At 72.9% G+C, this 54,492-nt stretch carries 58 protein-coding genes and 1 pseudogene (2 of these 59 running past the window's edge); 31 read left to right on the top strand and 28 right to left on the bottom strand.

Annotation, left to right across the window (positions count from 1 at the left end):
* The 3 genes from lnt to ACIBTX_RS27605 all read left to right on the top strand — a co-directional run.
* Positions 1-357: the 3' portion of an apolipoprotein N-acyltransferase gene (lnt, locus tag ACIBTX_RS27595; protein ID WP_357170044.1), read on the top strand. 1,263 nt of this gene lie to the left of the window's left edge; 357 of the gene's 1,620 nt are visible here — the last part of the coding sequence; the start codon falls outside the window, past its left edge; its stop codon occupies positions 355-357.
* 34 nt (positions 358-391) lie between these two features.
* Positions 392-1,201 carry a polyprenol monophosphomannose synthase gene (locus ACIBTX_RS27600; protein WP_357118545.1) on the top strand — a complete coding sequence of 270 codons (810 nt, stop codon included), beginning with the start codon at positions 392-394 and terminating at the stop codon, positions 1,199-1,201.
* A gap of 62 nt (positions 1,202-1,263) precedes the next feature.
* Positions 1,264-1,788, top strand: coding sequence for an FxsA family protein (locus ACIBTX_RS27605; RefSeq protein ID WP_357118548.1), 525 nt, complete (start codon positions 1,264-1,266; stop codon positions 1,786-1,788).
* Positions 1,789-1,853: 65 nt separating this feature from the next.
* On the opposite strand, the gene ACIBTX_RS27610 is transcribed toward ACIBTX_RS27605, so the two are convergent.
* The 3 genes from ACIBTX_RS27610 to ACIBTX_RS27620 form a co-directional block, all read right to left on the bottom strand.
* Positions 1,854-2,195: an RNA polymerase-binding protein RbpA gene (locus tag ACIBTX_RS27610; protein WP_046564157.1), complete on the bottom strand. Its 342-nt coding sequence runs from the start codon at positions 2,193-2,195 to the stop codon at positions 1,854-1,856.
* Positions 2,196-2,413: 218 nt separating this feature from the next.
* Positions 2,414-3,601: a hypothetical protein gene (locus ACIBTX_RS27615; protein ID WP_357170573.1), complete on the bottom strand. Its 1,188-nt coding sequence runs from the start codon at positions 3,599-3,601 to the stop codon at positions 2,414-2,416.
* 32 nt (positions 3,602-3,633) lie between these two features.
* Positions 3,634-4,986: an MFS transporter gene (locus ACIBTX_RS27620; protein ID WP_357170047.1), complete on the bottom strand. Its 1,353-nt coding sequence runs from the start codon at positions 4,984-4,986 to the stop codon at positions 3,634-3,636.
* A gap of 57 nt (positions 4,987-5,043) precedes the next feature.
* Between ACIBTX_RS27620 and ACIBTX_RS27625 the strand changes: the two genes are divergently transcribed.
* The 3 genes from ACIBTX_RS27625 to ACIBTX_RS27635 are packed head-to-tail and all read left to right on the top strand — an operon-like array spanning position 5,044 to position 7,863.
* The gene (locus tag ACIBTX_RS27625) at positions 5,044-5,688 is read left to right on the top strand and encodes a TetR/AcrR family transcriptional regulator (RefSeq protein WP_357118555.1); all 645 of its coding nucleotides are present in this window, start codon (positions 5,044-5,046) and stop codon (positions 5,686-5,688) included.
* Positions 5,689-5,746: 58 nt separating this feature from the next.
* Positions 5,747-7,048 carry an NAD(P)-binding domain-containing protein gene (locus ACIBTX_RS27630; protein ID WP_357118558.1) on the top strand — a complete coding sequence of 434 codons (1,302 nt, stop codon included), beginning with the start codon at positions 5,747-5,749 and terminating at the stop codon, positions 7,046-7,048.
* Entirely contained in the window at positions 7,045-7,863 is an 819-nt protein-coding gene (locus tag ACIBTX_RS27635) for an SDR family NAD(P)-dependent oxidoreductase (RefSeq protein WP_357170050.1), read from the top strand. The genes ACIBTX_RS27630 and ACIBTX_RS27635 overlap by 4 nt, the downstream gene beginning before the upstream one ends.
* An 8-nt stretch (positions 7,864-7,871) precedes the next feature.
* Here ACIBTX_RS27635 and ACIBTX_RS27640 read toward each other — a convergent pair whose 3' ends face one another.
* Complete coding sequence (locus tag ACIBTX_RS27640; RefSeq protein ID WP_357170575.1) at positions 7,872-8,522, bottom strand: LysE family translocator; 651 nt, start codon at positions 8,520-8,522, stop codon at positions 7,872-7,874.
* Positions 8,523-8,708: 186 nt separating this feature from the next.
* Here ACIBTX_RS27640 and ACIBTX_RS27645 point away from each other — a divergent pair, with 186 nt between their 5' ends.
* Together ACIBTX_RS27645 and ACIBTX_RS27650 are read left to right on the top strand one after the other, a co-directional pair.
* Positions 8,709-9,197, top strand: a complete 489-nt coding sequence (locus tag ACIBTX_RS27645) for a DUF1992 domain-containing protein (RefSeq protein WP_357170053.1) — start codon at positions 8,709-8,711, stop codon at positions 9,195-9,197.
* Between the two features lie 113 nt (positions 9,198-9,310).
* The gene (locus tag ACIBTX_RS27650) at positions 9,311-10,594 is read left to right on the top strand and encodes an MFS transporter (protein WP_357170056.1); all 1,284 of its coding nucleotides are present in this window, start codon (positions 9,311-9,313) and stop codon (positions 10,592-10,594) included.
* A gap of 213 nt (positions 10,595-10,807) precedes the next feature.
* On the opposite strand, the gene ACIBTX_RS27655 is transcribed toward ACIBTX_RS27650, so the two are convergent.
* Positions 10,808-11,374: a maleylpyruvate isomerase N-terminal domain-containing protein gene (locus tag ACIBTX_RS27655; RefSeq protein WP_357170059.1), complete on the bottom strand. Its 567-nt coding sequence runs from the start codon at positions 11,372-11,374 to the stop codon at positions 10,808-10,810.
* A gap of 64 nt (positions 11,375-11,438) precedes the next feature.
* Here ACIBTX_RS27655 and ACIBTX_RS27660 point away from each other — a divergent pair, with 64 nt between their 5' ends.
* Complete coding sequence (locus ACIBTX_RS27660; protein WP_357170062.1) at positions 11,439-12,425, top strand: helix-turn-helix domain-containing protein; 987 nt, start codon at positions 11,439-11,441, stop codon at positions 12,423-12,425.
* 11 nt (positions 12,426-12,436) lie between these two features.
* Here ACIBTX_RS27660 and ACIBTX_RS27665 read toward each other — a convergent pair whose 3' ends face one another.
* Positions 12,437-12,916 (bottom strand): hypothetical protein, encoded by a 480-nt coding sequence (locus tag ACIBTX_RS27665; RefSeq protein WP_357170065.1) that lies wholly within the window; start codon positions 12,914-12,916, stop codon positions 12,437-12,439.
* 467 nt (positions 12,917-13,383) lie between these two features.
* On the opposite strand from ACIBTX_RS27665, the gene ACIBTX_RS27670 reads away from it, so the two are divergent.
* The 6 genes from ACIBTX_RS27670 (at position 13,384) to ACIBTX_RS27695 (ending at position 19,960) form a co-directional block, all read left to right on the top strand.
* Positions 13,384-14,802 (top strand): FAD-dependent monooxygenase, encoded by a 1,419-nt coding sequence (locus ACIBTX_RS27670; protein WP_357170577.1) that lies wholly within the window; start codon positions 13,384-13,386, stop codon positions 14,800-14,802.
* A 67-nt stretch (positions 14,803-14,869) separates the two neighbouring features.
* Entirely contained in the window at positions 14,870-15,208 is a 339-nt protein-coding gene (locus ACIBTX_RS27675) for a metalloregulator ArsR/SmtB family transcription factor (RefSeq protein WP_357118580.1), read from the top strand.
* Between the two features lie 5 nt (positions 15,209-15,213).
* The gene (locus ACIBTX_RS27680) at positions 15,214-15,654 is read left to right on the top strand and encodes an SRPBCC domain-containing protein (protein WP_357118584.1); all 441 of its coding nucleotides are present in this window, start codon (positions 15,214-15,216) and stop codon (positions 15,652-15,654) included.
* On the top strand, positions 15,651-16,247 hold the full coding sequence (locus tag ACIBTX_RS27685) for a maleylpyruvate isomerase family mycothiol-dependent enzyme (RefSeq protein ID WP_357118587.1): 597 nt from the start codon (positions 15,651-15,653) through the stop codon (positions 16,245-16,247). The genes ACIBTX_RS27680 and ACIBTX_RS27685 overlap by 4 nt, the downstream gene beginning before the upstream one ends.
* Before the next feature lie 205 nt (positions 16,248-16,452).
* On the top strand, positions 16,453-16,890 hold the full coding sequence (locus ACIBTX_RS27690) for a hypothetical protein (protein WP_357118590.1): 438 nt from the start codon (positions 16,453-16,455) through the stop codon (positions 16,888-16,890).
* A gap of 19 nt (positions 16,891-16,909) precedes the next feature.
* Positions 16,910-19,960: a tetratricopeptide repeat protein gene (locus ACIBTX_RS27695; protein ID WP_357170071.1), complete on the top strand. Its 3,051-nt coding sequence runs from the start codon at positions 16,910-16,912 to the stop codon at positions 19,958-19,960.
* A gap of 47 nt (positions 19,961-20,007) precedes the next feature.
* On the opposite strand, the gene ACIBTX_RS27700 is transcribed toward ACIBTX_RS27695, so the two are convergent.
* The 3 genes from ACIBTX_RS27700 to ACIBTX_RS27710 form a co-directional block, all read right to left on the bottom strand.
* Positions 20,008-20,667, bottom strand: a complete 660-nt coding sequence (locus ACIBTX_RS27700) for a dihydrofolate reductase family protein (RefSeq protein ID WP_357170074.1) — start codon at positions 20,665-20,667, stop codon at positions 20,008-20,010.
* A 57-nt stretch (positions 20,668-20,724) separates the two neighbouring features.
* A complete protein-coding gene (locus ACIBTX_RS27705) occupies positions 20,725-21,438 on the bottom strand; it encodes an AraC family transcriptional regulator (RefSeq protein ID WP_357118598.1) in 714 nt (237 codons plus the stop codon).
* A 92-nt stretch (positions 21,439-21,530) separates the two neighbouring features.
* Entirely contained in the window at positions 21,531-21,785 is a 255-nt protein-coding gene (locus ACIBTX_RS27710; protein ID WP_357170579.1) for an NAD(P)H-binding protein, read from the bottom strand.
* 12 nt (positions 21,786-21,797) lie between these two features.
* On the opposite strand from ACIBTX_RS27710, the gene ACIBTX_RS27715 reads away from it, so the two are divergent.
* The gene (locus ACIBTX_RS27715; protein WP_357170581.1) at positions 21,798-21,959 is read left to right on the top strand and encodes a winged helix-turn-helix transcriptional regulator; all 162 of its coding nucleotides are present in this window, start codon (positions 21,798-21,800) and stop codon (positions 21,957-21,959) included.
* A gap of 392 nt (positions 21,960-22,351) precedes the next feature.
* Here the strand turns inward: ACIBTX_RS27715 and ACIBTX_RS27720 are convergent, their stop codons facing one another.
* The 8 genes from ACIBTX_RS27720 to ACIBTX_RS27755 form a co-directional block, all read right to left on the bottom strand.
* The gene (locus tag ACIBTX_RS27720) at positions 22,352-22,888 is read right to left on the bottom strand and encodes a DUF4396 domain-containing protein (protein ID WP_357118603.1); all 537 of its coding nucleotides are present in this window, start codon (positions 22,886-22,888) and stop codon (positions 22,352-22,354) included.
* Positions 22,889-23,114: 226 nt separating this feature from the next.
* Complete coding sequence (locus ACIBTX_RS27725) at positions 23,115-23,810, bottom strand: hypothetical protein (RefSeq protein WP_396833174.1); 696 nt, start codon at positions 23,808-23,810, stop codon at positions 23,115-23,117.
* Positions 23,807-24,301: a SigE family RNA polymerase sigma factor gene (locus tag ACIBTX_RS27730; protein ID WP_396833175.1), complete on the bottom strand. Its 495-nt coding sequence runs from the start codon at positions 24,299-24,301 to the stop codon at positions 23,807-23,809. The genes ACIBTX_RS27725 and ACIBTX_RS27730 overlap by 4 nt, the downstream gene beginning before the upstream one ends.
* Before the next feature lie 140 nt (positions 24,302-24,441).
* Complete coding sequence (locus ACIBTX_RS27735) at positions 24,442-25,122, bottom strand: CHAP domain-containing protein (protein WP_357118612.1); 681 nt, start codon at positions 25,120-25,122, stop codon at positions 24,442-24,444.
* Positions 25,123-25,236: 114 nt separating this feature from the next.
* Positions 25,237-28,005, bottom strand: a complete 2,769-nt coding sequence (locus tag ACIBTX_RS27740) for a BTAD domain-containing putative transcriptional regulator (RefSeq protein WP_357118615.1) — start codon at positions 28,003-28,005, stop codon at positions 25,237-25,239.
* 318 nt (positions 28,006-28,323) lie between these two features.
* Positions 28,324-28,785: an HNH endonuclease gene (locus tag ACIBTX_RS27745; RefSeq protein ID WP_357395009.1), complete on the bottom strand. Its 462-nt coding sequence runs from the start codon at positions 28,783-28,785 to the stop codon at positions 28,324-28,326.
* A 9-nt stretch (positions 28,786-28,794) separates the two neighbouring features.
* Complete coding sequence (locus tag ACIBTX_RS27750; protein ID WP_396833176.1) at positions 28,795-29,370, bottom strand: NTP transferase domain-containing protein; 576 nt, start codon at positions 29,368-29,370, stop codon at positions 28,795-28,797.
* A gap of 61 nt (positions 29,371-29,431) precedes the next feature.
* Positions 29,432-30,166, bottom strand: a complete 735-nt coding sequence (locus ACIBTX_RS27755) for an SDR family oxidoreductase (protein ID WP_396833177.1) — start codon at positions 30,164-30,166, stop codon at positions 29,432-29,434.
* 129 nt (positions 30,167-30,295) lie between these two features.
* Between ACIBTX_RS27755 and ACIBTX_RS27760 the strand changes: the two genes are divergently transcribed.
* Positions 30,296-30,781, top strand: a complete 486-nt coding sequence (locus ACIBTX_RS27760; RefSeq protein WP_357118627.1) for an Rrf2 family transcriptional regulator — start codon at positions 30,296-30,298, stop codon at positions 30,779-30,781.
* 23 nt (positions 30,782-30,804) lie between these two features.
* Here the strand turns inward: ACIBTX_RS27760 and ACIBTX_RS27765 are convergent, their stop codons facing one another.
* Positions 30,805-32,352: a glycosyltransferase family 39 protein gene (locus tag ACIBTX_RS27765; protein WP_357118630.1), complete on the bottom strand. Its 1,548-nt coding sequence runs from the start codon at positions 32,350-32,352 to the stop codon at positions 30,805-30,807.
* 172 nt (positions 32,353-32,524) lie between these two features.
* On the opposite strand from ACIBTX_RS27765, the gene ACIBTX_RS27770 reads away from it, so the two are divergent.
* The 5 genes from ACIBTX_RS27770 (at position 32,525) to ACIBTX_RS27790 (ending at position 35,919) form a co-directional block, all read left to right on the top strand.
* On the top strand, positions 32,525-33,031 hold the full coding sequence (locus ACIBTX_RS27770) for a DinB family protein (RefSeq protein WP_396833178.1): 507 nt from the start codon (positions 32,525-32,527) through the stop codon (positions 33,029-33,031).
* Positions 33,032-33,055: 24 nt separating this feature from the next.
* Positions 33,056-33,691 (top strand): GNAT family N-acetyltransferase, encoded by a 636-nt coding sequence (locus tag ACIBTX_RS27775; protein ID WP_357394998.1) that lies wholly within the window; start codon positions 33,056-33,058, stop codon positions 33,689-33,691.
* 666 nt (positions 33,692-34,357) lie between these two features.
* The gene (locus tag ACIBTX_RS27780; protein ID WP_357394996.1) at positions 34,358-34,900 is read left to right on the top strand and encodes a DUF2087 domain-containing protein; all 543 of its coding nucleotides are present in this window, start codon (positions 34,358-34,360) and stop codon (positions 34,898-34,900) included.
* A 10-nt stretch (positions 34,901-34,910) separates the two neighbouring features.
* Complete coding sequence (locus ACIBTX_RS27785; RefSeq protein ID WP_357394993.1) at positions 34,911-35,426, top strand: GNAT family N-acetyltransferase; 516 nt, start codon at positions 34,911-34,913, stop codon at positions 35,424-35,426.
* A 67-nt stretch (positions 35,427-35,493) separates the two neighbouring features.
* A complete protein-coding gene (locus ACIBTX_RS27790) occupies positions 35,494-35,919 on the top strand; it encodes an Hsp20/alpha crystallin family protein (RefSeq protein ID WP_357118645.1) in 426 nt (141 codons plus the stop codon).
* Here the strand turns inward: ACIBTX_RS27790 and ACIBTX_RS27795 are convergent.
* Positions 35,909-37,009 (bottom strand): YafY family protein, encoded by a 1,101-nt coding sequence (locus ACIBTX_RS27795; RefSeq protein WP_357394991.1) that lies wholly within the window; start codon positions 37,007-37,009, stop codon positions 35,909-35,911. The genes ACIBTX_RS27790 and ACIBTX_RS27795 overlap by 11 nt on opposite strands.
* 96 nt (positions 37,010-37,105) lie before the next feature.
* Between ACIBTX_RS27795 and ACIBTX_RS27800 the strand changes: the two genes are divergently transcribed.
* Positions 37,106-38,104 carry a tyrosine-type recombinase/integrase gene (locus ACIBTX_RS27800; RefSeq protein ID WP_357394988.1) on the top strand — a complete coding sequence of 333 codons (999 nt, stop codon included), beginning with the start codon at positions 37,106-37,108 and terminating at the stop codon, positions 38,102-38,104.
* A 29-nt stretch (positions 38,105-38,133) separates the two neighbouring features.
* Positions 38,134-38,979 carry an LLM class flavin-dependent oxidoreductase gene (locus tag ACIBTX_RS27805; RefSeq protein WP_357170089.1) on the top strand — a complete coding sequence of 282 codons (846 nt, stop codon included), beginning with the start codon at positions 38,134-38,136 and terminating at the stop codon, positions 38,977-38,979.
* Between the two features lie 76 nt (positions 38,980-39,055).
* On the opposite strand, the gene ACIBTX_RS27810 is transcribed toward ACIBTX_RS27805, so the two are convergent.
* A complete protein-coding gene (locus tag ACIBTX_RS27810) occupies positions 39,056-39,424 on the bottom strand; it encodes a VOC family protein (RefSeq protein ID WP_357118657.1) in 369 nt (122 codons plus the stop codon).
* A gap of 94 nt (positions 39,425-39,518) precedes the next feature.
* Positions 39,519-41,222, bottom strand: coding sequence for an acyl-CoA dehydrogenase family protein (locus ACIBTX_RS27815; protein WP_396833179.1), 1,704 nt, complete (start codon positions 41,220-41,222; stop codon positions 39,519-39,521).
* Positions 41,223-41,347: 125 nt separating this feature from the next.
* On the opposite strand from ACIBTX_RS27815, the gene ACIBTX_RS27820 reads away from it, so the two are divergent.
* From ACIBTX_RS27820 to ACIBTX_RS27830, 3 genes are read left to right on the top strand one after another with little or no spacing between them, the layout of a single operon-like run.
* The gene (locus ACIBTX_RS27820; RefSeq protein ID WP_396833180.1) at positions 41,348-41,806 is read left to right on the top strand and encodes a hypothetical protein; all 459 of its coding nucleotides are present in this window, start codon (positions 41,348-41,350) and stop codon (positions 41,804-41,806) included.
* On the top strand, positions 41,793-42,986 hold the full coding sequence (locus tag ACIBTX_RS27825) for a low temperature requirement protein A (RefSeq protein ID WP_357170093.1): 1,194 nt from the start codon (positions 41,793-41,795) through the stop codon (positions 42,984-42,986). Before ACIBTX_RS27820 ends, ACIBTX_RS27825 begins: the two co-directional genes overlap by 14 nt.
* Entirely contained in the window at positions 42,983-44,179 is a 1,197-nt protein-coding gene (locus ACIBTX_RS27830; protein ID WP_357394981.1) for a low temperature requirement protein A, read from the top strand. Before ACIBTX_RS27825 ends, ACIBTX_RS27830 begins: the two co-directional genes overlap by 4 nt.
* Here the strand turns inward: ACIBTX_RS27830 and ACIBTX_RS27835 are convergent.
* Positions 44,146-44,265, bottom strand: a pseudogene (locus ACIBTX_RS27835) (thymidine kinase); the annotation flags it as partial. The gene ACIBTX_RS27830 and the pseudogene ACIBTX_RS27835 sit on opposite strands and share 34 nt — an antisense overlap.
* A 3-nt stretch (positions 44,266-44,268) precedes the next feature.
* Between ACIBTX_RS27835 and ACIBTX_RS27840 the strand changes: the two are divergent.
* Positions 44,269-44,391, top strand: a complete 123-nt coding sequence (locus ACIBTX_RS27840; protein WP_396833199.1) for a hypothetical protein — start codon at positions 44,269-44,271, stop codon at positions 44,389-44,391.
* A gap of 127 nt (positions 44,392-44,518) precedes the next feature.
* The gene (locus tag ACIBTX_RS27845) at positions 44,519-47,623 is read left to right on the top strand and encodes a BTAD domain-containing putative transcriptional regulator (protein WP_357394976.1); all 3,105 of its coding nucleotides are present in this window, start codon (positions 44,519-44,521) and stop codon (positions 47,621-47,623) included.
* Here ACIBTX_RS27845 and ACIBTX_RS27850 read toward each other — a convergent pair.
* A complete protein-coding gene (locus ACIBTX_RS27850) occupies positions 47,611-48,147 on the bottom strand; it encodes a hypothetical protein (RefSeq protein WP_357394974.1) in 537 nt (178 codons plus the stop codon). The genes ACIBTX_RS27845 and ACIBTX_RS27850 overlap by 13 nt on opposite strands.
* Before the next feature lie 198 nt (positions 48,148-48,345).
* Here ACIBTX_RS27850 and ACIBTX_RS27855 point away from each other — a divergent pair, with 198 nt between their 5' ends.
* A complete protein-coding gene (locus tag ACIBTX_RS27855; protein WP_357118675.1) occupies positions 48,346-49,194 on the top strand; it encodes a hypothetical protein in 849 nt (282 codons plus the stop codon).
* Positions 49,195-49,246: 52 nt separating this feature from the next.
* Here the strand turns inward: ACIBTX_RS27855 and ACIBTX_RS27860 are convergent, their stop codons facing one another.
* From ACIBTX_RS27860 to ACIBTX_RS27880, 5 genes are all read right to left on the bottom strand, one after another.
* Positions 49,247-49,963 carry a thymidine kinase gene (locus ACIBTX_RS27860; protein ID WP_396833181.1) on the bottom strand — a complete coding sequence of 239 codons (717 nt, stop codon included), beginning with the start codon at positions 49,961-49,963 and terminating at the stop codon, positions 49,247-49,249.
* A gap of 56 nt (positions 49,964-50,019) precedes the next feature.
* Positions 50,020-51,411: an MFS transporter gene (locus ACIBTX_RS27865; protein ID WP_357118678.1), complete on the bottom strand. Its 1,392-nt coding sequence runs from the start codon at positions 51,409-51,411 to the stop codon at positions 50,020-50,022.
* A gap of 21 nt (positions 51,412-51,432) precedes the next feature.
* Positions 51,433-52,200 (bottom strand): glycerophosphodiester phosphodiesterase, encoded by a 768-nt coding sequence (locus ACIBTX_RS27870; RefSeq protein ID WP_396833182.1) that lies wholly within the window; start codon positions 52,198-52,200, stop codon positions 51,433-51,435.
* A 110-nt stretch (positions 52,201-52,310) separates the two neighbouring features.
* Positions 52,311-52,868 (bottom strand): hypothetical protein, encoded by a 558-nt coding sequence (locus ACIBTX_RS27875; protein WP_396833183.1) that lies wholly within the window; start codon positions 52,866-52,868, stop codon positions 52,311-52,313.
* A 269-nt stretch (positions 52,869-53,137) separates the two neighbouring features.
* Positions 53,138-53,902: a lysophospholipid acyltransferase family protein gene (locus ACIBTX_RS27880; protein ID WP_396833184.1), complete on the bottom strand. Its 765-nt coding sequence runs from the start codon at positions 53,900-53,902 to the stop codon at positions 53,138-53,140.
* A 164-nt stretch (positions 53,903-54,066) separates the two neighbouring features.
* On the opposite strand from ACIBTX_RS27880, the gene ACIBTX_RS27885 reads away from it, so the two are divergent.
* On the top strand, positions 54,067-54,492 hold the 5' portion of the coding sequence (locus ACIBTX_RS27885; RefSeq protein ID WP_355051069.1) for a cytochrome ubiquinol oxidase subunit I. Its footprint extends 987 nt past the window's final position; 426 of the gene's 1,413 nt are visible here — the first part of the coding sequence; it begins with the start codon at positions 54,067-54,069; the stop codon falls past the right edge of the window.

Consider the following 54,492-nt stretch of genomic DNA (forward strand, 5'->3'; position numbering starts at 1 on the left):
ACGGTCACCGGCGGTGCGCAACTGCTGGTGGTGCAGACCAACAACGCCACCTTCAACGAGGCGGAGGCCCGCCAACAGCTGGCCATGGTGCGGCTGCGGGCCGTCGAGCACGGCCGCCCGGCGCTGATGGCCTCCACGGTCGGCGTGTCCGGGTTCGTCGCCCCCGACGGGCGGGTAAGCGATGCCACCGGGTTCAACACCCGGGAGGTCGTGGTGCGGCAGCTACGGCTCGACAGCGGGCGCACCCTCGCCACCCGCCTCGGCTGGTGGCCGGAGCTGGCCCTGGCCGCTCTGGCGGTGGCCGCCCTGGTCGGCGCGGGTGTGCTGCGGCGCCGCCAGCGGGTCGTGCCCGGATAGCAGCAGCCGGTACGCCGGCGGGAGCGGAGGAACCGTGGTCCAGGCGACCGATACGATCCGGCGTCCCGACGAGGTGCCCGGCGTGGGTCGGGTCCTGGTGGTGATCCCCACCTACAACGAGGCCGACAACGTGGCGGCGATCGTGGGGCGGGTCCGCCGGGCCGCTCCCACCGTGAGCATCCTCATCGCCGACGACAACAGCCCCGACGGCACCGGCGCGATCGCTGACGCTCTCGCCGACGGCGACCCGCACGTGCAGGTGTTGCACCGCAGGGGCAAGGAGGGGCTCGGCGCCGCGTACCTGGCCGGGTTCGGGTGGGCGCGCGAGCGCGGCTACCACGCGGTGGTGGAGATGGACGCCGACGGCTCCCACGCCCCGGAGGACCTGCCGGCGCTGCTGGAGGCCGCCCGCGACGCCGATGTGGTGATCGGGTCGCGGTGGACCAGCGGGGCGCGGGTGGTGAACTGGCCGCTGCGGCGGCTGCTGCTGTCGCGCGGCGGCAACCTGTACGCGCGTCTCGCGCTGGGCATGCCCGTCTCGGACGCCACCGGCGGCTACCGGGTGTACCGGACCAGCGCCCTGGACGCCATCGACCTGGCGTCGGTGACCTCGCAGGGGTACTCGTTCCAGGTGGAGCTGTCGCGGCTGGCGCACCGGGCGGGGGTGCGGATCGTGGAGGTGCCGATCACGTTCGCCGAGCGGGAACGCGGGGACAGCAAGATGAGTCCGCGCATCGTCGCCGAGGCGTTGTGGCGGATCACCGCGTGGGGTGTGCAGGACCGGCGGCAGGCCGTACGCCGCAGCCTGAACGGCACCCCCACCGGTCAGGTGCGGTGGCCGTGAGCGCGGCCGTGTCATGCTGGATGCGCGGTTCGTGTCGGGCCGCGGGATGGCGATGAGGTGAGATGCGCCGAGGACTGAGGTTCGTGCCGCTGGCCCTGCTGCTGACGGTGGTGCTGGAGCTGGCGGTGTTCGTCGTCGTGGGCAGGGCGGTGGGGTTCGGCGCGGCGGTGCTGCTGGTGTTCGCCGCGTCCCTGCTGGGGCTGGTGCTGCTGCGCCGCGAGGGAATGCGCGCCTGGCGGGGGTTCCGCACCGCGGCGCAGGCCGGGCAGCCGCCGGGACGGCAGGTGACCGACGGGCTCGTCGGGTTGGCCGGTGCGCTGCTGCTGGCGATACCCGGGCTGGTCAGCGGCCTGGTCGGGTTGTCGCTGATGGTGCCGCCGGTGCGCCGGTTGGCCCGCGTCGGGGTGCAACGCGCCGCCGAACGGCGGGTGTCGTCGATGGTCGCCGGTGACCTGTTCGGGCCGCGTACGGTCCGGGTGCGTCAGGGCGCGCCACAGCCGCCGCCACGTCCGCAGCCGGAGCAGCCGGTGGTCGTCGACGGTGGCCGCGCCATCGAGGGCGAGATCGTCGAGCCGGGCCGCAACTGAATCCACCCACTCACACGACGGCGCCCCCGGGGTTTCCCGGGGGCGCCGTGTCGTGCGGGTGCGGCTCAGGCGCGGCCGCGGCGGGTACGAACCTCCTGGAGCCGCTCGGCGAGGATGTCCTCAAGCTCGGCGATCGAACGCCGCTCCAGCAGCATGTCCCAGTGGGTACGCGGCGGCTTGGCCTTCTTCTGCTCCGGCTCGCTGCCGTCGACGAGTCGGGCGACGCTGCCGTCGAACTTGCACTCCCAGGTCGTCGGGACCTCGGCGTCGACGGCGAACGGCACCTCGAACTGGTGGCCCTTGGCGCAGAGGTACTCGCGGGTCTGACGCGGCGCGAGCTCCGTGTTGCGGTCGGATTCGTAGCTGACCGCGCCCAACCGGCTTCCGCGCAGCATACGCTCGCCCATGATCGACTTCCCCTCGTTCGTGGTGCTGGTCTTCTGGGTGTAACGGCGCGTTCCCGTCGCACCATTCCCGCCCGAGGGCGTGAGGCGTCCACGGGCGGGCCGGAACCAAGGGTAGCCGGCCACGACCGGGACGCCACGGCGGTGGCGTGTCGTGACTGCCACCGGGGATGTTAAGGCGTGCGAGGACTGTGCCACACGCCCTAACCGCCCGAACGCGGTCAAGGTTGCGGCGACGTCGCACCCGGGTCGGAAGCACCCGCCCCGCCGGGTGCGGCCGCGCCGAGGCGGGCCAGCGCCAGCGCCAGGTCGCTGACCTGGTCACCGAGCTGCGCCACCCGCCGCTGGGCCACGTCCCGGTCGGCCTCGGCGGCCTCGAGCCGTACCGTCAGGGCCGTGAGCCGGCCCTCGGCGGTGGCCGCGGCCTGTCGGGCGGCGGTCAGCTCGGCGGTGAGCGTGTCGCGCTGCTCGGTCGCGGCGGTCAACTCCGCGCGGAGCCGGGCGGCCAGCTCGGCGGCGTCCTGCCGGGCGCCGTCGGCCTCGGCGGCGACGGCCTGGGCGCGGTCCCGGGCCCGTTCGGCCTGTTCGCGGGCCCGGGCGGCGTCCGCGGCCTCGGCGCGGGTCCGGGCGGCGTCGGCGCGGGCCTGGTCGATCTGACGGCGTACGTCCTGCGCCTCGGCCTGCCACCGCGCGGCCCGCTCGCCCGCGTCGGCGGCGTCCCGGGTGGCCCGTTCGGCGTCGGCGCGCGCCGCGTCCCGCTCGACGGTCAGGTCGGCCGCGCGCTGCCGTTCGGTGTCGCGCTCGCCCCGCAGGTCACGGACCTCGGCGCGGGCCTGGTCGCGGTCGCGTTCGGCCTGCGCGCGCAGCGCCTCGGCGGCGCTGACGTCGTGGCGGGCCTGGTCCCGGGCGGCCTCGGCCTGTTGGGCGCGCTCGTCGGCCGCGGCGGCGCGGTGCGCGGCGACCTCGGCACGTCGGGTGGCGTCGTCGGCCTCGGCGCGGGCCGTGCGGGCCTGCTCGCGGGCGCGCGCCGCGTCGGCCGACGCGGTCTCGGCGTCGTCGCGGGCCTCGTCGCGTTCGGTCTGCGCGGCCACGATCTCGGTGGCTGCCTCCGCGCGGGCCTGCGCGAGCTGCCGCTGCACACCCACCGGGGACAGCTCGGCGTGCAGCGCCTCGGTCAACGTCTCGACGATCTGGTCGAGGCGGTCCACCGCCTCCCAGGTGCGGGCCACCTGCCCGGGCAGGCCGGGGGCGTTGCGGTGGCGCATCCGACTGTTGCGCGAGGCGCGTTGGCAGGCGCCGTCGTTGTCACGGCAGTAGCGGAACGGCCGGCCGGCGCCGACACGCTGCGCCACCGGCGCTCCACAGTGGGCGCACGGGCGGGTTTCGGTGGGGGTGAGCGGGGTGTCCATCAAGGGCGAAGTCTAGGCCGCGTGTCGGCCGCTCAGGTCGCCGCCCGGGCCGTCGCGTCCAGGGTGTAGCGGCGCTGCAGCAGCAGCGCGGCGAGCATCGCCGCCGCCGGCAGCAGCCCGAAGCCGTAGCGGACCGCCGCGAGCGCCGCGTCCGGCTGCGCCGGTGACTCACCGGCGGTCGACGCCACGAAGCCGCCCGCCGCCAGGCAGAGGGCGTACGCGTAGGGGCCCAGGGCCGCGCCGGTGGCCTCGGTGGCCGTCCACACCCCGGTGTAGGTGCCCGCTCCGGTGGTGGCGCCGGCGGCGTGGATCACGTCGGGCAGCATCGAGAAGGGCAGCAGTTGCATGCCGGCGAACGCCACCCCGAGCACCGCCACCGCGCCGACGAGCACCGGTAGGCCGGCCGGTCTGCCCACCGCCAGCACCAGCGACCCGGCCGCGAACGCGCCCTGCGCGCCGAGCAGCGCCCGCTGCTTGCCGATCCGGCGGGCCAGCACCAGCCAGGCGGGGGTGACCAGCAGCGCCGGAGCGACGAACGCGGCCACCAGCACCGTGGTCAGCGCGGGGGCACGCAGCTCGTACTCCGCGTAGTAGGGCACCCCGGCCAGGACCAGGTGGGTGCTGGTGGACATGGCCAGGTAGGCGGCGACCAGCGGGCGGAACTGCTCATCGCGCAGGGCGGTGCGCAGCGCCCGCCACCCGCCGTGCCTCGGTGCCGTGCCGCCCGACGCGACGCCGCGCAGCCGGGCGATGCCGGCCACGCCCACCAGCATGGCCACCAGCATCCCGACGGCGAGGACCACGCCCATCCGCTGGTAACCGCCCCGGGTCGCGGCGTCGCCGCCGGTCAGCAGCGGGGCCAGCAGGCCGGAGGCGAGGATGCCGAGGGTCAGCACGACCATCCGGAACGCCATCAGCCGGGTGCGTTCGTCGTAGCCGATGCGCAGGTCGGCGGGGGTGGCCAGGTAGGGGACCTGGTAGGCGGCGAAGAGCAGGTTGCCGGCGACGAAGGCCACCGCCACCCAGCCGGCGGCGGGCGCGCCGGTCAGGCCGCCGGGCACCGCGAACAGCGCGGCGAACGCGACCGGCAGGGCGCAGCCGAGCAGCAGCAGCCGTCGCCGGTCACCCCGGCGGGCCTGTTCGACGTCGGCGCGGTGCCCGACCCACGGGTGCAGCAGCACGTCGGCGATCTTCGGCAGCAGCAGCGCCAGACCGGCCAGCCACGGCCCGACGGCCAGCACGTCGGTGAGGAAGTAGAGCAGCAGCAGGCCGGGAACGGTCACCCAGACACCCATGCCGAGGGAGCCGGCGGCGAACCCGGCGAGGGGGCCGCGGGGCAGCGTCGCGTCGGTGGCGGCCGCGGGCCGCCGGTCGAGCCCGGTCATCGCCGCATCCTCTCCGCAATCCAACAGTTGCTGGATTCTAGGGGCACAATGGCGGCCATGACCACGCCCCGACGCCGTCCGGGTCGACCTCGGCGCGACCAGACCCGACCCACCCGCGAGGTGGTGCTCACCGCCGCGACCGCGCTGTTCGCCGAGCGTGGCTTCGACGCCGTCGGGCTGCGGGAGGTCGCGGCCGCCGCCGGGGTCGACGTCGCCACGGTCGCCCACCACACGGGTACGAAGGCAGCGCTCTACGAGGCGTGTTTCGCGCGGGTGTTCGACGTGGAGCGGCAGGTCCTCACCGCCGCCGCCGAGCGGGCCCGCACGGCCCTCGACGCGGGCCCGGACGCGGCGCGGCGGGCGTTGCACGACCTGGTCGACGTGTTCGTGGACTTCCTGCAGGACCACCCGGAGACCACCGCTCTGTGGCTGCGACGCTGGTTGGAGCCGCAGCGGCACGCCGAGCTGGACCAGCGCTACGCCGAACCGCTCTACCGGCTGGTGGCGGAGCTGCTGACCGCCGCCGCGGCGGCCGGCGCGCTGGCCGAGCCGACCCCGCACATCACCGTACGCAGCCTGGTCTGGGCCACGCACGGACACGTCGTGGCGTTGGCCTCGGGCGTGCCGGCGGCCCGGGAACGCCGCGAGTTCCGGGCGTTCGTGCACCGCTTCCTCACAGCGTTGTACGGACCGACGGGTTGACGGGCCGCCGCCGCCCGACGATTATCCATCGGACGTTGGATAATGCGGGGGAGCGGCGATGCGGGCAGAACCCAGGGTTGCGGTGATCGGCGCCGGCGCGGCCGGACTCGCCACCGTCAAGGCGCTGCGCGACGCCGCCGTCACCGTGGTCTGCTTCGAGGCCACCGACCAGGTCGGCGGCCTCTGGGTGTACGGGGCGCCCGACTCACCCGCGTACCGCACGCTGCACCTGAACACCAGCCGTGGCCGTACCGAGTTCGCCGACCACCCGATGCCCGCCGACTGGCCCGACTACCCGGACCACACGCGGGTCGCCGGCTACCTGGCCGACTACGCCGACCGGTTCGGGCTGCGCGACGCCATCCGGCTGCGGCACACCGTCGAGCGGGTCATCCGCCGACCGGACGGCAGGTGGACGGTCACGGCCAGCGGGCCGGACGGGCCGGTCGAGGTCACCGTCGAGGCCGTGGTCGTCGCCAACGGTCACAACCGGGTGCCCCGGCTGCCCGAGCCGCCGTACCCCGGCACCAGCACCGCCGAGCAGATCCACAGCCACGACTACCGCGGCCCCGAGCAGTTGGCCGGCCGGCGCGTCCTGGTCGTCGGCGGCGGCAACTCGGCGATGGACATCGCGGTGGACGCCTCGTACGCCGCCGAGCGGACGCTGTTGTCGCTGCGCCGGGGCGTCTGGGTGGTGCCCAAGCACCTGCTGGGTCGCCCCTCGGACACCCTCAACGGCGCGCTGGCCCGCCGGCTCCCGTGGCGGCTGCGCCAGCGCATCAGCCAGACCATGCTCGCCGCCGCCGTCGGCAACCCCGCCCGCTACGGGCTGCCCGCGCCGACGCACGGCTTCCTGCAGGACCATCCGACGCTCTCGGACGGCCTGCTGTCCCGGCTCGCCCACGGCGACGTCGAGGCCCGCCCCGGTGTGGCCGCCCTCGACGGCGACCGGGTCGAGTTCACCGACGGCCGCGCCGACCAGGTCGACCTGATCGTGTGGTGCACCGGCTACCGGGTGGAGATCGGGTTCCTGCCGGCCGAGCTGCTGGGCGGCGGGGCCGACACCCTGGCGTTGTACCGGCACGTGTTCCACCCCGCGGCCCCCGGCCTGATGTTCGTCGGGCTGATGCAGTCCACCGGCTCCGCGTTCCCGCTGGTCGAGGCGCAGGCCAAGCTGGTCGCCGCGCAGCTCGCCGGCCGGTACGCCCTGCCCGACCCCGCGCGGCAGCGGGCCGCCTGCCGGGCCGAGCTGCGAGCGGCGACGGCCCGCTGGGGCCAGCGCCGCCCGGCGATGCGGGTGGACTTCGACGTGTACCTGGCCGAGTTGACCCGGGAGTTGAAGACCGGAGCACGCCGGTGACGGCGCTGACCGGCCGGCGGGTCCTCGTCACCGGCGCGAGCGGCACCTTCGGCCGGCACCTCGGCGTCGCGCTGCGCGCCGGCGGCGCCCGGGTGGTGGGGCTCGACCTGCACGCCCGCGACGACGACGACCTGCCGGTGCTCGGCTGCGACCTGACCGACCCGGCCGCCGTCCCCGCCGCCGTGCGGGAGGCCGTCACCCGGCTCGGAGGGCTCGACCTGCTGATCAACAACGCCGGGGTGGGCGGTCCCGCCCCGGCGGAGCTGGCACCGGACGAGGTGGTCCGCCAGCAGTTGGAGGTCAACCTGCTGGCCGCCTGGCGCACCACCGCCGCCGCGCTGCCGGCCCTGCTCGACACCCGCGGGCGGGTGATCTTCGTGGCCAGCCGGATGGCGGTGCTGCCGCTGCCCCTCGCCGCCGCCTACGGGGTCAGCAAACGCGCCCTCGTCGCGTACGCCGACGCGCTGCGCCACGAGGTGGGCACCCACGTCGGGGTGAGCGTCGTCTACCCCAGCATGGTCGCCTCGCCGATCCACGACAGCACCGCCGAGGCCGGGCTGTCGCTGCGGGGAGTGTCCCGCCCCGAGCCGGTCGAGGGTGTCGTCGCGGCGATCCTGCGCGCCGCCACCGCCCGGCGGGCGCCCCGGGACGTGGCGACCACCCGACGCGGCCGGCTGGAGATGGCCGTCGGCCGGCACGCGCCCGCGCTGGCCGACCGGCTGGTCCGCCGTACCCTCGTGGCCCGGCTCGCCGCCGGTGACCTGGACGCCGCGCCGCTGGCCGCCGGGATGGTCCGCCGCCACCGTGGGCGGTGAGGACCGGATCAGGGTACGGCGACAGCCGCCCGGGAACGGTCGGCGGCGATACGGACGGCCAACGCGGCAAGGGCCGTACCGGTCACCCACCGCTGGACGCGCAACCATATCGGCCGGCGGGCGAAGAACCCGGCCAGCGTCCCGGCGCTGAGCACGATCATCGCGTTGACGCTCAGCGCGACGGCGATCTGGGTCAGGCCGAGCAGCAGGCTCTGCGCCGCCACCTGTCCCCGCGCCGGCTCGACGAACTGCGGTAGCAGCGACACGTACAGGATGGCGATCTTCGGGTTGAGCAGGTTGGTGACCAGGCCCATGGTGAACAGCCGCCGGGGCCGGTCCGGTGGCAGCGGCGCGGGCGTGAACGGTGACCCACCACCCGGGCGCACCGTGCGCCAGGCCAGCCACAGCAGGTAGCCGGCGCCGGCCAGTTTCACCACCGTGTACAGCGCCGGGACCAGGACGAACACGGCGGCCAGACCGGCGACCGCCGTGGCCAGGTAGACGCCGAAACCGGCGGCCACCCCGAGCAGCGAGATCAGGCCGGCCCGGCGGCCCTGCGCCACCGACCGGGAGACCAGGTAGACCATGTTCGGGCCGGGCGTGAGCACCAGACCCAACGCCACCAGCGCGATACCCAGCAGCGCACCCGCATCGACCATGACGTCGCCCCCGTTCACCGGCCCCCGACCGACGGTAGGCCGGACGGCGACCGGTGACCCAGAGCCACCTGCGAGGCGGTGGCCTGCCGCACGGGAATGGTCACCGGCCCGACGGCGCTGACCTGTTGCGGCGTGTGTCGCCGGTCGGAGGCGGCGCGTTACGGTGGCCGAAGGAGGTGCCGCAGGGTGACCGAAGCGTGGGACGCGGCCGTGGAGGCGCAGATCCGGGGCGCCGCGCAACGCGGCGAGTTCGACAACCTGCCCGGGATGGGCAAGCCGATCCCCGGGCGCGGGATGCCGTACGACGAGTCGTGGTGGATCAAGAGTTTCCTGGAGCGCGAGAAGCTGCCCAGCGACCTGTTGCTGCCCACCCCGCTGCAACTGCGTCGACGTGTCGAGCAGGTCCCCGACGAGGTCCGCGACCTGCCCACCGAACAGGCCGTGCGGGCCTTCGTGGGGCAGCTCAACGCGCAGATCGTGGCCTGGTTGCGCAACCCCGACGGGCCCCGGGTCGCGGTCCGGCCGGTGAACGCCGACGAGGTGGTCGCCCGCTGGCGTGCCGAACGCGCCCCTCGGCACGTGACCGCCGCCGCCGCCACCGAGCCGGCCACCATCGCCGCCCCGGCCCGCCGATCCCGCCGGGCTTGGTGGCTGCCCTGGCGTCGCCGGGCCTGACGCCCCGAACAGTCCCGAACAGTCCCGAACACCCGCTTTCGCCCTCGATCCCCGTGCCGCCGCTACGGTCGGCACCGGGCGACCTGACGGCAGGCACGGGGAACGGGGGCGACGTGGGTGAGCGCGCCGCGACGTACGCCGAGGTGTTCGCGGTACGCGAGTACCGCCACCTCTTCGGCGCGTACCTGCTGTCCCTGGCGGGCGACCAGCTCACGGCCGTCACCGTGGCGTACCTCGTCTACCACGGGACCGGATCGGCGGCGCTTGCCGCCGCCGCGTACGCCAGCTCCTATCTGGCCTGGCTCGTCGGCGGACCGCTGCTGTCCGGCCTGGCCGACCGGTATCCCCGCCGCCGTGTCCTGATCGTGTGCGACCTTGCCCGCGCGGCCCTCGTGCCGGTGGCGGCGCTGCCGGCCGTCCCCGCGCCGGCCCTGGTGGCGATGCTCTTCGCGGTCAACCTGATGCGGCCGCCGTTCGTGGCCGCGCGCGCGGCGTTGCTGCCCGACGTGCTCGACGGCGACCGGTACGCGGTGGCCAACGGCGTGGACAACATCTGCGCCCAGGTCGTGCAGGTGCTCGGATTCGCCGTCGGCGGGAGCCTGGTGGCGCTGCTGTCGTTGCGCGGCGCGCTGCTGGTCGACGCCGGCACGTTCCTCGTCTCGGCCCTGCTGATCGCGCGCGGCGTCCGGGCACGTCCGGCGCCCCCGGCGCCGTCGGGTCGGGTCCGCGCCGGCCGCGCGGACGGCCTGCGGGTGCTCGCCGCCGACCCCCGGCTGCGCGCCTACCTGCTCGTCCTCTGGACGGCCAGCGCCTGCACCTACGCCGCCGAAGGGCTGATGGCGCCACTGGCGCGGCAGTACGACGGCGACGCCGCCACGGTGGGTGTGTTGCTGGCCGCCGCGCCGACGGGCATGGCGTTCGGCGGGGTCGCGCTCACCCGGTTCTGCCCACCGGCGACCCGACCCCGGCTCATCCTGCCCCTGGCCGCGCTGTCCACCGGCGTGCTGACGGCGGCGTGGCTCGTTCCGCCGCTGTGGGTGCTGCTCCTGCTGCTGGCGCTGGCCGGGGCCGCGAGCGCCTTCGCCGTCCCGCTGAACGCGCTGTTCGGCCGGGCGGTGCCGGCGGAGTACCGGGGACGCGCGTTCGGGGTCGCCGTCACCGGCCTCAGTGGCCTGCAGGGGACGGCGATGGTGCTCGCGGGTCTGGCCGCCGACCGGTGGCCGGCCACCACGGTCGTCGGGTTCAGCGGACTGTCGGGCGTGCTGGCGGTCCTCGCCCTCGGTCCGCTGTGGAGACGTGCCGCCCGTTTCGCGCCGTTTGAGGGGCGGGTCGTACAAACCCGAACGGTCCCGAACGCCGAAAGCCCTACCGCCGAGGTGGGCGGCGGTCGACGCTGAGGTCGTCGGGTGGGCACGGGGCCGCCCCGAAGGGGGGAAGGAGAAGCGCATGCGTGGCGTTCGCGAGCGTGGCATCAGCTGGACCTGAGGAACTACCTGGAACGGCCTCGGCATCCCCGCGGGTGCCGACGGCGTTCAGCAGAGCAGGCGCGGGTGCCGCGCGGGTCGTTGGTCCCTCGACCTGCGCGGCACCCGCCCGACCGGCTGACGGGGTCACTCCACCGCGGCCCGCCACACCCAGGAGGTACGCCGTGCCCGACCCGGCAATTCACCACGGCCGGTCATCCACAGCAGCACGTCGGGCGCGTCGCCGGGCGGGGCGTCCGGGAAGAGCCGCCGCAGCACCAGCGCGCTCAGGCCGTGCGGCGGCTGCCACGGCACGCCGAGGCCGAGGGCGATGTCGTGGGTGTGCAGCACCGTCTCGGCCACCCCCATCGCGGCGAACCCGGCCGGGTCGCAGGGCCCCCAGTGCCAGGCCCGCTCGGTCGGTTCGGCGGCCTCGACGGCGACCGCGAGCAGCCGGGCACAGGCCCGTACCACGTCGAGCACCCGGGCCGGGCTCGCCGTGGGGGAGACCCGCAGGTCGTACGGCAGGTAGCTGTCCTGCGCCAGGCCGGTGACCTGGCCGGCGTACGCGAGCAGGTCGTGCGCGACGTGCGCGGCGGTCGTCCAGCAGCTCCAGGTCAACGTGCCGGCCGGCACCGACCAGTCGCGGTCGAGGTGCGGGCGCAGCACCCGGGTCATCTCGTCGGCCGCCGCCCGTACGTCGGCGCCGGTCATCACGGACGTCCGTAGGTCGATGCGTGCAAGAATCCATCCTCGTGCTCGGGGGGAGGCGGACACCATGTTGCCCAACCTGGTGGTGGACACGACGGTACTGCCGTCGGCGGACCGGTTCGAGTTCTGGTACGCCCTGATCGCCCAGGAGACGGGGCCCGTGCACATCACCAGCGCGCGGCTGGACGATTTCGTCGCGTACGCCCAGGCCATCGACCTCGGCCGGATCCGGTTGGCCTCGCTGCGGTACCCGTCGCTGCTCGCCACCCGGCCCGGCGGGCTGGTCCGTCGAGCCCAGGCGGACATCTACCAGCTCACGCTGCCACTGACGGGTCGTAGCACGCTGGTCCAGGATCGCACCGAGACCGCGCTCGTCGCCGCCAGCCACTTCACCCTGCTGGACACGGCCCGTCCGCACATCGCCCGGCACCGGGCGGACAAGCCCGGTCTCGCCACGACGATCACCGTGCAGATCCCCTACGCGGCGCTGCCGTTGCCGCCGGATCGCGTGCGTCGCCTCCTGGCCACGCCGATGTCGTCGGGTTCCGGCGTCGCCGGGCTCCTGGCCCACCACCTGCGCAGCATCGCGGCGCACCCGGAGCAGTACGAGCCGAACCAGGCCGAGATGCTGGGCGGCATGGCGTTGGACCTGCTCGCCGCCACGCTCGCCCAGCGCCTCGACATCGAGGGTGTTCTGTCGCCGGAGACACGGCACGCCGCGTTACGCGCCCGCGTCGTCGCCTTCATCGACCGCCACCTCGACAGCGCCGAACTCAACCCTCGTAGCGTCGCCGCCGCCCACCACATCTCCCTGCGCTCCCTGCACCGCCTGTTCGACGGTGAGGCGACGACACCTGCCGAGCTGATCCGGGCCAAGCGTCTGGAGCGGTGCCGGCGGGACCTGGGTAACCCCCTGCACGCGCGGCAGCCGGTGCACCTCATCGCCGCCCGTTGGGGTTTCCCGGACAAGGCCCACTTCAGCCGCCTCTTTCGCGCCCGCTACGGACGTTCACCGCAGGCGTACCGGGCGGCCCACACGGCAGCGGACCGCTGAGCCGGCAGCCGTTAGGGCCGTCGGTGGTCGGTCGGGTCGTCCGCGTCGAAGTCGCGTACGGCGGTGCGGATCATCTCGCCGTACGGGTCGTCCGGTAGCTGGTCCAGGTGTTCCCGGGCCCGGGCGAGGTGTTCCCGGGCCGGGCCGGCGTTGCCCAGTCGCCGGTGACAGTCGGCGAGGTTGAGGTACAGCGACGGCAGGAACGCCCGGACCTCGAGCGAGGGCAGGTGCCGCCGGACGCGTTCGTCGGTCAGCTCGGACACCGCCGCCAGGGCGCGTTCGTCCCAGCTCAGCTCCGCGTCGAGGGTGTCCTGAAGGTCGGCGAGATGGTGGGCCACGGTGCAGCGGTGCAGCGCGTCGGCGGTCGGGCCGAGGTCGTCCCACAGCGCGGTGAGCAGTTCGCGGGCCTCGGCGGTGTCGCCGGTCTGGCCGAGCCGCACCGCCTCGATGACGCGGGTCATGGTCGGGTCGAGGGTCATCTGGTCGTTCATGTGGCCGATGGTCAGGCCTCAAGGAGGTCGAGGGTCAAACGGCGAGCGCGCTGGATCTCGTCCAAAAATTTCAATGATCGGTATTAATCTTGCACCTGTCAGTCGAATTTTCGTAGGCTGCCCGGGTGATCGAGCAACCGCTCGTCGAGGCGACGCTCGGCTCGATCGCGATGTACGTGGCGACGCGCCGGATGACCCGGGCGATGCTGCGGTGAGCGACACAAAAGAGCTGGACGCGATACCGCGCGGCCGGTAGCTTGCAGTCGACCGCGACACCGTCCGAGGAGGTGAGACCCATGACCGCTGGTTCGATGTGGGTGCTCCCCTCGCCGTCACGGTTGGGCGACTGACGTAGCTGTCGCCGGGAGCGCCTTTCACCAAGGCACTCTCGAAAGGCCGCTCCTGTGTCCTCCGTTCACCGTGATCCTGCTTCCTCGCCGAGCCCCGACGCGGATCGTCCGCCGCGCCTGTTCGACGTGATCATCGTCGGCTGCGGGCCGACCGGCGCCATGCTTGCCGCCGAACTACGCCTGCACGACGTGCGGGTCCTCGTGCTGGAGAAGGAGACCCAACCTCCGTCGGCCGTCCGCATCGTCGGTCTGCACATCCGCAGCCTCGAGGTGCTGGCGATGCGCGGACTCCTGGACCGCATGCTCGCGCACGGACGGCGACGTCCGGCCGGTGCCTACTTCGCCGCCATCGACAAACCCGCGCCCACCGGGCTGGACTCCCCGTACGCCTACCTGCTGGGCATCCCACAGCCGGTCATCGAACGTCTGCTCGCGGAACACGCGACCGGACTGGGCGCGCAGGTCCGGCGCGGGCGGGCGGTCACCGGTCTCGCGCAGGACGACGAGGGGGTGACCGTCGAGCTGTCCGACGGGGAGCGGTTGCGCAGCCGCTACGTCGTCGGCTGTGACGGCGGGCGCAGCACGGTGCGCAAGCTCCTCGGCGTCGGCTTCCCCGGCGAGCCCACGCGGACCGAGACGCTGATGGGCGAGATGGAAGCGGGTGTCCCGCCGGAGGAGATCGCCGCCACCGTCGCCGCGATCGGCGGAGCCCGGCACCGATTCTGGGTCCGACCCGCGGGTGTCGGGGCCTACAGCGTGGTCGTCCCGGCGGCCGGAGTCAGCGATCGCGCTCAGCCGCCCACCATCGAGGATTTCGCTCAACAACTGCGGGCCGTCGCCGGAACCGACTTCCGCGTGCACTCGCCGCGCTGGATGTCCCGCTTCGGCGACGCCACCCGGCTTGCCGAGCGGTACCGGGTCGGTCGGGTCCTGCTGGCCGGCGACGCCGCCCACATTCATCCGCCCATCGGCGGTCAGGGCCTCAACCTGGGCGTGCAGGACGCGGTCAACCTCGGCTGGAAACTGGCCGCGCAGGTTCAGGGCTGGGCCCCGGACACCCTGTTGGACACCTACCAGGCCGAACGTCGTCCGGTCGCCGCCGACGTGCTGGACAACACCCGCGCCCAGACGCAACTGCTGTCCGACGAACCGGGCGCGCGGGCCGTACGCCGTCTGCTCAGTGAGCTGATGGACTTCGACGAGGTGAACCGCCATCTGCTGGAGAAGATCACCGGAACCGGCCTCCGCTACGACCTGGGCGAGGGCCCGGACCTGCTCGGTCGCCGGCTGCCCGACGTCGACGTGCGACAGGGCAACCTCTACGGGCTGCTGCATCGCGGCCGTGGCCTGCTGGTGGACCGCACCGAGCGACTGACCGTCGGTGGCTGGAAGGACCGGGTCGATCATCTCGCGGACGCCGGGGCGGCGGTGGACGTCCCGTGCCTCCTGCTGCGTCCCGACGGCTACGTCGCCTGGATCGGCGACGAGCAGCGGAACCTCGACGACCATCTCGCCCGGTGGTTCGGCATGCCGTGAGTACGAGCGACGCTCAGGGCCCTTATTCAAGTTGACGCTTTATAAAGCTTCTGCTTGGATAAGGGTCATGAGCGTGACCCTCGACGACCAGCAGCTTGATGCGCTGTTCACCGCACTGAGCGATCGGACCAGGCGCGACATCGTGGCTCGGCTGACCACGGGCCAGGCGACGGTCAAGGAGCTGGCCGAGCCGTACGCCATGAGCATGCAGGCCGTGTCGCAGCACATCCGGGTGCTCGAGCGGGCCGGCCTGATCAGTCAGGGGCGGCACCGGCAGAGCCGGCCGTGTCGCCTCGAACCCGCGGCGCTGGACGCCGCGCTGTCCTGGATCGAGCAGAGCCGCCAGGCCTGGGCGGATCGCCTGGACCGCCTGGAGACACACCTCGCCCACCTGCAGGAAGGCTGAAATCCGTGGGTGACGACGAACTCGTCTACCGGCGGGTCTTCCGCGCGCCGCGCGAACTTGTGTGGCGGTGCCTCACCGAGCCCGACGAACTCGCGCAGTTCTGGGGACCGCGCGGCATGGTGACACCGGTCGAGGGCATCGTCGTCGACCTCCGGCCCGGGGGTCGGTTCGAGACCCTGATGATCGGAGACCAGGGCAGCTACCGGATGGTCGCCACGTTCACCGAGATCGTTGTGCCTGAGCTGCTCGCCTGGGTCGAGCCGGCGACCCGGATGCACACGACCAGCACGTTTCACGATCTCGGCGACGGCGGAACCGCGGTCGTCATCCACCAGCGGCACGTGCCCGAGGCGATGCGTACGCCCGATGCTCGCGCTGGTTTCGCCACCTCGCTCGACAAGCTCGCGGAGCGCCTCGCCCACCTCACCCGGAAGGATCAACCATGACTGACCCGCAGCCGTGGGTCGCATCGACCTACCGAGGGCTCGCCGACCTTCTCGCCACCTCGGCCATCGACATCTGGGATGCGCCCTCGTTGTGCGAGAAGTGGCTGGTGCGGCACGTCGTCGCGCACGTCACGATGCCGGTGCGGCTGACCCCCGCACAGTTCGCGGCCGAAATGGCCGCAGCCCGCGGTGACTTCACGGTGCTCTCCGACACCGTGGCCACGCGCGACGCCGAGCTGCCCCGCACCGACCTTCTCGATCAGCTCCGATCGCCGAGCCTGCACGCCTGGCAGCCGCCGGGCGGTGGCGCCGCCGGCGCGCTGAGTCACGCCGTCATCCACTCCCTGGACGTGACGCTCGCCCTCGGCCGGCCCGATGTCGCACCGGCGGACGCGGTCGGCACCGTCCTGGGCAATCTAGGTGACGCCAACGGCGCCATCTTCGGAATCGACCTGGCCGGTGTCCGACTCGAGGCGACCGACACGGACCGGCGCTGGGGGAGCGGTGAGGTCGTCCGTGGTGACAGCGGTTCTCTGGTGGCGCTGCTGAGCGGTCGAACGCTGCCCGACGGCCGGAGCCTGCCCCGCGGCTGACGCCGCGATATCGAACCATGACCGACCGCGAAATTGTGTGTCGTGTCCGGGTAATTACGCAGGTGGCGACGGCGCTCCATGATGGTGCCAGGATGTCGATCTGGACGTTCGGTGCGTCGATCGGCTTCGGTTCTCGGGTTCGAGACGGTGACGCCAACTCGGTCGCCACCGAACGCGAGTGCGCCTACCACCGGCGAGGAGAGACGTGACCCCGGACATTCAGGCGGTGCTGGCCATCGGCGCCACGACACTGGTGACCGCCGCCGCTACGGACGTGTGGAACGGGTTGGCTCGCCCGGGGTTCATCCGGCTGTTCGGACGCGGTCGCGCCGACCAGGAGGCGAAGGCCGCGCGTCGGCTCGATGCGCTGGCGGCCACCGTGGAGCAGGCACCGGCGGACAAGCAGGTCGAGGTCCGGGCCCAGCAGCAGCCGCAATGGCTGACCCGGTTGCAGGATCTCGCCGAAGACGACCCGGCCGTCATCGATGACCTGCGGGCCCTTGTCACCGAGGTCACCGCCCGGCTACCCGCCGAGCAGAAGGTGCAGATCCAGAACATCGTGGCCCGGGACCACGGCGTCGCGTTCGGCGTCCAGAACGGCAACATCATCTACCACGAGGCGTCACCGTCGACGGAAGCGTGAGCGGGAGTCGATGGATCGCATGGCCACGGCAGAGGAACCACACCCCTCCTTCCAGCAGGTCACGTCGGTCGCTGGGTTCGCCTACGGCGTGATCAACGCCGACATCCACGTCTTCGCCAACGGCGAACCGCTCTACCTGCTGGCCAACTGGCAACCCGAACCGGACGCCGACGTGGACTGGCTGCGGCAGATGCCCAGCCGCATGCTCAACGCCCGACGCGCCGTGGTGCCGTTCACCGGCCGCGATCAGGAACTCGCCGACCTGCGGCAGTGGCGCGACAGCGGACCGCCGCGGCTGAGCGTGCGCTGGCTGCACGGGCCCGGCGGGCAGGGCAAGACCCGTCTCGCCGCCCAACTCGCGGCCGAGTCGCTCAGCGCCGGCTGGAAAGTGGTTGCCGCGTTCCACGGTCCCGACGCCGACCGGCCCGAGCCCGGCAGCCACGACCTCGCCCTGACCGGGACCGCCGGGCTTCTTCTCGTGGTTGACTACGCCGACCGGTGGCTGTTGAGCAACCTCACCTGGCTACTCAAGAACACCCTGCTTCACCAGGTCGGCGTCCCCACCCGAATTCTCATGATCGGCCGCAGCCTGGACACGTGGCCGGCGATCAGCGCCATCCTCGACAACTATCGGGGCCACACGAGCGCCCAGCGGCTCCCCGACCTGCCCACCGATCACGCCCGGCCCACCATGTTCACCGCGGCCCGCGACCGGTTCGCCGCCATTTACCGGCATCCCCGCCCTTCCACGATCCTGCCCTCGGTCCCGCTCGACAGTCCCGAGTTCGGGCTCACCCTCGCCGTACACATGGCCGCCCTGGTCGCCGTCGACGCCGCTGTCAGCGGCGAGCGGCCTCCCGAAGGCATGGACGCCCTGACCCGGTACCTGCTCAATCGGGAACAACTGCACTGGCGACGGCTCTACCACGACGGCGTCACGGGAACCGGGAGCGGCTATCGGACCCCGGGCGACGTGATGAACCACGCCGTTTTCACCGCTGCCCTCACCGGCGCGCTCGACCGCACCGCCGGCGCCGAGCTTCTCGAACAGCTCGGTGTCGGGCCAGATGTCGAACAGATCCTCCGCGACCACACGGTCTGCTATCCACCTGCCGAACCCAACCAGCCAACCGTCCTGGAACCCCTCTATCCGGACCGGCTCACCGAGGACTTCCTCGCACTCACCCTGCCGGGACACCACACCGACTACCCCGCGCAGGACTGGGCACCCCGCACCGCAACCGCTCTCCTGACCGCCCGCTCCCAGGACGACTCGACAAGCTCGGTGCTCTCCCGATCGGTCACGTTCCTCGCCGCGGCCGCTGACCGCTGGCCCCACGTGGGCAGCACTCTCCTCTACCCGCTATTGCGCACACATCCCGATCTCGCGATCAGAGCGGGCGGCACCGCGTTGACCGCTCTCGCCACCAGCCGATCCGTGAGCATCGAGGTGCTGGAGAGCATCGAACCTCTGCTACCGATCGAGAGGCACATAAACTATGACATCGCCGCGGCCGCCGTGACGAGCGTGCTGACCGCGCACCGCCTCGCCCACACCACTGATCCCGCCGAACAAGCTGTTCTGCAGTCCAAACAGGTCTTCCGCCTTGCCCGTGTCGGCCGCCAGGAGGAGGCTCTGGCCGTGGCCGAGGAGGCCGTGGCCACCTGGCGGCGGCTGACCGAGGCAGACCCGGACGCCCACCAAGAAAACCTCGCCACCTCGTTGAGCGACCTCGGCCTCCGTCTGTCCGAGCTGGGTCGCGGCGAGCAGGCCGTGGCTCCGGTCCAGGAGGCTGTCGCCGTCTTCCGTCGGCTGGCCGCGGCAGACCCGGGCGACTACCTACCCTTTCTTGCCACGTCGCTGAACACTGTCGCTGCGGTTCTAGCCCGGCTGGGCCGCCTGGCGGAGGCTCTGGCCGTGGCCGAGGAGGCCGTGGCCACCTGGCGGCGGCTGGCCGAGGCGAACCCGGACGCCTACCTATCCGACCTCGCCAACTCGTTGAACAACCTCGGCGCCTGCCTGTCCGAGCTGGGTCGCTCCGGGCAGGCCCTGGCCCCAGCCAAGGAAGCCGTGACCATCCTGGGGCGGCTGGCCGAGAAGAAACGCGGCTTCTACGTGTCCGACTTCGCCCTGTCGTTGAACAACCTCGGCAACTGCCTGTCCGCGCTGGGCCGCCGTGAGCAGGCGCTGGAGGCGACTCAGTCGGCCGCCGGCACTTACCGGGTACTGGCCGAGGCGAATCCGGACTCCTACCTACCCGACCTCGCCCTGTCGCTGAACAACCTCGGCCTCCGCCTGTCCGCGCTGGGCCGCCCTGAGCAGGCCCTGGCCCCGGCCGAGGAAGCCGTGGCCATCCGGCGGCGGCTGGCCGAGACGAACCCGAACGTCCACCTTCCCCACCTCGCCGACTCGTTGAACAACCTCGGCGCCTACCTGTTCGAGCTGGGCCGCCCTGAGCAGGCCCTGGCCCCGACCGAGGAAGCCGTGGCCATCGGACGGCGGTTGGCCGAGACGAACCCGGACGTCCACCTTCCCGACCTCGCCGACTCGTTGACCAACCTCGGGGCCCACCTGTCCGCGCTGGGCCGCCCTGAGCAGGCGTTGGCTGCTGCTGAGGCCGCCGCCGTCATTCACCGGCGGCTGGCCGAGGTAAATCCGGACGTCTACCTAGCCGACCTCGCCACCTCGTTGACCAGCGTCGGCAGCATCCTTTTCGCGCTGGGCCGCCGCGAACGGGCCATCGCCCCGGCCGAGGAAATCGTGGCCGTCCGGCGGCAACTGGCCGAGACGAACCGGGACGCCCACCTACCCGACCTCGCCATGTCGTTGTGGACATACGCCACGGTGTGCGCAGACGCGAAGCAGAACCTGCCCGAAGCCTTGAAGGCGATCACCGAGGCGACTCAGCTCTACGGATCGTTGGCCAAACGTATGCCGCAGAAGTTCGCAGGCCAAGCACTCTCCGCGTACCGGACTCTGGCCGATGTGCTGGAAGGAGTCGGCCGCAGGGAGGAAGCGGACGGTCTTCGGCAGCAGCTCGACAGGGTTTCGATCAGAACCACGGATTGAGCCTTCAGGGATGGCCACGGTCCCACCACCTGCGCCACTCATCGGTGTCAGCCGAGCACCGGCACCGAGCGCCCCTCGTCAACCGTGTAGGCGCCCGTCGAGAGGACGCCGAGGGTCGCCGGCGTCAGGGTCAGCGACACGACGCCGCCGGGCAACACGCGGATGCTGTCCTCGGACGCCGCGAACGTCGCGGGCGTCGACCCGTCCGGAAAGAGGCGCTTGCCGCTGCCGACGACGACCGGGTACTGCAGCAGCCGGTAGAGGTCGACGAGTCCGGCCTCGTGCAGCGTCTGCACGAGCCGCCAACTGCCGTGCACCTGGAGTTCCCCGCCCGGCCGGTCCTTGAGCCGGCGGACCTCGTCGAGGATGTCGGTGCGCAACACCGTCGTCGGGCTCCAGTCGGCCTCCTCGTCGGTCAGGGTCTCGCTGACGACGTACTTGGGCAGGGTGTTGAGCTTGGCGGCGATCAGGTCGTCGGGTGCGGTGACCTTCGGCCAGTAGCCGCCGAGCAGGCCGTAGCTCGTGCGGCCGAAGAGGAAGGCGTCGGCCGTACGGAACCAGCCCTCGACGACCTCGTTGGTGTGCGCGGACATGTGCGGGACGAGCCAGCCGCCCCGGTCGAAGCTGTCCGAGCGGTCCTCGTCCGGGGCGCCCGGTCCCTGCATGACGCCGTCGAGGCTCACGAAGACGTTGACGCTGAGCAGCACGGTTATCCTCCGTCGGGTGGGTCGGGCCGCCGCCCTCCGGCGGCCGGCCGACGGAGGTTAGCTGCCGGGTCGCGGATCGGTCTTGTACAGGAACGACATCGTCGGGTCGTCACCGGCGCCCAGCCCTCGCGCGGTGTGTCCGACGTAGCGCCGCAGCGCGTGTGCCAGGTGAGCCTGGTCGAAGTAGCCCAGCACCGAGACGACCGCGCGCCAGTCGAGGCCGTCGCGCAGCATGGTGGCCGCGGCGTTCGCGCGGTCGATCTGCGTCACGGCGGTCGGCGACAGTCCGGTGACGGCACGGTGTTGCCGCTGGTGGGTGCGCGTGGACCCGTGACGGTCGGCCTCGGTTCCCGTCAGGCGTGAGGGAACCAGCAGCCCCGAGTCGCGCAGCCGTCGGACGAACTGCTCGACGTTCTCGTACGTCGGCGTCTCCCAGTCCTCGCCGCCGATGACCACCCGGCCCGAGCGTGTCACCGGGAAGGACACGTGACTGTCGACGATCGACGTCGCGGGGTGCGGCCGGAAGACAGCGCCGAGCGTCAACCGGATCCCGAGGAACTCGGCGTCCGGCGGGACCGGTGCCGTGGTCGCCTTGGTCTCGGGCCCGCGTAGCGAGACCAGGAGCCGCCCGGCCGAACGCGTGACGATCAGGTGGCAGCACGTACGCGCCACGGACGTCATCGTCTCCTCGGCGTCGCTGGTGGTGCGCCACACGCGGTCGACGATGTCCGCGTCCGCGTCGGTCGGACGATGCTCGAACCGCAACGCCATGACGCCTCCGAGCTGTCCCAATACCGGCTCCTGAGCCTAGGGCGTGTGCTGGCGGATGTGCGATCAGGGATCGAGAGGTTGGTCGGGAGGGGTCAGCCGGGGGTGCTCCAGACCAGGGGCGCTTTGCGGGTCCACGCGTCGTCCTCGATCGTCTGGACGAGGAACCGGGCGAGGTCGGCGCGGTTGATCCGTGCGCCGGGCTTTTCGGTGCCGGCCTCGGACGCCCGCACGGTGCCACCGGTGGTCTTGTCGGTCAGGGTCACGGCGCGGACCAGGGTCCAGTCGATGCCGGACGGGGCACGGATGACCTGGTCGACGCCTGCCTTGATGTTCGACAGCTCGGGCAGGACGGCCTGATCATCCGCACCGCCTACGCCGAGGTCCCTCCGCGCGTCGAGTACACCCTCGCCCCGCTGGGTCGCGGCCTACACGAGATCGTCACCTCGCTGATCGGCTGGGCCGCCGACCACCACGACGAGATCCGTGCGAATCGCGAGCGCGCCGCAACGACCGGATCCTGACCGCTCCACAAGCAGTCGTGCGCCACAGTGGCAGCATCTGACCGCGCCGACACGCCCGCAAACCGTTCGCAACCCTCCGGGGGACCGGGTCGCACCAATTAACGAATTACCGGTAACAACAATCTGTTAATTCATGCCCACAAACGGGACATAACGCGCGCGCACCATAATGACAGTTAAGATGCGTAAGCACTTACGCTGTTGTTTCGGCGGTCCGTCGCCGCCCCGGGCCGCCCGCAGCTTCCAGGCCACAGGCGCGCGCGGCACGGCCGGTGACGGGTGTGATGGGCCGATCCCGAGCCGGGCTTGTCGAGGTGGTCGTAGACCGGGGAGGTGTAGACAGCAACCGCGGCCGCACCCGAGCTGGGGTGCGGCCGCGCGGGTCGGTCGTGTCAGTGCGCGTGATGGTACTGGTGCACTACGGCGTGGCCCTTGCCCCGCGAGATCATCCACCGGTTCACCGGGATGGTCAGCACAAACGCCACGACCAGCGAACCCACGAGGGACGCCCAGAACAACACGCTGGTCAGCCCGGCGTCCATCGCCGCGGGCACCGCGACGATGAACGCGTTGTCCAGCAGTTCCATGATGGCGATCGACACGGTGTCGGCGGCCAGGGCGACCGTCAGCGCCGCGCGGAACCCGACGCCGGCGCGCAGCACACCGCGCATCGTGAGCCCGTACCCGAACACGAACGCCAGGACGATCGACAGCACGACCGTGGCGGCATTGTGCAACCCGAACGCGGTACCGATCACCATGCCCAGCACCTCGCCAATCGCGCAGCCTGTCAAGCAGTGCAGTGTCGCCTGCGCGGCGACCGCCCAACCCGCCGCCGCTGCGGGGCGCCCGTCGTTCTCGTGTGCCGCAACCAGCGTTGGCGTGCCCTCGTGGTGGTGATGTTCGTGTGTCATGTTCGCCTCCTTCAACCCCGCTGAATATACCCCTAGGGGGTATATGTGGCCAGGGGTGTCCAGGCGCAGCGGGCGGTAGCCGTCATCGCCCAGCTGGGCGAGTTCGCCGTCGATGCCGACCGAGTAGGTGCGTAGAAGTGCACGTTCTCGTGGTGCCGGGGCGCAGCGCCCCCTCGCCGGCGTAGGCAGCCCCGGCCGCAATGCCACCTCATACGGACGGACCGTCCTGATAGGCGGCCGTTCATCTCGTCGCGGTGGCCCACTCGGCCGCCAGCGAAGGGCTGTAGTACCGGGTGAAGCCACAGCCCCACGCGATCGGGTCGGCGAGCGGCGCGCCGCCCCAGCGGGGCATGCCGGACACGAGCAACCGGGTGCCGACCTGATAGGCCGGGCCAGCCTCGGACGTGGCATCGCCCGTCCCGCCCGAGGCGGCGGGCGGCGACATGTCCACCACGGCGGTGCCCCCGGATCCGCCCCGGAACCAGGTGTGCACCTGGAACGTCACCGATCGCAGGTCCAGCGGAGGATGCGCGCCGCGTTCGGTTCGGGCCGGTCCGATGCCGGTCACGGTGCCGTCGAAGGCGAAGGCCTGCTCGGCGAGGGTCTTTGGTGCGTACGCCTTGACGCACTGCGCCGCGCCGAAGGCGAGCGGGTCGCCGGGCTTGACCCCGGCCGGCAGGTCGGCCGCGGGCGTCGGAGTGACCGGTGCGGACGAGGACGTGACCGGCGGCTGTGCCTGCGGCGTCGCGGCCGGCCGGTGGACGCCGTACGCAGCCGCCGCGATGATCACCGTGGTCGTGGCCGCCGCCACCATCAGGGTCCGGCGTCGGCGGTGGACCCTGCGCACCGCCCCGGCGACCACGGCCAGCTCGTCGGGGGCGTCGGCGGCGTCGGCGGCGAACAGCTCGCGCAACTCGCGCTCGGTCGACTGGCTCATCGGGTCTCCCTCTGTGCGTCGATGGCCGCGGGTCCGCGCAGGCTCGCCAGGGCACGTGAGGCGGTGGCCCGCACGGAGCTCTCGCTGACCCCCATGGCCGCCGCGACCGCCGCGTCGTCCAGGTCGGCGTAGTAGCGCAGGACGAGCACTGTGCGGGCGCGCGGGGCGAGCCTGCTCAACAGCACCCGCATCTGGTCCCGGGCGGCGACCGCGTCGGCCGGGTCGGCCACCGTGGCGCCGGTCTCCTGGCGCAGGTCGGTGGGCCGCTCCGTCGTCCAGCGCCGGCGACGCCAACTCAGATGCGCGTTCACCAGCATGCGGCGTACGTAGGCCTCGGGGTCTGTCGCCGCGCGCACCCGCCTCCAGTGCCGGTACACGTCGGCCAGCACGGTCTGCGCCAGATCCTCCGCCACCTGCCGATCGCCGCTCAGGACGAACGCCAGGCGCACCAGCGACCGGCCATACCCCGCCACGAATTCCTCGAACGACACGCCCGCTCCCGTCAGTGCTCTCCACTAGGAAGACGCACCGGCCGCCGCCCGGCGCTGCACGGCTACCCTCTCCGAGCGCTGGTCGGCGTTCGACACCGGCCCCGGACCCGCAGGGCCCGGAGCCGATGTCGTTGCCCGGTCTACCTCGCGGCCGGTGAGGCGTACCCGACGATGGACGAGGCCCAGTTGCTGTACTGCGGGTGGGTCACGCCGTCGGACTGGTTGCCGCCGACCACGTAGTGGTTGCCGTCCGTGCTGGTGTCGTAGTACGACGTGACGATGGCGACGTGGTCGTAGCTGCCGTTGCCGTCCCAGTCGTAGACCGCCGCGTCACCCTTGCGCGGGACGTAGCCGCTGCCGCGCCCGTGCCAGGTGCCGTTGTTGATGCCGTACGTCCGGAAGCTGCCCGCCGCCGCGGTGAGCCCGGTGTACTTCGCGCCGCCCCAGTAGAAGGCGAACTTCGCGAAGTCCGCGCACCATTGCCGCTTGCGCCACGCCACCGGCCCCCAGGCCTTGGTGCCGTCGCGGTACATGTAGCCGTTGGTGGTCTTGCCGCACTTGCCGTAGGTGGAGGCGGTGCCGTCATTGCGGTCGTTGGCCGGGTCGGCCCAGAAGCCGGTGTAGAAGTTGCAGTCTTCGGTCGAGGTCTCGGACAGCCGTGCCTGGACGTCGGCGTTGGTGGACGTGTACTGCTCCCACGCGATGTTGCCGACGTCGATGCCGAGCTGGGTGTCGCCCGCGGCGTACGCGGGGCTGGCCACGCTGAGGGTCGACGCCGCGAGGGCGACCGCCGTGACCAGCGCCATACGGATCCGTCTCATCGGTTCTCCTGCTTTCTGACTGACGAAGGTGGACGTCAGAAAGCGTCGGCGTGCCGGCTTGGGCGGCCCTTGAGGGAGTCTTGACTCTCCTCTTCGACGAGGTGGTGGAGGCGGTCAGCCGTCGAGGTCGCGTAACGCCTGGGCCACCGTCTCGGCATTCGGATGGTCGAGTTCGCGAAGGATCGTGGCCGCCTGCCGCAGGAAATCGCGCGCCTGCTCCGCCTCGCCGGCGGCGGAGTGGCTCTGCCCCAGATGCGTCAGGATCTCCGCCTCGTTGTACCGGTCCCGGAAGTTGCGGACCAGCTTGAGGGCCCGCTGGTAGCAGGTGTTGGCCTCGGCGTGCCGGCCCAGGTGGTGGTACGCGTAGCCGAGGCTGTCCCAGGCGCCCGCCTCGGCGTGCTGGTCGCCGATCTCCTGGTTGAGCTCGACCGCCCGCTCGCAGTACGCCACGGCCGCGCCGTGGTCGCTGAGCTGGGTGTGCAGCCAGCCGACATTGTTGACGGCCATCGCCTCCCCGGCCCGGTGCCCGGCCTGCCGGTAGAGCCCAAGGGCCAGCTCGTTGTGGCGCAGCGCGTCGGACCAGCGGTCCTGCTGGTTGAAGGCCCAGCCGAGCCCACGGTGGGTGTGCGCCTGGCTGACCGGGTCGCCCAGCTCCTCGAACAGCGCGAGTGCCCCCTGGTAGTACCGGTGGGCCTCGTCGAGTTCCCCGAGCTGGGTGTGGGCCACTCCCAGACTGCGGTGCGAGCACGCCTGCCAGTGCCGCTCACCGAGCCGGCTCGCGGCCCGCAGCGCCGCGAGCTGCGTCGCGGTCCAGTCACGCCAGTGTCCCTGCTCGTCGAGGTAGCTCTCCATCGTCCAGGCCAACTGCCAGGTGTACGCGTCGAGCCCGTCGCGCGCGGACTGCCGCAGGATGCCGAGCAGCACGGCGTGTTCGGTGTGGAACCAGGCCAGCGCCTGCGCCTGGTCGGCCACCGGATCGAGGGTGAGTTGGGGCTGGGCGGGCGGCAGCGTGATCGGCTCGCGGGCCGGGTCGAGCAGGCACGCCGCCGCGTGGGCGGTGTGCAGGTAGTGGTCGAGCATGCGGACGAGGGCGGCCTGCCGGTGGTCCGGGGCGTCGCGTTCGACCTGCTCGGCCGCGTACAGGCGGACCAGATCGTGCAGGCGGTACCGCGTCGACGTCTGTTGGTGGACCAGGTGCGCCTCGTGCAGGTCGTGCAGCAGCGGCCGGGTCTGCCGCGGGGAGAGCCCGCTGAGGCTCGCCGCGGCCCCCAGGCCGACCTGGGGGCCGGGAGTCAGACCGAGCAGCCGGAACATCCGGGCCGCCTCCGGCTGCAGGGCGCGCGTGGAGGAGGCGAAGACCGCGCGCAGGTCGGCGCTCAGGTCGCCGGTAGTCAGGGCGTCCAGCCGCGTCGCCTCCTCGGATAGCTCCTCGACCAGCGCCCGCAGCGGGAGACCGGGGTGCATCGCCGCGCGTGCCGCGACGATGCTGAGGGCCAGTGGCAGGCCGTGGCACCGGGCCAGCAGCGCGGCGACGCTGTCGGGTTCCTCCGCGAGCAGTCGCGGCCCGAACCGGCGGGACAGCAGGTCGTGGGCCTCGTCGTCGGTAAGCACGTTCAGGGTGAAGCCCTGCGCGCCCTGCGCCACGAGGCCGCCCAGGCGGCGACGGCTGGTCACCAGGACGGTGCAGGTGGGACTGCCGGGTAGCAGGCTGGCGACCTGCTCGGTGTCGTGGGCGTTGTCCAGCACGATCAGCATCCGCCGGCCCGCGAGCAGGGTGCGGTAGAGGGCCGCCTGCGCGTCCACGCCGGTCGGGATCGCCTTGGGCGGTACGGCCAGGGCGTCGAGGAGGCCGCGCAGGGCCACCGGTGGCGGCACCGGCTCGGCGGCGGGGTCGAAGCCGCGCAGGTTGACGTACAACTGGCCGTCGGGGAAGCGGTCCAGGTGGTCGTACGCCCAGCGCAGGGCCAACCAGGTCTTGCCGACGCCGCCGGTGCCACCGATGACCGCGACGGCGACGGCGTCCGCGTCGTTGGTCTGATCCTCGACGAGGCGGGACAGTGTGGCCAGTTCGCGGACCCGGCCGGTGAACAACGGCGGTGGGGCCGGCAGTTGCCGGGGCGTCGGGTGGGTCGCGGCGGTCCCGGTCGTCGGCGCGGCGAGTGTCGGGTCGCCGTTGAGGATGCCCAGGTGCAGCGCTTGCAGATCGGGGCCGGGGTCGACGCCGGTCTCGTCGGCCAGGACACGGCGCAGCCGGTCGTAATGCTCCAGCGCCTCGGCCTGCCGACCGCAGCGGTAGAGGGCGCGCATGAGTTGCCCGGCGAGGCGCTCGTCCAGCGGATGGGCCGGCGCGTCCCGCAGGAGGTCCGGTAGCAGGGACGCGTGCAGGCCCAGGCGGAGCGCGGTGTCCGTGCGGTCCCGTTCGGCGGCCAGCCTCTCCTGGGTGAGCGCCTCGCGCGTCTCGTTGAGCCACGGGGTGTCCAGCCGGGGAAAGGGCTCGCCACGCCACAGGCCGAGGGCTTCGTCGAACCGCCCCAGCGCCGCCTCGTCGTCGGGCACGGCGCGCGCCCCGGCGACCAGGTCGCGGAACCGGTGCAGATCCACCGCGGCCGGGTCCACGCTGAGCAGGTAGCCGCCCGAGCGGCGGGAGATCTCGGCACCGTCGGCCAGGCAGGACCGCAGGCGGGACAGGTAGCTGTACAGCGAATTCACGGCGCGCTGCGGACGATTATCGGCCCAGACGCGTTCGAGGAACTGGTCGACGTGCACGACGCGATTCGCCTCGATGAGCAGGATCGCCAGGACGCTGCGTTGCCGAGCGTGGCCCAGGTCGACCCATGCGCCGTCGATCTCCGCCTCGACCTCGCCGAGCAGCCTGAACTTCACCGACACCGTCCCCCGCTGTCGCCGTTCCCGGCTTGACCAGGCGATTCAAGATTCGCTCAAGAAGTCTCTCCATTGTATTCGGAGACATTCTCGGATCCGGATCGCGAGGACCGCCGTCTACGGGCTGGGACGGCACGGCAGCGGGCCCCGGGACTCCTTGACGGAGTCCCGGGGCCGGCTGCGGCGGTGGTGCGCGGAGGGCGTCAGTCGCCGGCGGGAACCTCGTAGAGCCGGCTGCCGCTGACCGAGGCCCGTGTCACAGACCCAGAGGTGCTCCCCGTAGGGCGCGAATCAGCACCGCGCCGAGGGGTCGCGGCGTCAGTTCGGCAGGTACGCCGAGCGGGCCTGGCTCACCTCGGCGGCCTGGCGCTCGCGCCACCGGCGTTGGCTGTCCCGGTTGCAGGCGCGGCACGTCCGGCGGTATCGACCCGTCGACTCGTCGATCTCACGGTCGTGCCCGTTGCGGCAGGTCGGGCCCTGCACCCGGGTGCGGCAGTTCTCGGCGCGGCTGACCTGCCGCAGGTGGGTGGGCTCGATGCAGTCCTTCGCCGGGCAGAGGTGGTCGACCTCCAAATCGGGGCGGTACCCGCCGACGAGGACGACGTACGCGGCGATGTGCGCCCAGGCGCGGCCGGCGACCTTCTGGTGAACGCCGCGCCGCGTGCCGTACCCGCTGATGATGAGGCAGCCGTCGTCCTGCCGTACCGAACGCCGCAGGAGATGGTCGCGCAGACTGGCCTCGGTGAAGTGTCGGGACAACCCCTTGACCTCGCTGAGCACGGCGTCAGCCTATCGGAGGCGGGCGGCGTGCTCGGGCAGGTCGACGTCGGTGTCGTCGGCGACGTCGGCGCAGTCCACCAGTCGTACGGCTGTCGCGTGGGCTCGGAGGTAGTCGCGGGCGCCCCGGTCGCCGGTCGCCGCCTCGGCGACTCCGGGCCAGTGGTCGCGCCCGAGCAGCACCGGATGTCCGCGTCGCCCGTCGCGGTAGGTGGCCATGGCGAGGGATTCGGCGGTGGCGTCGCGGGCGACGCGGCGTACCGCCTCGGGGGTCAGGTCGGGCTGGTCGACCAGGGTGACCACGACGGCGGCGGCCGGGCTGGACGCCAGGGAGTCCAGCCCGGCCCGCAGCGACGAGGCCATGCCCGAGGCCCAGTCGTCGTTCACCACCACCTCGGGCAGCCGGGTGCGGGCGCGGATCTGGTCGGCCTGCGCGCCGAGCACCACCAGCACCGGTCGGCAGTCGGCGGCGGTGAGGAGGTCGGCGGCGTGCTCCACGAGCAGGCGGCCACGGTAGGGCAGGAGGGCCTTGGTTTGGCCGAGCCGTCGGCCGGCGCCGGCCGCCAGGAGGAGACCCGCCGTGACCATGGCCAGAGCCTAGTCCGCACGAGCGGCGGACGCCCCGCGTCCCGGGACGCCCAGCCGCAGGTCAGCGCGCCAGCCACTCCCGGTACGAGGTGGGCGCGAGAACGGCGTCCTGCTTGCCGGTGAGCACGTCGCCGGGGGCCGCCGCGAACATGCCGGCGGTGTCGTCGGTGGTGACGGTCCGCTGGTCGCCGCGCGCGGTGAGGGTGATCCGGCCCAGCTCGTCGAGCCCGAACACGTCGGGGCCGGCGACGTTGCGGATGCCCTGAAGGGGCGCGCCCACGCTCACGTCGGCGACGGCCTGGGCCACGTCGGCCGCGGCCATCGGCTGGACGGGGGTGCTGGGCAGGCGTACGCCGCTCTCGTCGGCGGTCCAGGAGATGACCGCGTCGATGAACTCGAAGAACTGGGTGGCGCGGACGATCGAGTACGGCACTCCGCTGGCCTTGAGGATGTCCTCCTGGAGCACCTTCGCGCGGTAGTAGGCCAGGTCGGGCACCTGGTCGACGCCGACGATCGACAGGACCACGGCGTGTCCGACGCCGGCCTTCTCAGCGGCGGTCAGGAGGTTGTCCATGGTGGTCTGGAAGAACGCGGGGGAGGCCTCGTCGAAGGTCGGCGAGTTGGTGAGGTTGACGACGACGTCAACGTCCTTGAGCGCCTCGGGGAGGCCCTGCCCGGTGAGGAGGTCGACTCCGGTCGACTGCGAGTGCCCGAACGCGTCGTGCCCGGCCGTGCGCAGGATCTGGACGACCTGGGAGCCGATCAGACCCGTCCCGCCCATCACAGCGATCTTCATGTCCGTTCCACCTTCCGTGTCCCGTTCGTCCCGGCACCCCAGCGGCGCCGACAAACTCGGACCTCTTATGTCCGAGAACTATACTCGGATAAGAAGGATCCGAGTATCAGGGGTGGCTAGGGTGAGGCGATGAAGATGTCCGGCGGTGTCGAGTGGGCGCTGCACTGCTGTGTCGTGCTCACCACCAGCAGCCGGCCGGTCCCGGCCGCCCGGCTCGCGGAGCTGCACGACGTCTCCGGCAGCTACCTCGCCAAACAGCTCCAGTCGCTGGCCCGCGCGGGGCTCATCCACTCCGTGCAGGGCAAGTCCGGTGGCTACGCGCTGACCCGCGCGCCGGAGTCGATCAGCGTGCTGGACGTGGTCCACGCCGTCGACGGGCCCGGCCCGGCCTTCGTGTGCACCGAGATCCGCCAGCGCGGGCCGCTGGCCACCCCGCCCGGCGACTGCACCGGCGCGTGCCCGATCGCCCGCGCCATGTGGACCGCCGAGACGGCGTGGCGTGACGCCCTGGCCGGCATCACGATCGCCGACCTCGCCCGCGACGTCGACGTCGACTCCGGCCCCGAGGCCCTGGCCACCGTCCGCGCCTGGCTCACCGGCGACCCCGCCGGCTGAGCGCTCGGCGGGCGTGACGTGGCTCAGCCGGCGCGGCGTACCTCGGTGTCCCAGATCTCGGCCCACGGACGTCGCAGCCCCCGGCACACGTGGATCGGGCCGCCGTTTTCGTCGTTGGCCACCTCGACCCGCTGGTCCACCCGCCCGGCCAGCACACACTGCTCGAACCAGCCGTTCAGCGCGTCGGGGCGCTCCCAGCCGACCGCGATGACCACGTCCGCGTCGGCGGGCGGGCGTCCGAAGTCCAGCATGCTGTTGTGGCCGGAGTACGCCCGGGGCAGCCCCCGTGCCGGTCCGTAGCGCGCGACCGCCCCGGCCTCGCCGTAGTTGGCGGTGAGCACGACCGCCCGCGCGCGATCGGACTCCGGCAGGCCACGGTGGACGGTGGCGAGTGAGTCGGCGAACGCCGGCCAGCCGATGGTCTCACCGGCGTCGTAGTTCACGTCGACCACGAAGGCGGGCAGCCGGTCGGCCGGCAGCACGGGCAACAGCAGCACGATGCTGGGCAGCAGGAACGGCACCGCGCCGGCCGCGAGCACCCCCCGCCGCAGCCACGACCGGCCGCGCGACGCCCAGGCGGCGGTGACCACCGCGCCCGCCGCGACGAGCGCCAACAGCAGGGGAGCGTCGTAGTAGCCCTTGCCGCCGGCCAGCAGGACCACACCGAACACGACAATCCAGGCCCAACCCACCGCCCGGTACGACCGCCACGCCGGCCGGCGCAGCAACGCGACGAGACCCGCGATCCAGATCGGTACGGCGTACGGGCTGATGATGAGGAACTGGAGGGTGAACGCGTCGAGGCGGCCGCTGTAGGAGCTGCCCCCGTCGGAGATGGACGCGGCCACGCCGAGCTGCGGGAATCCGTGCGCCGCCTGCCAGATCAGGTTCGGCGCGGCCAGCACCAGGGCGATCGCGGCGGCGGCGAGCACCCGCCGGTCGCGCAGCAGCCGACGCGGCCCCGCGATCAGCACCCCGGCGAGCAGGCCCACGGCCAGCAGCGCCGGCAACAGCTTGTTGAGCATGCCCACGCCGAGCACCAGCCCGAGCGGGAGCGCCCACCGGGTGTCGCCGGTGCGCAGCAGCCGCACCGCGCACCACGCCACGCCGAGCCAGACCAGCAGGTCGACGGTCGTGGTGCTGAGCAGGTGCCCGCTGGCGAGCACGATGCCGGAGATCGCGGCGAGCACCGCCGCGAAGCTCTGCCCGCCCCGGCCGCCACCCAGCTCCCGGGCGATGGCGGCGACCAGCAGGACCGCGCCCCCGGCCAGCAGCGCCGACGGCGTCCGTAGGACCACCAGGTTGCCCGGCGCGATCTCGTCGAGCAGGCGGGCCAGCGCGGGGACCAGCGGGCCCTGGTCGACGTAACCCCAGTCGAGGTGCCGACCGCAGAGCAGGAAGTACAGCTCGTCGCGGTGATAGCCGTAGCGACCCGCGAGGAGCAGCAGCGTCACGCTGGTCGCGGCGGCCACCAGCCACGGCCCCCGCGTACGCGGACCGGGCTGCGGCAGCTCGGTCGGTGTGGACGACCGGGCCGGCGGGCGCTCGGTGTCGATGACGGGCTCGCTCACCGATCCATCATCGCCCGTGACGACGCCGGGTGGGTGCCCGTAAAGCCTCCGGGTGCACGTGCCCTGAGCAGGTGCGAAGATCAGTTTCGCAACCCGACCGAGAGGACGACATGCGATACCGCACTCTGGACGCCACCGGCACGGTGCGCGGACGCGACCTGTCGAGCGGGTCATGATTGCCTTCCCCGAGCCGACCGCACCGGCCGGCAGCCGCACCGAGGTCTTCCTGCGCTACCTGGACTACTTCCGCGAGTCGGTGGTGGCCAAGGTGTCGGCGTTGGACGAGGCGGAGCTGCGCAGCAGCCGGCTGCCGTCCGGGTGGACGCCGCTGGAGCTGCTCACGCACCTGCGCCACGTCGAGCGACGCTGGATCGAGTGGGGTTTTCAGGGTCGGGACGTCGCCGAGCCGTGGGGAGACCGTCGGAACGACCGCTGGTACGTAGCTCCCGACGAGACCCGTGACGACCTGGTGGCGGCGCTGCGGGCGCAGGGCGCGCACACGACCGACGTGGTGTCGGCGCACGACCTGGCCGAGATCGGGGCGCCGGGCCCACGCTGGGACGGCGCGGATCCGGCGTCGTTGGAACGGGTGCTGTTCCACCTGGTGCAGGAGTACGCCCGTCACCTGGGCCACCTCGACGTGGTCGCCGAGCTGGCGGGAGGCCCGACCGGGGAGTGAGGCCGCCCAGCCGATAATGGGCCGATGCCGCTGCTCGTCACGCCCGCCCTGCCCGCCGGGAGCCTCGCCGCCCAGGAACAACCCCACCTTGCGGTACGCCCCGGGCTGGCGCTGCGGCCGTGGCGCGACGACGACGCCCCCGCCGTACGCGCGGCGTTCGGCTGCCCGGCGATCCAGCGGTGGCACGTGCTCCGACTCGACGACGACGCCGAGGCCAGGGCGTGGACGGCACAGTGGACCGGTCGGTGGCGTGCCGAGACGGCCGTGAGCTTCGCGATCGTCGACGGCGACGACCGGCCGGTCGGCCAGACGGGACTGCGGGAAGTGCTGCTGACCGAAGGGTCGGCGCAGATTTCGTACTGGCTGCTGCCCGACGCGCGCGGTCGGGGGATCGCCACCGCGGCGCTGGAGGCGCTGACCCGGTGGAGTTTCACCCAGGCCGGGTTGCACCGGTTGGAGCTGAACCACTCGACGGCCAACGCGGCGTCGTGCCGGGTCGCCACGCGGGGCGGCTTCGCCGTGGAGGGGGTGGCGCGTCAGTCGATGCGGCACGCCGACGGCTGGCACGACATGCACCAGCACGCGCGACTGCGCACCGAGTGGCCGATCGGCTCAGCGGGGCTGCGCCCAGCCGACGGAACGCGGAGTCAGATCGGGTAGCACCACGTCGGGGTTGAGCGTGGCGAGGTCGACTTCGGCCTCCTTCTGGACCGCCGCCAGGTGGGTCAACAGACCCGGACGGTCGGGGCGGGCGCAGCCCTGCGGTAAATCCGTTGCCCACCAGGCACGGGTTGACCATGCTGACGCGCATGGATCAGTGACCAGTGGCGCACGTGCGCGATGAGGACGGGTTCGAGTGACCTCCCCGCCTCCGTCCGCCGTGCCACTCGAAGCCCACGCCGCAGGACCGGTACGGGCTCCTTCAGCGACGTGATCTGCGACGTCGCGCCAGCCGGAGACACCGGCTACCTGCCACTGGATCCAGGAGGCCCCTCGGCGCCTCCTGCCGAAACCCTGGAATCGCCGAAACCATGAGTAGTTCCCGCCAGGTCCGGGTGCCCGCCTTCGTCCGCGCGGACACGCCTGCCTTCGAGTTCGACGCGTCAGGCGTCTTCGCGACCCTACCGCTGCCGCGCGCCCAGCGCGGCGTCTCCCGGTGTGACCTCGCCGCGGCAGCCTTCTCATCACGATCACGCCCACCGCTGACCGCTGTCCCGATCCTTTTCAACCTCGGGATGTGGACCGGCAGGCCAGGGATGGTGGACCCGGGCGCGTACCCCGGAAATTGCCTGGCGGCGCGCATACCGCGATGGGAGGGTGACCGGCATGACTGCGCACGCTCTGGCCGGGGCCCTGGCCGACGACGGACGGCGACGGATCTTCGCGGCGGTCGCGTTGGGGTCGACAAGCGTGCCCGAGGTCGTGCAGCGCTCCGGCTTGGCCACGCGGGCCGTGCGCACCGGGCTCGGTCGGCTCGCCGCCGCGGGCCTCATCACCGGCGGTGACGGCGCGCTCGCGGTCGACGAGGCGTCGCTGCGGGCCGCGGCGCGCGAGCGCCGCCCGGCCGACGACGCCGCGCCGGCCGACGACCCCGTGCTGCGTACGTTCCTGCGCGGGGACGTCCTGGTCGGCATGCCGGCGCAGCGCGGACGGCGGCGAACGCTGCTGGCACACATCGCGCAACGCTCGTTCGAGCCGGGTACGCGCTATCCGGAGCGTGCCGTCGACGACGCGCTCAAGCCGTGGTGCGCCGGCGGCGCGTCGGACCACGCCACCCTGCGCCGTTACCTCGTGGACGAGCGGTTGCTCACCCGCGAGCAGGGCATCTACCAGCGGACCGACACCGGAAACCCGTTGACCGGCCACTGATGATCGACGGGTGACCACGACCGTTCGACCCGACTGGGTGACCGCCGCTGTCCGTCCCGACCATCCGGACGCGACACTCCTGTTGCGCGAGTACATGACGGAGATGGTGGTGCGCTACCACCGCCGCCCCGACCGACCCGGCGAGGTCGACGCCGCGCTGGCCGAGATGCCCAGCGACGACCTGGCGTACCCCACTGGTGTGCTCCTGCTCGCCCACCGCGGCGCGGATCTGGCCGGCTGCGCCGGGTTGCGCTGGCACCGGGACTGGGCCGAGCTGACCCGCGTCTTCGTCCGCCCCGCGCACCGGGGGGCCGGTGGGGGCGCGGCGCTGCTGGCCGCCGTCGAGCGTCGGGCGCGGGCGGCCGGGGTGGACCGCATCCGCCTGGACACCCGCGCCGACCTGGTCGAGGCCCGCGCCCTGTACGCGCGGCACGGGTACGCCGAGATCCCCGCCTACTCGCGGGGGCCGTACGCCGACCACTGGTTCGAGAAGGAGTTGACGGCCGGCTCGGAAGACGCTAAATAAGAAGAGGAACTTGAGTCACCTCGACTCAACCATCACCTTCGGCCAGGAGAACCGAGGAGGCATGACCATGTTGATGCGTACCGACCCGTTCCGCGAGGTGGACCGGCTCGCCGAGCAGTTCTTCGGTACGGCAGCCCGGCCGGCGACCATGCAACTCGACGCCTACCGCGACGGAGACTTCTTCTACGCCGCGTTCGACCTGCCCGGCGTCGACCCCGACACCATCGACTGCACCGTCGAGCGCAACGTCCTGACCGTCCGTGCCGAGCGCCGCCGACCCGCCGGCGACGGTATCGAGCTGGTCGCCGCCGAACGTCCGATGGGCACCTTCACCCGGCGACTGTTCCTCGGTGACACCCTCGACACCGACAAGCTGGAGGCGGGCTACGAGCACGGGGTGCTGACGCTGCGCATTCCCGTCGCCGAGCGGGCCAAGCCCCGCCGGGTCACCATCACCGCCAACGGCAACGGCCGACGGCAGATCAACGCCTGAACACCGCCTCGACGGCCGGCGCCCGCCCCGGGGTGCCGGCCATCGGCGCGTCGCCGGCCTTCGACTCCCGGGCCGACGCGTCGCGGGCCCTCGGCCCTCGGGGGAGCGCGTCGCCGGACGATGGGTAGAGGGCGGCGAGGGCGTGGGCGGTGCTGGCGACCAGCTCGCGTAACTCGGTCGGGGTCAGCACCTCCACCTGCGCGCCGAGCTTGAGCATCTCTACACAGCCGTGGCGGACCGACTCGATCGGCACTGTCGTCGTGACCCAGCCGGCCGCGTCCGGCGCACCGGCGTTCTCCTGCGCCGCGCGGCTCATCGCCGGCGGAAACAGGTACGTCGTCTGCGCCAGCGCCGCCACCGTCATCCGTACCCGCGCCTCGGCGCGGTAGACGCTCCGCTCGTAGCGTGCGGCCAGCTCCTGCCAGCTCTCGGCAAGGTCGAACCCGGTCGGCCGTTCGGCGGGCTCGTCCAGCACGGCCAGGTCGAGGATCGCCGCCACCCGATAGGTCCGCACCTGCCCCGACGCCGCGGCGACCAGGTACCAGCGGCCGGCCTTGAGCACCACGCCGAACGGATCGAGGGTGCGCGTCACCTCCCGAGGCGCCTTCCACCGCCGGTAGCGCACCTGCACCCGGCGGTCCTCCCAGACGGCTGCGGCAAGTGCGGCCAGGTGTGGTGTGGGCTCGGGTTCGCGGAACCAACTCGGCGCGTCGAGGTGGAACCGCTGCCGGAGCCGGGCGCCCCGGTCGGCGAGGTCCGCCGGCAGCGCGGCGCGCAACTTCAGCTCCGCCGTGGCCAGCACCGACCCCAGGCCCAGCTCAGCCGCCGGGCCGGGCATCCCCGCCAGGAACAGCGCCTCGGCCTCACCGGCGGTCAGGCCGGTGAGGCGGGTGCGGTAGCCGTCGAGCAGGCGGTAACCACCGGCCGGGCCCCGCTCGGCGTACACCGGCACGCCGGCGGCCCCCAGCGACTCCACGTCGCGGTACACCGTACGAACCGACACCTCCAGGGCATCGGCCAGCTCGCCAGCGGTCATCCGCCCCCGGGCCTGCAGGAGCAGTAGCAGGGAGACCAGCCGGCTGGCACGCACGATGCGACCGTAGCCGACCCCGATGTCGCCGCCGCGAGGGCCGGCCGTCGGCGCGCCTGCGTGGCAATCCCATCCGCTGCTGAGAACCTTTTTCACATGGTGTCCACCGACGCGCCCACGCTCGCCCGCCCCACCGCCCGACCGGCCCTGCCGAGCGCACCGCTGGACGTCACCGAGGCCTGGCTGCGCAACCGTCGCCTCTCCGAGCACACCCGCGACGCGTACCGGCGCGACGTCGCCGCCTTCCTCGGCTGGTGCGCGGGACACGACCTGGACCCGCTGCGGGCCACGTTCCTGCACGTCAACGAGTACGCCCGCACGCTGGAGTCCACCCTCGTGGCCCGCAGCGGCCGACCGTTGACCCCGGCGACCGTGGCACGCCGACTCTCCGCCCTGTCGAGCTGGTACGACTTCCTCGTCAAGCTCGGTGGCGTACCCGCCAACCCGGTCTCCGGCGCGGACCGCCCCCGCGTCGACCGGGACCACTCCGCCACCATCGGACTCACCCCCGAGGAGGTGGACGCCCTGCTCACCGCCGCCGACGCCGAGACCGGCCCGACGGCGGCCCGCAGCCGGGCGGCCATCGCGCTCCTGGCCGACCTGGGCCTGCGGGTCGGGGAACTGGTCTCGCTGGACCTGACCGACCTCGGTACCGAACGCGGGCACCGCAGCGTGCGGTTCGTCGGCAAGGGCGGCAAGCAGCGCCGCCGCGCCCTCACCCCGGGCACCGCGTACGCCCTCGACGCGTACCTGGCCCAGCGGGCCGCCGCCGCCGGCGTGCCGGTGACCCACCTGACCGGGCCGCTGCTGGTCACCGCCAGCGGCGCACGACTCGACCGGCACTCCGTGTTCCGGATGGTCCGCCGCCTCGCCCGGGCCGCCGGCATCCCGGCGTGGGCGCGACTGTCCCCGCACTCGCTGCGACACGCGTTCGCCACCACCGCCCGCTCCGAGGGCGTCCCCCTGGAAGACGTGCAGGACGCCATGGGGCACGCCGACCCGCGCACCACCCGCCGCTACGACCGGGACCGGCACAACCTCGACCGCGACCCGGCGTACGCGGTGTGGGCCGCCCGGTCGCGTCGGCGCGGCTGACCGTCGTACCCCCGCCCTACGGTCGGGGGATGAGACACGGCCTGGAGATCCCCTGCGGCGGCGACGACCTCGACGTCGCCACCCTCGTCGAGCTGGGTGAGCTGGCCGAGCGCGCCGGCTGGGACGGGGTGTTCCTGGAGGACTACGTCATCCACCACTGCGGCGACGACCCGTCCACGTACGACCCGTGGCTGATGCTCACGGCGATCGCCGGGCGTACCGAGCGGGTGCGCCTCGGCACCGCGGTCACGGCGCTGCCCCGTCGGCGTCCGGCGAAGCTGGCCCGCGAGGTGTTGACCCTCGACCACCTGAGCGCCGGCCGGGCCACGGTTGCCGTCGGTGTCGGTGACCCCGCTGACCGGGGCCTGGCCGCGTTCGGCGAGCCGACGGAGGTAGCCGTGCGCGCCGCGATGCTCGACGAGGGTCTGGACCTGCTGACCGGCCTGCTCAGCGGTGAGCGGATCGAGCACCACGGCACCCACTACCGCGCCGAGCAGGTGGCGCTGCGGCCACCGCCCGTGCAGTCGCCCCGGGTGCCGGTCTGGGTCGGCGGCAGCACCCAGGCCGGGGCGGTGCGGCGTCGCGCGGCACGCGCCGACGGCATCGTGCCCTACAAGCTGACCGACACCGACGGCTGGGCCGACTTCACCCCCGACGAGGTTCACGAGCTGGCAGCGGCCATGCCGCCGACCCGGGCCGACGGCCAGCCGTTCGACGTGGCGATCGGCGGGCGACGCCGCCGCCCGGACGAGCGCGCCGAACGGGCCTACCTCGGGGAGTTGGCCGCCGCCGGGGCGACCTGGTGGCTGGAGTACGTGCCGGTCGGCGACCCGGCGGCGATGCGCGACGCGGTGGCCCGCGGGCCGCTGCGCTGAACGCCGCGTCAGCCCTGCGGCGTCACCCGTGGCGCGCCGGACGGCAGGCCACGGGTGACGCGCCGAGGGCCGGGCCTCAGCCCTGCGGTCGGCGGCAGAGGCAGAACGGCTGCCCGATCGGGTCGAGCAGCACCACCCACGTCTCGCCGGGCTGGAACTCCGGCTTCGACGCGCCCGCGGCCACGAACTCCTTCTCGGCCACGGCCAGATCGTCGACGTAGAGGTCGAGGTGGTACCGCTTCTGCCCGGCCGAATCCGGCCAGGCCGGCGGTTGGTAGCCCTCGACGAGGCCGAACCCGATGGACACGCCGCCGTTGCGGATCATGGCGTACTCGGCTTGGCTGTGGGTGATCTCCCAGCCCAACGCCCGGTGGTAGAAGGCGGCGTGCGCGGCAGGGTCGGAGCTGTCCAGGTTGACCATCGCGAGGTCGGCGGTTGTCGTCATGCGTGCAGTCTGCGCCGACGTACCTGCCAACTCCTGTCAGGTACGTCGACTTTTCTCGACGCCGGCGACCGTCACCCCCGCTCCCGTCGACCGGTCAGCAGAGCAGGTCCAGGTGGTGGTGGGCGTCCTCGGCGATGTCCTCGTGCCGCAGCCACCGCCGCGCCCACAGCCGGGCCGCCAGCTCCGCCTGCTCGTCACCCCAGGCGGCGTGCTCCACGAGCAGCGCGGCGGTCAGCGCGTACGCCAGACGCAGCGCCAGCGCACGGGCACCGGCGATGACCGTCGCCGCGCCCGGGTCGGCCGTCACCGCGACGATGGTGTCGCGGAGCTGCCCGGCGACCGTGGCCAGGGTGTCGGCCAGCGCGGGCGACAGCGGCCGGGCCAGGTCAACGGCGGCGGTCAGCCGTCGCAGCAGCGGCGACCCGGCGTCCTCCCGGGTCAACGCGCGCAGCACGTCCAGGGACAGGACGTTTGTGGTGCCCTCCCAGATCGGCAGCACCTGCGCGTCGCGCAGCAGCCGGGGCACCCCGGTGTCCTCCACATACCCGGCGCCGCCGAAGCTCTCCACGTACTCGCTGGCGGAGCTGACGGCGAGCCGGCCGGTGGCGAGCTTGGCCAGCGGCGCGACGATGCGCAGCTCCGCGACCGCCTCCGGGTCGGCGCCGACCTCCACCCGCCCGAGCAGCGCGAACGCGTGTCCGGCCAGGGCGAACGCGCCCGCCGCGTCGACCGCGAGGGTGCCGAGCGTGGCGCGGTGCAGGGGCGAGGACGACAGCGGGCCGCCCGCGACGTGCCGCGCGTCGGCGAACGCGCGGGCGTAGGCGAGCCCCCGTCGCATCCCGCCGGCAGCGGCGGCGGCGTTGTGCACCCGGGTCACCACGACCAGCGTCATGGCCCGGACCAGGCCGGGCACCGCCGGGTCGCCCAACGGCACCGCGTACGCGTCGCGCAGGCCGATCTCGGCGGTCGGCAGCGCCCGGGTGCCGAGCTTGTCCTTGAGCCGGTGCACGACGACACCGGGAGCGGGCGCGTCCGGGGCCGCGCCGGTGGCCAGCGGCGAGTCGACCGCGTACCGGGGTACGAGGAACGGAGCGAGCACCCGGCTGCCCCGCCCGGCGCCCTCGGGACGGGCCAGCGCCACCGCCATCGCCGCGTCGGCCGCGGAGCAGAACCACTTCTCCCCGGTCAGCCGCCACGAACCGTCCGCCGCCGGCCGGCCGATCGTGCTGGAGCGGCCCAGGTCCGAGCCGCCCTGCGACTCGGTCATCCACTGCCCGCTGGTGATCGCGGTGTCCGGATCGGTGGAGGTCAACCGGGGCAGCCACGCGTCGCGGACACCCGCGTCGACGTCGGGCAGGCTGAGCAGCGCCGCCGCGCCGTCGGCCATCGCCACCGGGCAGGAGAACGTCGCCGACTCCGGCCCGTACAGGTGCAGCAGCGCATGCTGCACGACCCGCGCGGCAGCGCCCCAGGTGCCCCGGGCGTCGGGCAGGTAGGGCAGCGCCACCACCGCGTGCCGGGCGGCGGCGGCCCGCTGCGCCCGCCAACCGGCGGACACCTCGATGCGGTCGACGCGGGCGCCCCACGGGTCGTACCGGACCAGCGTCGGCGGGTGCGCCTCGGCATCGGCGTGCGCCGCGCGCAGCGGCCCGCTCACATCGGCGGCCAGGTCGGCCAGGCGGCCCTTCGCGGCGGCGTGACCGGCCGCCCCGAGGTGACGCTCCAGCCAGGACCGCAGCAGGGCATCACCGGCGTACGGGTCGGCAGGGGGTGGTACCGGCTGCACGAAGCGGCTCATCGATCGGCTCCCTGACGCTACGGGGGTGTGCGCCGACGGTAGACGATGCGTCGCCGCACCGAAAGAAGGCCCAGTTTCCGGCTTGCCATGCCTCACCGCGACGGCTTTCTCTACGGTCGGTAGTCGTGGGTGCCGGCCAGTCGTGGAGCCGACCGGCCCGGCAGCGCCGCCCGATGCGTGCCGGGCTGGTCTTCGCCGGGTTCGGCATGGCGCTGTGCTGCGTCGGAGTCGCCGGACTGGGAGCGTGGAACCTGCAGACCGTGCGGCAGGCCGCCGGCCCGATCCGGGAGACCGCCGACGGGTTCCTCAGCGAGGTGTCCCTCGGTGACAGCGATCGTGCGTACGAACGGCTGTGCGCCGACGCCCGTACCCGGTGGAGCGCGATCGGGTTCACCAGTTGGGTGCGGACCCCGCCCATGGTGACCGACTACGAGATCACCGACGTGTCGGTGTCCACCAAGGGTGGGCGTCCGCGCGGCACCGTGACCGCGAAGGTGACCCGCGCCGGCGGCATCAGCGAGGAACGCCGCCTGCCGGTGGTCCGCGAGGGCGGCGACTGGCGGGTGTGCGGTGACCCCTTCTGAGCCGCCGGCCCCGGAGCTGGCGCACCCCCGGCTCTTGCGCCGGCGGCAGGGCGTCGAGCCGACCACCTCGACCGAGTTGTTCTTCGACCTGGTCTTCATCTTCACGATCACCCAGGTGTCGCACTACCTGATCGCGCACCCGGACTGGCGTGGCGCAGCCCGCACCGCGCTGCTGTTGGCGCTGGTCTGGTTCGTCTGGGTCTACACCACCTGGGTGACCAACTGGCTGCAACCGGACCAGGGCCCGGTACGGGCGATGCTGATCGGGGTGACGCTGGGCAGCCTGCTGTTGTCGGCGACGATCCCACAGGCGTTCGCCGGGATGGGTCTGCTCTTCGCGGTGGTCTACGTCAGCGTGCAGGTGGGCCGGACCGCGTTCGCGTTGTGGGCGGCGCAGGGCAATCCGTGGCTGGTCGACGGGTTCCAGAAGTCGTTGCCCTGGATCGCCGCCACGTCGGTGCTCGTGGTGGTCGGCGGCCTGCTCGACACCCCGGCCCGGGAGGTGGTGTGGACGGCCGTGATCGTGCTCGAGGTGGTGGGCCTGTCGACCGGCTACCCCCTGCCGGGGCGTGCACGCAGCCGCCCGGAGCGGTGGATGGTGGAGGGTGGGCACCTGGCGGAGCGCTGCGCGGCGTTCGTGCTCATCGCGCTCGGCGAGTCGATCCTGGTCACCGGCAACACCCTGACGTCACACGTGGACGTGGTGCGCCTCGGCGCGTTCGGTGTGGCGTTCGCCGGCTCGGTGGCGCTGTGGTGGGTGTACTTCGCGCGGTCCGCCCCGGCCGCCGCGGAGGTCGTCGCCCGCGCGGGCACGCGTACCGGGGCGCTGGGCCGGCTCGCGTTCAACTACCTGCACCCGGTGATGGTCGCCGGCATCGTCGTCACCTCGGCCGGCGACGAACGGCTGCTGCACGCTCCGGGCGCGACGGCCACCACGGTCACCGCCCTGTTCACCCTGGCCGGCCCGGCGCTGTTCCTCGCCGGGCACGCCGCCTACCAGGCGGTGCTGTGGCGGGCGCTGCCCACCAGCCGGATCGCCGCTGTGGTGGTGCTGCTGGCCCTGATACCGGCCTGCGTAGGTCTGGGCGCCACGGTGGTGACCTGCGCGGCGCTGGCAACGGCGGTGACCGTCGCGGTGATCATGGCGGATCGCCTGCGGGCCCGGCGGGGCACGTCGTGAGCCGGCCGGCGCACCCGCAGTTGCTGCGTCCCCGCCGCGGGGTGGAGCGGACCACGTCCACCGAATTGTTCTTCGACCTGGTCTACGTCTTCACGATCACCCAGTTGTCCCAGTACCTCAGCGCGTACCTCGACTGGCCGGGTGTGGGGCGTACCGCGGTGCTGCTGGGCATGGTCTGGCTGGTCTGGATCTACACCGTGTGGATGGGCAACTGGCTACGCCCGGACCGCGCGCCGGTGCGCGCCACGCTGCTGGTGGTGACGCTGGGCAGTCTGCTGCTCGCGGCGGCGTTGCCCACCGCGTTCGGCGGCGACGGTCTGCTCTTCGCCGGAGCGCACGCGGTGGTGCAGATCGGTCGGACGGTCTTCGCCATGTGGGCGATCCGCGGCCAGCCGTACGTCAGTGACAGTTTCCGCCAGTGCGTCGTCTGGATCACCGCCACCGGGTTGTTGGCTCTCGTCGGCGGCCTGGTGGACCCCCCAGCCCGCGAGGTGATCTGGATCGGTGTGATCGCCGTCGACGCGCTCGGGTTGGCCACCGGATTCCCGGTGCCCGGCTTGGGCCGCAGCACCCCGGAACGTTGGGAGGTCGAGGGTGGGCACCTGGCCGAACGCTGCCAGGCGTTCGTCCTCATCGCGCTGGGGGAGTCGATCCTCATCACCGGCGGCACGTTGACGCAGCGCCTGGACCGGGTGGGCATCTTCGCATTCCTGCTCGCCTTCGCGGGATCGGTGGCCCTGTGGTGGGTGTACTTCGACCGGGCGGACACCGTCATGCGAGCCCTGGCCCAGGCCGGTGAACGGGCCGGACGGCTGTCGCGGCTGGTGTTCAACTACCTGCACCCGGTGATGGTGGGCGGCATCGTGATCACCGCGGTCGGCGACGAGCAGTTGCTGCACGCTCCCGGCCACGCGGTCGGCTGGGCGGACGCGCTTGTCGTACTCGGCGGCCCGGCACTGTTCCTGGCCGGGCACGCCGCCTACCAGCTGGTTCTGGGCTTCGTCGGGGTGGCGGGCCGCGTCACGGCGACGCTGCTGCTGCTCGCGCTGATCCCCGGGACGGTCGCGCTGGCCACGCCGACAGCGGTCACCGCCGGGGCGGCGCTGCTGGTGACGGCCGCGGTGATTGTGGCCGACCGGATGTCGGAACGACGGGCGTCTCAGTCGCGGGGGCCCAGGTCGCCGCTGCGGTAGTTCCGCCGCCAGAGCACCTGGTAGCGCACGTCGGCGGTCTCCACGGTGTCGCCGATGACGACCTGTTCACCCTCGCGGACCACCCGGAGGTGTTGCTGCGGCAGCCCGGCGAGCCCGTCGCGGTGTGCGCCGCGCTGGCGTTGGCGGTGACCGTCGCCGTCATCGTGGCCGACCGGTCGCGGGCCCGGTCCGCCGCCCGAGAGCCGTCTTGACCCCGGCCGGCGGCACTGCGTCGGTTCTCGGACAACGCCACCGTGGGCGGGCCGCACGATGGTTAGCGTGGGGTCACCGGCCCTCCGGGTGGCCTTCCTCGGTGCTCGGTCGAGCGGAGGCGACGTGATGGCAACCGACCGGCGGACCCGACCACAGCGCTGGCTGCTGCTGGTGGCCGCCGCCGGTTACGGCAAGAGCACCGCCCTGGAGGTCATCGGCGGGGACGGTCCGACGGCCTGTCACCGGGCGGCGGATCTGATCGACGCGCTGTCGCACCCGAGCGGCCCGTCGGACGCGCACCCGCCCGCCCGGGTCGCCGTGGACGAGGTGTCCGCGCTCACCGGGGACGAGCAACTGGCCCTGGTGCGGCTGTTGGGCGCGCTGCCGGGTCAGCCCGCGGTGACGCTGGCCGCTCGACACCCCCTCGCCGACGCGGCCCGCAGCGCCTGTGCCGGACCCGTGGTGCACCGGGGACCGGAAACCCTCGCCCTCGGTCGGGACCAGGTCGCCCGGATCCTGCGCGACGAACACGCGGTCCCCGACAGTGACCTGGCCTACCTGGTCTACGAGCTGACCGCCGGCTGGCCGGCGTGGGTGCACCTCGCCGGTGACGCGCTCGGCCGCCAAGGGGTCGGCCGGCGGGAGCTGCTCGCGGCCCTGACCGAACCCGGCACCGCCGGCGGGCAGTTCGCCCGCGACGAGATCCTCACCGACCTGCCCGCGCAGGTGGCGCGTCTGCTCGGCGACATCCACCACCTCGACACGATCAGCGCGCCGCTGTGCGTGGTCATCGACGCCGACGCGCCAGCCGACGCCACCGCGCAGGCGCTGCGGTGGGCGACCCGCACCGGGTTGCTGGTGGCTCACCCCCGCCGGCGGTCCGACCTCACCGCCGCGACGGTGCGGCTGGTACCGGTGCTCGCGGCGGTGCTGGCCCAACAGGAAGGCCGCCCGGACGCCTCGGGCCGCCGCCGGTTGTCCGCCGCCGCCGACTGGTACCTCGCCCACGCGTACCCCCTCGCCGCCGCCCGAGCCCTGCGCGACGCGAACGACACCGCCCGGTGCGCGGCGCTGATCGTCAGCCACGGCGTGGAGATGCTCGCCGGCGGTGGGGCGTCCGACGTCACCGACCTGATCAGCGCGCTGCCGCCGGCCGAGCAGCACCCCGACCTGCAACTGATCCTCGGCGACGCGCTGCGGATGTCCGGCTCGGTGACCTGGGCGTCGCGCGTCTTCGCCCCGCTGCTGGCCCAGGCGGACCACGACCGCCGGTGGCCGGCGCGGCTGCTCTGGCGGGCCGCGATGGTGCCGTACCTGCGGACCGACTACGCCGGCGCGCTCGCGGTGCTCGACCGGGCGGACGCCGCGCCGACGCCCGCCCCACCGGGCCCCGACGACGTCCTGCTGCTGGCCTGCCGCGCCAGCACCCTCGCCCAACTCGGCCGGGTCGACGACGCGGTCACCACCGGGGCCCGCGCGCTCGTCGCCGCCCAGCGGGTGAACGAGGACGCCCCGTTGGCGGCGGCGCACATCGCGGCCGCGCTCACCTCGTCCGGCACCCGCCGCGACGGGCACCTCGCCGACGCCCTCGCCGCGGCCGAACGCGCGGGTGACCTGGTTCAGCAGGCAAGGGTCCTGGTCAACCAGGCGCACTGCCTGCTGCGGGAGGCCCGGTACCCGTCGGCGCTGGCCACCGCGGTACGGGCGGTCCGCGCGGCGGAGCTCGCCGGCCCGCCCGGAGTGCTGGTGACCGCCCTGCACAACGCGGGTGAGGCGCTGGTCCGGCTGGGCCGCTACGACGAGGCGACCCTGCACTTCACCCGGTCCAAACTGGTCTCGCAACGGTTGGGGCTCAACCGGGCGGCCGCCGGGGTCTACGGGTTGGCCGAGGTCAGTCGCCGTCTCGGCCGGCGCGAGGAGGCGCTGGCCGCCTTCGCCGAGGCCGCCGAACTGGCCCGTGACGTGGGGGACCTGCAGGTACGCATCCCGGCGCTGGCCGGCCTGGCCCGGCTGCGCTGCGAGAGCAACGCCGCCGACCTCGACGCCGCCCGTGCCGCCGCCGACGAGGCACACCGGCTGGCGCCGGCGTTCCTGCTCTCCTGCGCGCTGGCCGCGACGGGCTGGGTGGCGTACGCCGAAGGTGACCTGGAGGTGGCCCGGCGGCGGGCGGCCGAAGCGGTACGGGCGGCCCGGACCGGACGGCAGGCCGACGCGTTGGCCGAGGCGTTGGAACTCACCGCCGCGGTCGCCGCCGACCCGGCCGCGAGTCGCGACGCCCTGGTGGAGGCCGGCGCGATCTGGCAGGCGGCGGGCGCGGGTCCGGCCGCCGAACGGACAGTCGTCCTGCTGGGCCGGGTGCCGGGCGCGGACGCCGCGCAGCGCTCGGCGGCGCGGGCCGCGGCCAACCGGTTGCTGGCGCTCGGAATCGAGACGGTCGACGGCCGGCAGTTGTCCGAGCTGTCCGTCGACGGTGGAACCGTCGAGGTGCGGGTGCTCGGCCGGTTCGAAGTCATCGTCGGTGGGCGGGAGGTCCCGCTGCCGGCGTGGCGGTCGCGGCAGGCCCGCACGCTGCTGAAGATCCTCGTCGCCCGGCGTGGCCGCGCCGTAGGACGGGCCGAGCTGTGCGAACTGCTGTGGCCCGACGACGAGCCGCGGCGCACCGCGCACCGCCTGTCGGTGTTGCTGTCCGCCGTGCGTGCCGTGCTCGACCCGCCCCGGCGGTGGCCCGTCGACCGGTACGTGCGCGCCGACCTGACCGGCGTACGCGTCGACCTGACCCGGGTGGTCGTCGACGCGGAGACCCTGCTGGCCGACGTGCCCCGGGCGGAGCGGCTCGCCCGCGAGGGTGACCCGGCGCGGGCCCGCGCGGTGCTCGCCGACGTGGACGCCGCCTACCGGGGTGACGCCTTCACCGACGAGCCCTACGAGGACTGGGCCGACGGGCTGCGGGAACAGGCCCGCTCGATGTGGTTGCGGGCGCTGCGGGAACTGGCCCGGCAGTACCGGCGCGACGGCGACTCCGACCGGGCCGCGACCACCCTGGTCCGGCTGCTCGACGCCGACTGCTACGACGAGTGGGCGCACCGGGCGCTGGTCGCGACGCTTGTCGGGGCCGGCCGGCACGGGGAGGCCCGGCGGGCGTTCGACAGGTGGGGCGGGGCGATGCGCGCGATCGACGCACCGCCCCCGCACCCGGATGTGCTGCGCGCCAGGGCCGGTCAGCAGGGGTAGAGGTTCTCGTTGCCCGCGTTGGTGTCCACGTACGCGTAGAAGATCACGCTGGCGTCGGGGTTGTCGTCCTGGGCGCAGGTGTCCGCCCCGCCCCCGCCGTCGAATATGTCGCCGTTGGTGGCAACGCCCCAGACGATGACGCCGGCCTTGCCGATCAGCAGGTCCGCGCCGTGCGACCCGTTGAGATGGTCGTTGCCGTCGAGACCGGCCAGCACGTCGTCGTTCGGACCGCCGACGAGGGTGTCACCGCAGCCCTCACCGAACAGGATGTCGTTGCCGGCGCCGCCGTAGATCGTGTCGACGCCACCGCCGCCGTAGATGGTGTCGTTGCCGCCGAGCCCGTGGATCTCGTCGGGACCGGCGCCGCCGTAGATGACGTCGTCGCCCTCGGTGCCCATGATCGGGTCGCCGGCGGTGGTGGCGCACGGGTTCGCGTCCGGGTCGGCGTACGCCGTGCCACCGCCGACGCCGATCAGAGCGCCGCTGACCAGGAGGGCGGCCAGCGCCGCCGCTCGGATACGCATGATGGGACCTCCCGTTCGTGGACCCCGTCCGGAGTCCGGTGACGCCACGGTGACGTCGCCGGCAGGGTCGCAGCCGCCCGTCATCGTGGCGTCAGTACGCCGTCCGCGTCCGCGCCGATGACCGGCCCCTGACGAGGGTGCGGAGTCTGGTCGCAACGCCGTCGTCGATCGTCGACGAGGCAGGGCGGAGGGAATCCAATGAACCGGAAACTGGCTGGTCTGGCAGTGCTGACCAGCGTGGCGGCGGCCACGACGCTGCTCGCGCCGAGCACAGCGGCGCAGGCGTCGGTCGGCCTGTACCGGGTCGCCGCGACGAGCGTCCTGGACGCGACGAACGCCAAGACGATGACCATCTCGTGCAACGGCGTCGACCAGGTGGTCGGCGCGGGTGGACGGATCAACGACGGTCAGGGTGACGTCCTGATGACCCGGGTCTACGCCGACGCGACCCTGCGTACGGTGACGGTGTTCGGGGTGGAGGCCAACGCCACGAACGTGCCCTGGTCGGTGGACGCGTTCGCGGTCTGCGCCCCGGCCGGGGCGGTGTCCGGCCTGCAACTGGTCACCACCACGTCGGCGAGCAACGCGCTGGACAAGGTGGGGATCACCGCCGTGTGCCCGCCGGGCAAGAAGACCTTCGGCGGTGGGTACCGGATCGACAACGCCAACGCAGCGGTGGCGATCGACGAGCTGGCGTTCACCGCGGCGCTCGGTTCGGTGTCGAGCACCGCGTACGTGTTCGGCGCTCCGGGCAACTTCACGTTGCAGACCCAGGCGTTCTGCGCCACCGCGCTGCCGGCGATGGCGTTGACGGAGGCGACGAGCGCGTTCAACGCGAACTCGCCGAAGTCCGTGACGACGCCGGCCTGCCCGGCGGGATCGCAGACCGCCGGGGTCGGCGCGGTGTTGACCGGGCTCTCCGGGGCCGGCTCGGTGGCGACGTTGGTGCCCCGGCCGGCACTGGACACCGCCGAGGCGACCGGACGGGAGATCGTCGCGTTCGCCACGCCGTGGAACATCAGGGCGCAGCAGGTCTGCGTGGGCTGACCCACCCGTACCACGGCCGGCCGTCCCCAGCACGGGGCGGCCGGCCACCGCGTCAGTCGCGGGGGCCGAGGTCGCCGCTGCGGTAGTGCCGCCGGCAGAGCACCTGGTAGCGCACGTCGGCGGTCTCCACGGTGTCGCCGATGACGACCTGTTCGCCCTCGCGGACCACCCGATCGTCGACGACCCGAGCGTTGAGCAGCCCCTCCCGGCCGCACCAGCACAGCACCTCGACCTGGATGCGGGCCACCTCGTCGGCCAACTCGAACAGGCGCTGCGCGGCGGGGAACAGGCAGGACCGGAAGTCGGTGGCGAGGCCGAACGCGAACACGTCCACGTCGTAGCTGTCCACCAACTCGGCCATCTGCTCGACGTGCTCGACGGTGTAGAAGCAGGCCTCGTCGCAGATCAGGTAGTCGACGCGTACCCCGTCGGCCCAGCGGCCGCGCACCAGCGCCCGCAGGTCCAGGTCGTCGGTGACCTCGATGGCCTCGTGGGCCAGGCCGATGCGGGTGGTGACCTGTGGACCCAGCGACCGGTCGATGCGGGTGGTGACCAGGCCTCGGCGGCCCTGCCGGGCGTGGTTGTAGTTCATCTGCAACGCCATCGTGGACTTACCGCAGTCCATCGGCCCCCAGAAGAACTTCAACGCCGCGGCGTGCACCGGCCGCCCGTCGAGCCCGCGCGCGGCCGCGCAGGCGGCGGGAGCGTGCGGCTGGCCGGGGAACGGGTGGGCCAGGCAGGTCGGGGTGGCAGCGGCGTCGTCGGTCACGGTCGGGCAGCCTAGCCGATCGACCGGCCCGGATCTGTCAGGTGCGTCGCACGTGCTCAGAGCACCCGTGGTGGGGTGTTGCCGGCCGCGATGATGGCCCGGCGCATCGGCACCGCCAACAGCAGCAGGAACCCGACCACGAAGAAGCCCACCAGTGAGACCAGGCCCACGCGGTAGGAGGCGGTGAGTTGGAACACGATGCCGAACGCGAGCGGGCCCAGCCAGCTCGTACCCCTGTCGCTGATCTCGTAGAAGCCGTAGTATTCGCCCTCCTTGCCGGCGGGGATGAGCTGGCTGAACAGGGACCGGCTCAGCGCCTGACTGCCCCCCAGGACCAGACCGATGCAGGCGCCGAGCGCCATGAACGGCAGCGGCGCCTCGGCGGGCAGCCAGAACACGCCGAGGATCACACCGGTCCAGAGCACCAGGCTGATCAGCACCGTCTTGCGCGCGCCGATGCGCCGGGCCAGCGCGCCGAGGAGCAACGCGCCGCCGAAGGCGAGGAACTGCACCAGCAGGATCGTGACGATCAGGGTGCTCTGCTCCAGCCGCAGCTCCTCGGTGCCGTACTGGCTGGCCATCGTGATGACGGTCTGGATGCCGTCGTTGAAGACGAGGAACGCCAGCAGGAAGAACAACGTCAGCGGGTACGCCCGGATCTCGCGCAGGGTGTGCCCGAGCTGCCGGAACCCGTCGGTGAGCACGTTGCCCCGCGCGGCCACGGCCGCTGTCACGGGACGGTCGCGCAGCCAGCGCAGCGGCACCAGGGTGAACGCCGCCCACCACACGCCGGCGGACACGATCGACCAGCGGGCCAGGTCCAGGGTGCGCTGCGGGTTGTCGTCCTCGCTGAGCAGGGAGACGGTGGCCAGGTTCACCGCCAGCAGCAGGCCACCGCCGAGGTAGCCCAGCGCCCAGCCACGACTGGAGATGCCGTCCCGTTCGTCCGGGCCGCCGAGCTGCGGCAGGAACGAGTTGTAGACCACGATCGCGGCGCCGAAGGAGATGTTGGCGACCAGGAACAACGCGCCGCCGAGCAGGTACCGGTCGCCGGTGACGAAGGCCATCGCGATGGTCGCCCCGGCGCCGGTGAACGCGGCCCCGCCGAGTAGGCGTTTCTTGTGCGCCGACCGGTCGGCGATCGCCCCGATGACCGGCAGCGCGAACACGGTCAGGAACACCGACAACGAGATCAGGTACGGGTAGTACGACCCGGCCGCGACCCGGATGCCCAGCGGGTGCACGTACCCGTCGCAGGTGTCCGCGCCCAGCTCGCAGCCGGCGGCCGTCTCGGCGACGGTGGTCAGGAACGGGCCGAGGAACACGGTGATCACCGTGGACTGGAACGCGGAGTTCGCCCAGTCGTAGATGTACCAGCCTCGGCGCTCGCGGGGGGTGCTCGCCGGAGGCGGGGTGTCGGTCACCGTGGGGGTCACGGTCTCGGCCATCGGAGGTTCCTTCGGTGCTGGTCAGGCGGTCCAGTGGCCGCGGCTGCGGTAGACGTCGCGCAGCACGCCGACGTGATCGGTCATGATGCCATCCACGCCACGATCCAGTAAGTCGTGCATCTGGTCCGCATCGTCGATCGTCCAGACGTGCACCTGAAGGCCGAGCCGGTGGCAGTAGTCGACGAATCGGCGGTCCACCACCGGCACCCGCCCGTAGCGGGGCGGCACCTGCGCGGCCACCACCGACGGGGGCAGCCGCAGCGGCCGGCCGTGCAGCGAGGCCAGCCGCAGCCGGGCGACTCCCCGCATGCCGAGGCTGGTGGCGACGCGCCCCTGGGTGAGCGCCCGCAGCCGGGTCAGTCGGGCGTCGCTGAACGAGGCGAGCAGCACCCGGTCGGCCGCGCCGACCCGGGTCAGGGTGGCGACCGTCGGCGCGACGCCGCCGTCGGCCTTCACGTCGATGTTGAAGCGGACCTGCGGCCAGGCGTCCAGCACCTCGTCGAGCCGGGGTACGACGGCGGCGCCGCCGACGCGTACCGAGGCGAGGTCGGCCCAGCTCAGGTCGGCGATGCGCCCCGCCTCACCGGTGACCCGCGCGAGCGTCGGGTCGTGGAAGATCACCGGGACGCCGTCGGCGGTGGCGTGCACGTCGGTCTCCACGTACCGGTAACCGAGCCCGACGGCACGGGCGAACGCCACGGTGGTGTTCTCGTCGCCCTCGGCGGCCCCGCCGCGGTGGGCGAACGCCAGCGGCGCGGGCGCGTCGAGGTAGCCGGATCGGTTGAGCACGCGACGCAGTATGCACGCGGCCGGTGGAGCGCAGATGGCCTGTCGGCGACATTCGTCCGCGCGGGCCCTGGCGCCCCCGTCACCCCCGTGGGGCGGGAGCGCCAGGGGGCTCACGGGCGCACCACGTACCCGCCGGTGAGGATCGGGTACCGGGGGCGTGCGGGCGCTTCCGGTGGCAGTTCCGTCTCGGGGTCGAGGCAGCCGGTGGGTGGCGGCTGGGTCCCGTTCTGCGTCTGGGCGTCGACGATCACGTCGGGCTGCCGACCACCGTCGATGATCTTGACGTAGTAGCCGTGGTTGCGGACCGGGTCGACGCCGTCGGGCACGATCGCCGTGAACACCGCGACGTTCCCGACCACCCGCAGGCAGGTCACGTCGGCCCGTCCCCGGGCAACCTCGGTGCCGTCCGGCAGCGCATGCCGGTAATGGAACTCGCCACGCGTCGACCCGTCGACGGTCGTGACCGCCGCGACGCCGAACCAGATCCGGTGCCCCACCATGTTCGGCTCGTCGTACACGAAATGCCCCGAGCCGGCGACCAGCGCCACGGGCCTCGGAGGCGACGTCCCGTTCGGCGCGGTGGGCTGCGCCCACACCGTCGTCGACCCGGCGGCGACCAGCGCGACTGTCGCCGCCGATGCCGTCCCGACCCGTGTGTACCAGAGCATGGAAAACTCCCTCGCGTCGATGGCTTGACGCTCTTCAGCCTCGTCGCAGCCCTGATCGTGCTGATCCCCACGCCGAGCCAACCGCCTCCCCTGCCCGGGGGAGCCGTGGGCCCGCGCCGAGGCGGTGTGCGACCCCGCAGCCCGCGCCGATCTTGCGGTTTGTGTCGCCGTTGTGGCCGGCTCGGCCCGGTATGTCGCCACAGAAAGTGCAAGATCGCGGGGGTGGGCGGGGCGGGGGTGGGGCGGGGGTGGGCCTCGGGCGCGGGGCTTCAGGGGGTGCGGCGGTGGGTGCGGGTCGTGTCGGTGGGGCGGCCGGGGTCGACGTGGTGGGGGAGGTCGGGTTCGTCGGGGCGCAGGGGAGCGAGGGTGTCGGTCAGGGCGTCGATGATGCGGTCGGTGGCTCGACGGGCCGCCCCGGGGGTGGTGGCGTTTGACTCGCCCAGGTCGACGGGTTCGCCGAAGTGCACCCGGATCACCGGGCGACGCCACAGGGAGCGGGCGATGCCGGGCAGCATTCCGTTCGGCGTCGCGTAGGGCAGCACCTCGTGCGCGCCCCACTGGGCGACCGGGATGACGGGTGCGCCGCAGGCCAACGCGAGCCGGGCGACGCCGGTCTTGCCGCGTTCGGGCCACATGCCGGGGTCCAGGCCGATGCGTCCCTCGGGGTAGATGAGGATCACCGAGCCGGCCGCGACGGCCTGGGCCGCGTCGTCGAGGGCCTGGTGGACGGCGCTGGTGCCCCGGTCGACCCGGATGTGCCCGACGTGGCGCATCGCGGCGCCGAGCACGGGGGCGCGGAACAGGCCGGCGGTCGCCATGATCCGTGGGGCGATGCCCCGTTCCCGGCAAGCGGCGATCATGACCAGGGGGTCGAACGGGCTGATGTGGTTGGCGGCCAGCACGAGCGGTCCCCGGCGCAGGTGCGCGGGGACGTCGCCGGTGACCTCCAGGCGGGCGAGCAGGGCCACCAGGGCGCGGGCCAGCATGAGGGCGGCCCGCCAGAGCAGTGGTGGCTGCCAGGTCGTCGTGTCCATCAGCGCGCCATCCTCGCACGAGGCGGTGGGGCCGCGAGGGCGAGTGGCCGGAGTGATCAGGGTCATTGGTCCCGGGCCGCTTTGGGCCGCCCGGCCCTGCCCCTTTCTCTACGACGAGCAGTAGTATTTACTACGTCTCGTAGTACGCATAGTTGGGGGTTCAGGTGGACGCGTTGGACGTCGCCCGGTGGCAGTTCGGTGTCACGACCGTCTACCACTTCCTGTTCGTGCCACTGACCATCGGCCTGTCCGTGCTGGTGGCGATCCTGCAGACGATGTGGCACCGCACCGGCAACGAGCGCTACCTCAAGCTGACCAAGTTCTACGGCAAGCTGTTCCTGATCAACTTCGCCATGGGCGTGGTCACCGGCATCGTGCAGGAGTTCCAGTTCGGCATGAACTGGAGCGACTACTCCCGCTTCGTCGGCGACATCTTCGGCGCGCCCCTGGCCATCGAGGCGCTCGTGGCGTTCTTCCTCGAGTCCACGTTCATCGGCCTGTGGATCTTCGGCTGGGACCGGCTGCCCAAGCGGGCGCACCTGGCCAGCATCTGGGCCGCCGCCATCGGCACGAACCTGTCCGCGTACTTC

The organism is Micromonospora sp. NPDC049359, from assembly GCF_044466585.1.
GTDB lineage: Bacteria > Actinomycetota > Actinomycetes > Mycobacteriales > Micromonosporaceae > Micromonospora.

Bases quoted from the DNA above. Each gene is read 5' to 3' on its own strand.
- ACIBTX_RS27605 (WP_357118548.1), top strand. From the start codon at position 1,264: ATGCGCCGAGGACTGAGGTTCGTGCCGCTGGCCCTGCTGCTGACGGTG.
- ACIBTX_RS27610 (WP_046564157.1), bottom strand. From the start codon at position 2,195: ATGGGCGAGCGTATGCTGCGCGGAAGCCGGTTGGGCGCGGTCAGCTAC.
- ACIBTX_RS27615 (WP_357170573.1), bottom strand. From the start codon at position 3,601: ATGGACACCCCGCTCACCCCCACCGAAACCCGCCCGTGCGCCCACTGT.
- ACIBTX_RS27620 (WP_357170047.1), bottom strand. From the start codon at position 4,986: ATGACCGGGCTCGACCGGCGGCCCGCGGCCGCCACCGACGCGACGCTG.
- ACIBTX_RS27625 (WP_357118555.1), top strand. From the start codon at position 5,044: ATGACCACGCCCCGACGCCGTCCGGGTCGACCTCGGCGCGACCAGACC.
- ACIBTX_RS27630 (WP_357118558.1), top strand. From the start codon at position 5,747: ATGCGGGCAGAACCCAGGGTTGCGGTGATCGGCGCCGGCGCGGCCGGA.
- ACIBTX_RS27640 (WP_357170575.1), bottom strand. From the start codon at position 8,522: ATGGTCGATGCGGGTGCGCTGCTGGGTATCGCGCTGGTGGCGTTGGGT.
- ACIBTX_RS27655 (WP_357170059.1), bottom strand. From the start codon at position 11,374: ATGACCGGCGCCGACGTACGGGCGGCGGCCGACGAGATGACCCGGGTG.
- ACIBTX_RS27660 (WP_357170062.1), top strand. From the start codon at position 11,439: ATGTTGCCCAACCTGGTGGTGGACACGACGGTACTGCCGTCGGCGGAC.
- ACIBTX_RS27665 (WP_357170065.1), bottom strand. From the start codon at position 12,916: ATGAACGACCAGATGACCCTCGACCCGACCATGACCCGCGTCATCGAG.
- ACIBTX_RS27675 (WP_357118580.1), top strand. From the start codon at position 14,870: ATGAGCGTGACCCTCGACGACCAGCAGCTTGATGCGCTGTTCACCGCA.
- ACIBTX_RS27685 (WP_357118587.1), top strand. From the start codon at position 15,651: ATGACTGACCCGCAGCCGTGGGTCGCATCGACCTACCGAGGGCTCGCC.
- ACIBTX_RS27695 (WP_357170071.1), top strand. From the start codon at position 16,910: ATGGCCACGGCAGAGGAACCACACCCCTCCTTCCAGCAGGTCACGTCG.
- ACIBTX_RS27705 (WP_357118598.1), bottom strand. From the start codon at position 21,438: ATGGCGTTGCGGTTCGAGCATCGTCCGACCGACGCGGACGCGGACATC.
- ACIBTX_RS27725 (WP_396833174.1), bottom strand. From the start codon at position 23,810: ATGAGCCAGTCGACCGAGCGCGAGTTGCGCGAGCTGTTCGCCGCCGAC.
- ACIBTX_RS27735 (WP_357118612.1), bottom strand. From the start codon at position 25,122: ATGAGACGGATCCGTATGGCGCTGGTCACGGCGGTCGCCCTCGCGGCG.
- ACIBTX_RS27750 (WP_396833176.1), bottom strand. From the start codon at position 29,370: ATGGTCACGGCGGGTCTCCTCCTGGCGGCCGGCGCCGGCCGACGGCTC.
- ACIBTX_RS27755 (WP_396833177.1), bottom strand. From the start codon at position 30,166: ATGAAGATCGCTGTGATGGGCGGGACGGGTCTGATCGGCTCCCAGGTC.
- ACIBTX_RS27760 (WP_357118627.1), top strand. From the start codon at position 30,296: ATGAAGATGTCCGGCGGTGTCGAGTGGGCGCTGCACTGCTGTGTCGTG.
- ACIBTX_RS27770 (WP_396833178.1), top strand. From the start codon at position 32,525: ATGATTGCCTTCCCCGAGCCGACCGCACCGGCCGGCAGCCGCACCGAG.
- ACIBTX_RS27775 (WP_357394998.1), top strand. From the start codon at position 33,056: ATGCCGCTGCTCGTCACGCCCGCCCTGCCCGCCGGGAGCCTCGCCGCC.
- ACIBTX_RS27780 (WP_357394996.1), top strand. From the start codon at position 34,358: ATGACTGCGCACGCTCTGGCCGGGGCCCTGGCCGACGACGGACGGCGA.
- ACIBTX_RS27790 (WP_357118645.1), top strand. From the start codon at position 35,494: ATGTTGATGCGTACCGACCCGTTCCGCGAGGTGGACCGGCTCGCCGAG.
- ACIBTX_RS27800 (WP_357394988.1), top strand. From the start codon at position 37,106: ATGGTGTCCACCGACGCGCCCACGCTCGCCCGCCCCACCGCCCGACCG.
- ACIBTX_RS27805 (WP_357170089.1), top strand. From the start codon at position 38,134: ATGAGACACGGCCTGGAGATCCCCTGCGGCGGCGACGACCTCGACGTC.
- ACIBTX_RS27810 (WP_357118657.1), bottom strand. From the start codon at position 39,424: ATGACGACAACCGCCGACCTCGCGATGGTCAACCTGGACAGCTCCGAC.
- ACIBTX_RS27815 (WP_396833179.1), bottom strand. From the start codon at position 41,222: ATGAGCCGCTTCGTGCAGCCGGTACCACCCCCTGCCGACCCGTACGCC.
- ACIBTX_RS27845 (WP_357394976.1), top strand. From the start codon at position 44,519: ATGGCAACCGACCGGCGGACCCGACCACAGCGCTGGCTGCTGCTGGTG.
- ACIBTX_RS27850 (WP_357394974.1), bottom strand. From the start codon at position 48,147: ATGCGTATCCGAGCGGCGGCGCTGGCCGCCCTCCTGGTCAGCGGCGCT.
- ACIBTX_RS27855 (WP_357118675.1), top strand. From the start codon at position 48,346: ATGAACCGGAAACTGGCTGGTCTGGCAGTGCTGACCAGCGTGGCGGCG.
- ACIBTX_RS27865 (WP_357118678.1), bottom strand. From the start codon at position 51,411: ATGGCCGAGACCGTGACCCCCACGGTGACCGACACCCCGCCTCCGGCG.
- ACIBTX_RS27875 (WP_396833183.1), bottom strand. From the start codon at position 52,868: ATGCTCTGGTACACACGGGTCGGGACGGCATCGGCGGCGACAGTCGCG.
- ACIBTX_RS27880 (WP_396833184.1), bottom strand. From the start codon at position 53,902: ATGGACACGACGACCTGGCAGCCACCACTGCTCTGGCGGGCCGCCCTC.